This window comes from Mycetohabitans endofungorum, from assembly GCF_002927045.1.
GTDB classification, from domain to species: domain Bacteria; phylum Pseudomonadota; class Gammaproteobacteria; order Burkholderiales; family Burkholderiaceae; genus Mycetohabitans; species Mycetohabitans endofungorum.
In genome coordinates this window covers 171,936-229,606 of sequence record NZ_PRDW01000005.1, presented here as the reverse complement: position 1 = coordinate 229,606, position 57,671 = coordinate 171,936, and the positions used below count along the sequence as shown (strand labels likewise).

The window sequence follows — 57,671 nt, the reverse complement described above, 5'->3', positions numbered from 1 at the left end:
GAGGTGGCGCTGGACGTGTTGGGCGCCATTATTGCGCACCATTCTGAGGCCATTGCGGTCGAGCGCGACAAGCCAGTGCCCGACGAGGCGGTTATTGAGCGCACCCTGCAGAAAATAAATGCGTTAGACGCACTGCGCGACGAGCTTGACCCAAGGGAGCCCGAGACTATCGAGCGTGTTATCCAGCAGTACGCCCCGCAGGCCCGCGAACTGTACGGCAAGCGATCCGCGAGCTACGCAGCAGCGGCGGTGCCGTGCTCATCGATGCGGACCGGATGCGGGAGCGAAATCCCCGCTACAAGCAGCTATCGCATGAAGACCCGCAGCACGCAGCCGATCGCATCGTAAGGATGCAGTGAGTGGGCAACCCGGCTGACCGTCGTGGCCGCCGAGAATCGGCGCAACCTAGTGATTGACGGCACCATGCGCAGCCCGGAGAGCATCCGCGATCTGGCGCACCGGCTCAAGGATGCAGGCTACAAGGTCGAGGCCCGCGTCATGGCTGTTAATGCCAAAATATCGTTTGCGCGAGCCCGGCTGCGCGGCCCATCTACGAAAATTTGCAAGAACGCGGCGACTGGCAGAAAGCGCCCGAGGTTGTTCAGGAGCTGGAGCAGGAGCGTGCGAGAGACTGGACCCACGACGAGCGCCGCGATTAAGTATCGGCGCTGGAGAAAATCAACGCCTTGGCCGGTCAACGCGAGAGCTATGCCGACAACGTGGCCGATACCGTACGCATGTTCGCGGACGGGAAGGCCATGGGCGGCAATGAAAGGTCACTAAGATGCACCGATGCGCAGCTGAGCCTGCCCGAGCAGGATCACACGTGGCGCACCATGCCGGCCGACCGTGACGAGTTGGCCGCCAAGCTCGAGGCCGCGCGCGCCGACTTGGCGCGGTTCGAGCGCAGCGAAACGTACCAGCGTGCACAGGCTTTCGACCAGCTGACCAAGCACGAGGCCTTGGCCAAGCATCCTGAGCTAGACGGCGCCTACAAGCAGCTTCACGATATCAAGCAGGGCCGGGGCCTGCAGATATCGCAAGACGACCGCGAAACTTCCTACTTCAATGCCCGCGCGCGATTGTCCGAGCAGCTTCACCGCGGACAGGTGCCCAAAGGCAATGTGACCCTGGACGAGTCGCGCCGCGTGCTCGAAATGGCTGCGGGACAGCGGGGCCTTATGGTCCGAGATGCTGGCCAAATGAAGCAAGACTTTAAAGGCAAGGTGGTCGCCACCTCCTCGCATCACGCCGCCGGCGAGAAGGTGGTCATTCAGTACGGCAACAAAAAGAGCCAAGTCTATGACCAGGGCAAATAACCGGCACGTGAATCCACGCGCGACATGGGCCGCTAATCAGACATCAAGTTGGATCCCTATCGAGCGTATCTTGCCCAGCGCTGGTGTGAAGGCGGCCAAAACGCGGCGAGGTTGTATTGGGAAATCGTGAGCCAAGAGTTCAACGGCGGTTGCTGCATCGTACGCCAAGCCCTTCAGCCTTGGCGACAAGCCTGTGCAATCACGCAGCAGCTGCGTACTGCTGTGTTGCGAGCGGTGCCTTGCACTCGCCGCGTAGGCTGCTGGTTAATGGGTCGGGGCACGGCGTCGCTCACCAACGACGATAAGCGGCACATCGAGCGCTTTGTTCAACGACTTGGCGAGCGAAATCCACAGATTGTGGCGATCCGGCGGCTGTCGCTCGAGTTCACCGACATGGTCAAGCGCCGCGCACATCAAGCGTTGGCAAGCTGGCTGCGTCAAGCGCAGGCCAGCGGTGTACCAGAAATACAGCGGTTTGCAGCAGGCATTGGCCACGACTACGATGCCGTACACGCTGCACGACTCACACCCTACAGCAACGGTATCGTCGAGGGCCATGTCAATCGGCTCAAGTCCCTCAAGCACCAAATGTATGACCGCGCCGGCTTCCAACTGCTTCGTACTCGCGTGTTGAATCGATGCTGATCATGAGGGCCGTTTGCAATGCGAGAGGCACGTGGGGCATGATCTTGGGCCGCTCGCTCGGATTAGCAATCAGGCAGTGGGCGTCGGCGGGCCAGACTGCCGGGGCAGCGTGCCGACTGACCACCCCCTGCAAACAGGGCCAGCCTCACTCGATTGGACCAGCCCGATGGTATTGAAGAACCTAACCAAATTGAAACGAAGCCAATCCGATATGTTGGACGATTCAGCGCTGTCCTGCTCTGGGCTGCTGCCCGGGCTCGACGCGTTGCCGACGGTCGTGCTGGTGCTGGACAAGCGGACACTGCGTGTGGCGTATGCGAATCCATCGGCCGAGTCGATGCTCGAGATGTCGCGCCGGCAACTGGAGCAGACCACGTGGCCGGATCTGTTCTCCAATGGCGATGAGTTGGTGACGACCATCGCAGCGATTGCCGACAACCGGTTCCAGGCGACGCACCTGGACGCCACACTGGAGCGCCAGCTGCGCGAGCCGTTGCGCGTGCACGTTATCGTGGGTTACCTCGAGGCAGCATCGGACTACGTATTGCTAGAGCTGTTCGCCAACGACCAGCAATTGCGCAGCGATCGAGAGGAACGCATCCATGACCTGACGTCGGTCAACAAGCAACTGATCCGCAATCTGGCGCACGAGATCAAGAATCCGCTTGGCGGCATTCGCGGCGCGGCGCAGTTGCTCGAGTTCGAGTTGGGCGAGCGCGAGGCGCGCTACGACTTGCACGAATACACACAGGTCATCATCAAGGAGTCCGACCGGTTGCAGACGTTGGTAGACCGGCTGCTGGAGCCGCACCGCCATCCGCACATCGTCGGCGACGTCAACATCCACGAGGTCTGCGAACGGGTACGCACGGTGATCCTGGCCGAGTTTCCCCGAGGGCTGACGATCGAGCGCGACTACGATGTGAGCGTGCCGGAGTTTCGCGGTGACAAGGAGCAACTGATCCAGGCGTTGCTGAACATCGTGCGCAACGCGACGGAAGCGCTCAAAGAGCGCATCTCGCAAGGTGACGCGCATATCGAGTTGCATACGCGCGTCGCGCGCAAGGTTACGATCGCCAAGCGGTTGTGCAAACTGGCATTAGATTTGCGTGTAACCGACAACGGCCCCGGTATACCGGAGCAGATCCGTGACCGGATCTTCTATCCGCTGGTGTCGGGACGGGACGATGGCAGCGGGCTCGGGCTCACGCTTGCGCAGACCTTTGTGCAGCAGCACGAAGGGTTGATCGAAGTGGAAAGCCGTCCCGGCCATACCGAATTTCAGATCCTGTTGCCGCTGACTCGATGATCGGAGTGCAGGCGCCAGGTGCGCGCACGCAGATATTGAAGAAAACCGCCCAATAAATCTATGAAGCCAATCTGGATAGTTGACGACGACCAGTCGATACGCTGGGTGCTTGAGAAGGCACTGGCGCGCGAGAACTTCGCCACCCGTAGCTTTACCGGTGTGCGCGACGCGCTGGCCGCATTTGAGCAGGACCAGCCGCAAGTGCTGGTCTCGGACATTCGAATGCCAGGCGGCTCGGGGCTCGAACTGCTCAATGCGGTGCGCGAGCATTGGCCGGAGGTGCCTGTGATCATCATGACAGCATTCTCGGACTTGGACAGCGCCGTCGCGGCCTTCCAGGGCGGGGCGTTCGAGTATCTGGCCAAGCCGTTCGACATCGATAAGGCGGTCGAGTTGATCCGTCGCGCCGTCGATGAGAGCATGCGCGGCGAACAAGGCTACGATGACCGGCTCGCCGAGGCACCGGAGATGCTCGGGCATGCCCCGGCGATGCAGGACATGTTCCGCGCGATCGGCCGGTTGTCCCATTCCGTCGCGACGGTGCTGATCACTGGCGAGTCCGGGACCGGCAAGGAACTGGTAGCCCGTGCACTGCATCGACACAGCCCGCGCGCCAATGGACCGTTTATCGCATTGAACACGGCGGCGATTCCGCAAGATTTGCTTGAGTCAGAGCTATTCGGGCACGAGCGCGGGGCGTTCACTGGCGCGCAGGCGATGCGGCAGGGTCGCTTCGAACAGGCCGAAAACGGCACACTGTTCCTGGACGAAATCGGGGATATGCCGTTCGATCTGCAGACGCGACTGTTGCGTGTGCTCTCGGACGGGCAGTTCTACCGCGTTGGCGGCCACAGTCCTTTGCGGGCGAACGTGCGGGTGATCGCGGCGACGCATCAGAATCTGGACACGCGGGTGCGGCAGGGATTGTTCCGCGAGGATCTCTATCACCGGCTCAACGTGATCCGGCTGCGGCTGCCGCCGTTGCGCGAACGCAGCGAGGACATTCCGCTGCTCACGCGGCATTTCCTGCAAAAAAGCGCGCGCGAGTTGGGCGTCGAGTCCAAGCGCGTCACCGATGCAACGCTGGCGTACCTAGTGTCGCTGCCGTTTCCCGGCAACGTGCGTCAACTGGAGAATCTGTGCAACTGGCTGACCGTGATGGCGCCCGCGCAGACCATCGAGATCAAGGACTTGCCGCCGGAACTGGTCACAGAGTGGCAATCGTCGACGCATGCCGTGGCCAATGAAGGGCTGCTGATCGGCGAGGCTGTCGGCGTCGCTGCCGGTGCAGCAGCGACGTCCCCGTCCGGCAATGCCCGCGCCGCAGCACTGTCGTGCAGCGGCGTGACGCCGCTGGCCGGTCCCGGCAGTGGCGCGTGCGCGCCGGTATTGCCCCAGGTCAGTGCATGGGAGGTCGGCTTGCGCACCGAAGTGGCGCGACTGCTGCGCGAGAACTCGGCTGAGGTGATGGACGGGCTGGCGCGCCGCTTCGAAGCCGCGGTGATCCGCGAGGCGCTGGACTTCACGCGCGGCCGCAAGGTCGAAGCCGCCGAGCGGCTTGGCATCGGGCGCAATACGATCACCCGCAAGATCCAGGAGCTGCACCTGGAATCATGACGGCGATCGGGGCGCTGCCCGCTTAGCGCTCCAGCGTCGCGATTACCGGCGCATGGTCCGATGGCTGGTCCCAGCGACGCGGAGTCTTGTCGATCTCGCACGCGCTGCAGCACTGCGCGAGCGACGGGGACAGCAGAATGTGATCGATGCGTAATCCTGCGTTGCGGCGAAAGGCCAGCATCCGGTAGTCCCACCACGAGAACGACTTATCAGGCTGCTCGAAGCAGCGAAAGGCATCGACGAGCCCGAGTTCGACGAGCGATCGGAAGGCATCGCGCTCCTCGGGGGACACGAGGTTCTGTCCTTCCCACGCTTGCGGGTCGTGCACGTCGCGATCTTCCGGCGCGATATTATAGTCTCCCGTTAGCGCAAACTGCGGGTGTATACGCATTTCGGCGGCAACCCATTTACGCAGCGCGGCCAGCCATGACAGTTTGTACGCGAATTTGTCGGTGTCTGGTGCCTGCCCATTGGGAAAGTAAGCGCTGACCACGCGCACGCCGTTGATGGTCGCGGCAATCAAGCGCTGCTGCAGGTCGTCAAAGCCGGGAATGTTCCGTATGACGACCGCTTCGTCGACCGGCAAACCGTCGCGTACGAGGATCGCGACGCCGTTATAGGTCTTTTGCCCGGAAAACCAGCTACGGTAGCCGGCCGCTTCGAGCGCCGCGCGCGGATACTTGTCGTCAGGCAGTTTCAGTTCCTGCAAGCACAATACGTCGACATGGCTCATGGCGAGCCAGTCGATGACGTGTTGCAAGCGGACTTTCAGGGAATTGATGTTCCACGTGGCGATTTTCATGTTTGAGTAAGTGCCGTGACAGGACTGGTTTTGCGGCTATGTTTCAATGGTAGTTGGCTATCGGGCTACCCATCTAGCTACCCACCTGGAGGTAGAGGAACCGATGGAAGCCGCTTATGATAGCTTTAGTCCGCTGCTTGACCCTCGCGGCTCTTGGTTGGCAACGGTGTTGGCCCTGCGACAAATTCGTCAGGCGGCAGCAGACTTAAGAATGTCCGGCAACTTTGGCTTTTGGCACGTGAGCCAGTCATCGTAACGCTCCTGTCGTAGGATTACGATGCCGAGCTTTGGTCCTCGACTTGTGGAAACGGCGCAGGAGCGGGTGTGCGCACCTTGCCACAGCACTTGTCACGGTGCTGGTACTGCTGGCAACCGGTTTTCTCGTTGGGCGTTGGTCACCGCGGCCAACGTCTGTCACTGATGCCGTTTGTGCAACTTGCTACCCGGATTGGTGGAGCACTTACAGTGATGGCGGCCCTGCTATGGTCGAGTCAATGTGTTCGACGCGAAAAAATAAACGCGTTTTGCCGATGTCAGTGACTTCAGAAAAATTGCGTGGCCATTGGACCAATAAGAGTCGCTAACGTAACCTGGACGTCAGGCCGTAAGCGCCGTATCCTGGTGTGATGGCAAGACGCAAAATCAGCAATGAATGGTGGGCGGTGCTGGAGCCGTTGATTCCAGCGTTCACGCCCTCACCCAAAGGCGGGCGTCGGCGCACTGTTGACGACCGGGCAGCATTGAACGGCATCGTGTATGTCCTGCATACAGGCATTGCATGGGAAGACTTGCCGCAGGAGCTCGGCTTGGGCAGCGGCATGACATGCTGGCGACGATTGCGCGACTGGCAGGCCGCAGGCGTGTGGAGCAGGCTGCATCTGGCGATGCTTTGCCGGTTGCCTGAACATGACCAGATTGATTGGGAGCGAGCGAGCCTGGATGCGGCCAGCGTTGCCAGTCCCCGGGGAGGCCACAGGAAACCGGCTCCAACCCGACGGACCGGGGCAAACTCGGGAGCAAACGGCATCTGGTCGCCTGGACATTCATATCGCCTTGCTCTGCTTGGCCGCGGCCGTTATCTGTTCGCGCTTCGTGGACGACTTGTGTTAGCGACTCTAAGTCTTCTTGTGCGCTTAAGGCAAGCCGCGAATTACAACATTGACAAGGCTGGGGAATTATGGAAGCGTTAGACTGTGAGGCTGGGCCTGCTATGGGCGCGTGGTGATCACTGATTACGGAAACAATGAAGGATGGCAATGGGACAGCGAGCAAAGAAAGCAAAAGCGCGACAAAGAGCTAGCGTTGCAAGAATTTTACATGAACATGAGGGAGAGCTTAGTTCATTTGCGCAGATGCAGCGGCATTACGATGAGCTACAAGAAATACTCAACACCGTTGCCTCGCGTTTAAACGCAACCGCTCGTCCAAGCCCAGCGATGCGCGAAATCGCCAAACGCGCTGCGGCTATCAATAAGTGGGTAGCGAGTGATCGACGGCAACAGGTGCCGGTGCGCGTGTTGGGGCGCTTGGGGGGCGATGTGGAAAGCGGTGTAAATAACTGGCTAGATCGGAATAGGTTAGCAGGTCGAGAACCAACGGCAGGGGAATTCCTTAATATCAACCCATTCTCAGATTGGTCTGGTTCAATCAATCAAGGTTGGATACAGGGAGCGTTTGATAGAGGTCATATGTTCCGCTTATTAACGGAGGTGCCTGACTATCTTGTCGATGCGCATAACAATGCCGCTCAAGATCCGACTGAGGAAAACATTAACCAATATAAAGAAATATTGAGCAATGAAAAGGAAAAATGGCAACATCGAAGCAGTGTTTTTGCAAAAGAGTTGATTGCGTGTGCTAGGAATGGATACGCCATTCACAAGGACGTAAATGGTAGAGGAAGCGTTATGCCAGGGGGTAGGCATAAGCTTTTAAAAGAGATACTACAAAAGGCTACTGTTTAAGCGCGATGTGACGGTGACGTATGAGTGGGTGCACCGCTGTTGCGACCCATCCGGCGGGCAGTTTGCTCCTTTAACGAAAGGTGTACGGGGTAAGCCTGGTTCGCCGTGGCATCTTGATGAAATGTTCGTGAATCTGCGCGACAGGCTGTATGCACTGTGGCGCGCCGCCGATGAGCGTGGTACCGAACTGGATGTGCTGCTGCAAAATCGCCGTGATAAATCCGCCGCCAAACGCGTCTTCAAAAGCGCGCCGCGCTCGGTTGAGACCGACTCGTACGCTTTCAGATAAACTTGCTTATACTTGATGCTGCGCCATAGCCATTCGACGACTATAGGAACCGTGCAGGCACGCTGTTTGCGGTAATCGCAGGCAGCTAGTTCATCCCGTTTCGTTGTATTTCTTTAGGAGATTGCTATGACTATCATGATCGCCTGTGGCGCACGTTCGAACCTACTCGACTGGATTGCCGGCGCGCTTGTCATCATTGGTGCTCTTAACTGGGGACTGGTCGGACTGTTTCAGTTTGATCTCGTCTCGGTGATGCTCGGCGTCGGATCGGTTGTGGCCCGTATTATTTACCTGCTGGTGGGGTTATCGGGGATTTACTGTCTGGTTAGGGCGTGCATTGCGGCCAAGGTTACAGCGTCCGACGACCGCGCGCATTGACCATACATGCGGTTACGCCGATAAAATAATGGTTGATTATCGCGTCCGTTATACGCAAACCGCGCGGGCGGATTGGTGCGACTATACCAATTCCTGATTGGGGAGGAATCGGATACGGCCGTCCGCTTGCTTGACGCAATCCGCTAGGGTGCCAACGTGCTGCGTACCTTTCCGCTGCGCACCTTTCCGTTTACTTGCCGCAAGGCTGAAGCAGGGAGTCCGTTTCTGGGCGAAGATCGATTCGGCAAACGCCCGGTCGTCGCCACGTGCAACCCTTCCGAGGTGTCCTTCTGCAGGGCATGCCTACGATAACAGTAAGTTTTATAATTACCGCGCATTATCTGTGCTCGGAAAGAAGCAATAGCAGGGCAATGCGCCATTCGCGCCATGTCGGCTTGAGAAGTGGCGCGTCAAATCCCATGCTTATCTTGCAGCGCGACATGCAGTGATAGGACAATTTTGCACTCCTAGTCCCAGCGTGCGACCAACATGCAACGTCAAAACGCCCTGACACAGAGAAGCTTCGGATGGATCTGATTATCCGTAACGCATCGTTGCCCGACGGGCGTACGCAAATCGACATCGGCATAAACGGTGCGCGTATTGTCGCGGTAGAGCCCGCGCTGGCGGCGACCGCATCACAAGAAATCGACGCGCAGTGCAACCTGGTCACGCCACCGTTTGTTGACGCGCATTTTCATATGGACGCAGCACTGTCGTATGGGTTGCCACGGGTCAACGCGTCGGGCACGCTGCTCGAGGGTATCGCGCTATGGGGTGAACTGAAGCCGACGCTCACGCAGCACGCCGTGCTCGAGCGCGCGCTGCAATACTGCGATTGGGCCGTCGCGCGGGGACTGCTGGCGATCCGCTCGCACGTGGACGTTTGCGATCCGAGGCTACTGGCCGTTGAAGCCCTTGTCGAGGTCAAGCGCCGCGTCGCGCCGTACCTCGATCTTCAATTGGTCGCGTTTCCACAGGATGGTCTGTTGCGCAGTCCTGGCGCTTTCGACAACTTGAAGCGCGCGATCGCGCTGGGCGTGGATGTCGTGGGCGGTATCCCGCATTTCGAGCGGACCATGGCCGACGGTGCCAAGTCGATCCGACTATTGTGCGAGTTCGCGGCGCAAAAAGGTTTGCGAGTGGATATGCATTGCGACGAATCGGACGACCCGATGTCGCGCCATATCGAGACGCTGGCTGCCGAAACGCACCGGCTTGGGTTGCAAGGCCGTGTTGCCGGCTCACATCTGACGTCGATGCACTCGATGAACAACGATTACGTGAGCAAACTGCTGCCCTTGATCCGCGAAGCCGGTGTGGCCGTGATTGCCAACCCGCTGGTCAACATCACATTGCAGGGGCGTGCGGACACTTATCCGAAACGGCGTGGCATGACGCGTGTGCCGGAAATGCTGGCTGCCGGCATCGATGTCGCGTTCGGTCACGATTGCGTGATGGATCCGTGGTATGGGTTTGGTTCGGGCGACATGCTGGAAGTCGCGCATATGGCGCTGCACGTCGCCCAAATGACCGGCGTTGATGCAAGCCGTGCTTGCTTTACCGCAATTACGCAGACACCAGCACGGATTCTGGGCCTCGAAGGATACGGCGTTGAGCCCGGCTGCCATGCCGACCTGGTATGGCTCGACGCACGCGATCCTGTCGAGGCGATCCGTCTGAGGGCTGCGCGGCTCGCGGTGATCCGGCGTGGCCAGGTGGTCAGCCGGCAACCCGCAGCGCAGGCGACGCTGGCGTTGCCCGGTCGCCCCGCATCGGTCAACTTCAAGCTGTGTCGGTGACGCACATCGGCTGCGTCATGCCGCATCGGCTTGCGCGGTCATGCCATTGTGCCGCAGCAGTGCATCGATACTTGGTTCGCGGCCGCGGAAAGCCTTGAACGACGCCATTGCGGAACGGCTGCCGCCGACTTCGAGTATCTGTGCGCGGTAGCGTGCTCCGGTTTCGCGATCGAGCACGCTGCCGCCGGTGCTGGCTGCCTCCTCGAACGCGGCATAAGCGTCGGCCGATAGGACCTCGGCCCATTTGTAGCTGTAGTAGCCTGCCGCATAGCCGCCCGCGAATACGTGGCTGAACGTGTTTGGCCATCGCGAAAACGGCGCTTGTGGCACGACATGGCAGCTATCGTTGACCTGGCGGGCTAGTGCGTTGACGCTCAGCTCGCTGTCGGGATCGTACGTCGTGTGCAGCAGCATGTCGAACTTCGAGAAGACGATTTGCCGCAGTGTCGCGAGCCCGCTTTGGAAGTTGCGTGCCGCAAGCATCTTGTCGAACAGCTCGCGCGGTAGCGGCTCGCCGGTGTCCACGTGCGACGTCATGCCGGTCAGCACGTCCCACTCCCAGCAGAAGTTCTCCATGAACTGCGACGGCAACTCGACCGCATCCCATTCGACACCATTGATGCCGGACACGCCCAGTTCGTCGATTCGCGTCAGCATATGGTGCAGTCCATGGCCGAACTCGTGGAACAACGTGATGACTTCATCATGCGTGAAGCAGGCTGGTTTGCCGCTGACCGGCGCCGAAAAGTTGCACGTCAGATAGGTGACCGGCGTTTGCAGTGTGCCGTCGGCGCGTCGGTGGCGCGAGCGCGCATCGTCCATCCACGCGCCGCCACGCTTGCCTTCGCGGGCATACAGATCTAAATAGAATTGGGCGAGCAACGTACCGTCATGGTTTTCGACGCGGAAAAACCGCACGTCCGGATGCCATGTTTCGGCCGCATCCGGCTTAATTAGTACGCCGAACAAGGCCTCGGTGACGCGAAACAGGCCCTGCAGCACTGTGCCTTCCGGAAAATATTGCTTGACTTCGTTTTCGGAGAACGCATAGCGCTTTTGCCGCAGCTTTTCGGACGCGTACGTGACATCCCACGGTTCGAGGCGTGCAAGCCCAAGTTCGTCGGCCGCGAATGTCTGCAGCTGTGCCCAGTCTTTTTCCGCATACGGCCGCGCGCGCCGCGCCAGGTCATCGAGAAATGCAATGACCTGCTCCGGGGAGTCGGCCATCTTCGGCTCGAGCGACACTTGCGCAAAATTCCGGTAGCCCAGCATCGACGCTTCTTCCGCGCGTAGCTTCAGCTGCTCGGTCATGTTTGCGGTGTTGTCCCACTGTGGTTTGCTGCTGCCATAGTCGGGCCCGAGTTCCGATGCGCGGGTCGCGTATGCGCGGTACATCGCCTCGCGCATCGGGCGGTGTTCCGCGTATTGCAGCACCGGAAAGTACGACGGGAAGTGCAGCGTGAATTTCCAGCCCGGCTTGCCGTCCTTTTCGGCTGCGTGGCGCGCCGCGTCGATCGCGTCCGCGGGCAAGCCCGCGAGCTGTGCGTCGTCCGTCACGAAATACGCGTACGCGTTCGTCGCGTCGAGCACATGGTCGGAGAACGCCTTGGACAGCGTGGCCTGCTGCTCCTGCAATTGCGCAAAGCGCGGCTTGCTGTGTTCTGGCAGTTCGGCGCCGGAAAGACGGAAATCGCGCAGCGCGTTGTCAAGGATCTTCTTGCGCGCGTCGCTCAACTGCGCATACGCGCTACTGGCCGCAATAGCCTTGTATTTTTCGTACAGCGCAAGGTTCTGGCCGACATTGGACCAGAACTCGGTCACGCGCGGCAGGTTCTGCGCGTGTGCCGCACGCAGTGCCGGCGTGTCGGCAACGGCATTCAGATGGCCAATCACGCCCCACGCGCGCGACAGCGGCTCGGTGGCCGCCTCGACCGGTTCGACCACCGCTTCCCAGGTGGCCGGCGTCTGCGGTGCACTGGCATGTCGTACCGCATCGTTCGCGGCTTCGAGCAGCACATCGAGCGCTGGGGTCACATGCTCGGGCCGGATCGATGCAAAGCGGGGCAGGTCTGCGAAATCGAGCAATGGATTGGGAGTAGCGGTTTGACCCATGATGTTCCTGTCATATCTTGAAAGAGTGGCGGCCCGGCGTGATGCACCGAGCTGCAGCGCCGCGCGCAACTTGTGACTATGATCTGGGGGCGCGTGCGGCAGTTTCCAGTCAATTATGCCCAATCCGGCACGACTGCACCGTCACCCGGCTGCGCGCTCGGCCGCTTCGATTGTGTTGACCAGCAGCATCGTGATCGTCATCGGACCGACACCGCCGGGTACCGGCGTGATGTAGCCGGCAACCTCGCGAACGCCGGCGAAATCCACGTCGCCGCACAGCTTGCCCTCGTCGTCGCGGTTCATGCCAACGTCGATGACGGTCGCACCGGGCTTGACCATGTCGGCCGTCACCAAATTGCGCTTGCCGGTCGCCGCGACGATGATGTCCGCGCTGCGCGTGTGCGCTGCCAGATCCCGCGTCTTGCTGTTGCAAATCGTCACGGTTGCACCGGCCTCGACCAGCAGCATCGCCATCGGCTTGCCGACAATGTTCGAGCGGCCAATCACCACTGCGTTGGCGCCAGCCAGCGGGATGCGTTCCGATTCGAACATTTTCATCACGCCGTACGGCGTGCAAGGGCAAAACAGCGGCTTGCCAGTCATCAACGCGCCCGCGTTGGCGACATGAAAGCCATCGACGTCCTTTTCCGGTGCGATCGCCTCGATGACCTTGTGCGCATCGATATGCGGCGGCAACGGCAGTTGCACGAGGATCCCATGGATCTGTGGATCGCGGTTCAGCGCGTCGATGCGGGCGAGCAGGTCGGCTTCGCTGAGTTCAGCTGGGTAGCGGTCATAGACCGAATGCAAACCGTTATCCTCGCACGCCTTGACCTTGTTGCGCACGTAGACCTGGCTGGCCGCGTTGTCGCCGACCAGCACCACGGCCAGGCCGGGCCGGTGACCGCGTGCGGCAAGCGCGGCGGCACGTTGCGCCACTTCGGCGCGCAGCTGTTTGGAAAGGAGGGTGCCGTCGATGATTCTGGCTGTCATGGCAGGTGGTGGGTCGGTTTATCGAAGCGCAAAGCGGTGGACGGCGCATGCTACACTGCGCTTGCATGGCAAGCGGCTGCATGCGGCCCGAAAGGGCTGATTATACTGCCACGGGCGACTGGCTTGGCCGCCTCAGGCGAGTGGCTTCGTTCGCGCGTCCGTTGCTTGACGCGCCCCTACTGCTTTTTTGATAAGGCCAGGCGCAGCAGGTCGGCCACCGTGTTCACGTTGAGTTTTTCCATGATGTTCGCGCGGTGCGCCTCGACTGTCTTGATCGAGATGCCGAGATCGTCGGCAATCTGCTTGTTCAGCCGCCCGGCGGTGATGCGCTCGAGCACCTGGTGCTCGCGCGCGGTCAGTTTGGACAGGCGCTCGGCGGCCGACCGCTGCTGCTGCGCGGTCGAGTTTTCGGTGCGGGCACGCTCGAGCATGCGCTCGACCAGTTTGCGCAACTCGGCTTCGTCGAACGGCTTTTCGATGAAATCCATCGCGCCTTTCTTCATCGTCGACACGGCCATCGGCACGTCGCCGTGGCCAGTGACAAAAATGATCGGCAGCATTGCATTCTCGGCAACCAACTTTTCCTGCAACTCGAGCCCGCTCATGCCGGACATGCGCACGTCCAGGATCAGGCAGCCGAGCTGCGATGGCTGGTAAGCATCGAGAAACTGTTCGGCGCTGGAGAAGCACTGGACACGGTAGCCATTGGCCTCGAGCAGCCAGCGCAGCGAGTCGCGGACTGCCTCGTCATCGTCGACAACGAAGACGGTTTCTTGTTGTGTGGTGACTGGGCTGTTCATAGTTCTCCCGTAACAGTTTGCGGCGCGGTCGCTGCGGACCCATGCTGCGTGGGTTCTTCGGTTTCGCCAAATGGCAACGTGAAATGAAAGGTACAGCCGGTCACGAGGCCGTCGGGCTCGATATTGTTGACGACCCACAGACGTCCCCGGTGGGACTCGATAATCGAGCGGCAGATGTTTAGCCCCATGCCCATGCCATCCGACTTGGTGCTGTAGAACGGCTCGAACAGGCGCTCGGCGGTGGCCTCATCCACGCCCGGTCCTTGGTCGACCACGCTGATGCGCACGCACTGATCATCGGCGACGATGCGCACCTCGACGCGGATCACTGGATCGATCGCGTTGGGGCGGGCATCAGCCATCGCCTCGGCGGCGTTTTTCAGCAGGTTCACGAGTACCTGCTCGATCAGTACCGGGTCGACGTTGATGACCGGTAGTCGCGCGCGCATGTCGGTGACGATGCGGATGCGCCGCTTGCGCGTCTCGATCTCGGCCAGGCCGACCGCATCCGCGATGATGTCGCTGATCTTCGTGCGTTGACGCTTCGGCTCGCTGCGTTTGACGAATGCGCGGATGCGCTTGATGATCATGCCGGCGCGCACCGCTTGCTGCGACGTTTTCTCGAGCACCGGTAAAAGGTTTTCTGGCGACGTGCGGCCGGACTTCACCAGAGCAACGGTGCCCGATGCGTAGTTGTTGATCGCCGCCAGCGGCTGGTTCAACTCGTGCGCTAGTGACGAGGCCATTTCGCCCATCGTCATCAAGCGGCTGGTGAACTGCAGCTTTTCGTCCTGTTGCTGCGCCAGTTCCTGGGCTTGCTTGCGCTGCGTGATATCCGTGGCGATTTGCATCTGCGCAAGATGGCCGTCGACCCACTGGATGTATTGCCGACGCACCTCAAACCACTTTTGGATGCTTTGCACGTAGATTTCGCACGCGTCCGACGTGCTTTCAGTCAGCGCGGCGGCCGGCAGGCCGGCGTAGGTGTCCACTAGATCGATCGAGTCGTTCGACGCCTGGGTCGCCGTGTCAAAGCCGGAACCTGCCAATTCCAGGTGTCCGTCCGGGCGGATACCGAATAGATGCCGGTAATAGCGGTTGGCAAACAGCAGTTCGGCCTGGTCTGCCGCCAGCACCGATACTGCCGCGTCCAGCGACTCGAGTACGGTGGTGAAGCGCTCATGGGCGGCGGCCAGCTCCTCGCGCGCACGCTTGGGCTCGGTGATGTCGGTCATCGACGACATCCAGCCGGTCTGGCGCCCGGCGCTGTCGATCAGCGGCGATACATACAGCCGCGCGTAAAAGATTGAGCCATCCTTGCGGCGCACCCGTAACTCGAACCCCGACGAGGGTGCTTTGCCGCGCAGCGTCATGTCGAGCTGCCGATGCATCTCCGGGTAGGCTTCGCGCGGCCAGTACGGGAATGGAGCGGTTTTGCCCACCAGGTCGCTTTCGTCCCAGCCGGTCATCCGGCAAAAGGCCGGGTTCACGTGCGTGATGCGTCCTTGCATATCGAGCACGCGCATGCCGATCAGCACCGAGTTTTCCATCGCGCGTCGGAAGAACGCTTCCGCGTACAGCGCCTGTTGCGCCTCGAAGCGCTGCCGCGTGTGCTTCCATAAGCTCCACAGGCTCCATAACACGAAGCACGACAGGCCGGCGACTAGCCACACCAGCGTGTTGTTCGTGAAATTGGTCAGTTGCGGATACGAGTACACGCGCACCGCCAGGCTATGGCCCGGCGGATCGAGCGGCAGGTCGTAATACGCATCGCGCGGCAGCCGCGGGCGGGTGGACGTAGTGGACAACTCGCGGTGGTCCGAATCGATGATCGAGATCTTGTACTTCGCGGACAGCTCGGCCGGAATGTCGTGCTTGAGCATGCCTTGAACCGAGAACACGGCGGCCACCGTGCCGAGGAACGCGCGCTCATGGAAGATCGGCGTTTGCAGCGTCACGTAGCCGTTGCGCAAGTCGTCGTAGAGCAGCGCCGAGTAGATCTGCCGGCGCGAGGCACGTGCTTCAGTGAACGAAGCGCGGATCGCATCGTACAATTGCGCATTGTTTGGCTTGGCCAGCCGCGAGCCGACGTGCGGCTCCGGGGTGCTGGACCAGTGCGGCGTCTGCGAGCCGTCGAGCCAGTTCATGTAGATGATTTCCGGATGGCTTTGCATCACGGCGCTGGCGGCCGTCTGGAAGGTCCGCGCGTCACCATGACCGGCGGCAATGTCGCGCGCGAGGGCGGCAATGTGTTCCTGCGCGCTCGTCATTGACAGACGGATCTGTTGCTGTGCCCACGCGACGTTGCGATACAGCGTGTTTTCCTGCTGCTGTTGCTCGCGCCGGTTCAGGCTCCACAGAATCAGGCTCATCACGATCAGGAACACCACGATCGACACGAGCGGCGTGAGCAAATAAGAGTTGGACCACCACGGGCCGTGGTGCCAGCGGTTGGGCGGCGGCGTCGGCCCGGGCCGCGCTGCACGAGCGAGGAGCCGTTCGGTCAACATAGAGAAGATTGTAGCGCAGGGTTAAAAGCACAAAGCGAGCAGTTCGCGGCAACGCAGCGATAGAATCCAGACGGATGCCAGATTTTCGGGTTGCGCTGCAACAATTTTTCATATTGCGAGAAATCATCTCGTCATTTGAAAATTTTGTTGCGCTGGCTCAGACCGGGTCTTTACAATTCGGTGGCCACCCGGCCAGGATGCCGCTTCCGGCGGCGCGCTCCCGCAGGCGGAACCGCGCGCGCGATAGCTGGTCACCTTGTGCTGCACGTTCCCCATATCAGGACCAGGAGACGCTCATGTCCGCCGTACCCGAGGAAGTGATGAAGTATGTCGCCGCCGAAAAAGACAACGACCCGCAAGAAACCGCCGAATGGCTCGAGGCGTTGGATGGCGTGCTGTCGGCCGTGGGCCCTGAGCGCGCACATTACCTGATCGAGAAGCAGATCGAATTTGCGCGAGTCCATGGCGAGCATCTGCCGTTCTCCGCGAACACGCCGTACATCAATACGATCCCCGTGTCCGCGCAGGCCAAGAACCCCGGCGATCAGGACATCGAACACCGGATCCGCTCGTACACGCGCTGGAATGCGCTGGCGATGGTGCTGCGCGCCGGCAAGCACACGAACGTCGGTGGGCACATTGCATCGTTTGCGTCGGCCGCCACGCTCTATGACGTCGGGTACAACCATTTCTGGCACGCGCCGAGCGCCGAACATGGCGGCGACCTGGTGTTCGTGCAGGGCCACTCGTCGCCCGGCATTTATTCGCGCGCGTTCCTGTTAGGCCGACTAACCGAGGAACAACTGGACAACTTCCGGCAGGAGGTCGGGGGCAAGGGCATCTCATCGTATCCGCACCCGTGGCTGATGCCAGATTTCTGGCAGTTCCCGACGGTGTCGATGGGCCTAGGCCCGATCATGGCGATCTACCAGGCGCGTTTCATGCGCTACCTGGAGGCGCGCGGCATTGCGAAGACCGCCGGGCGCAAGGTTTGGGCTTTCCTCGGTGACGGCGAAACCGACGAGCCGGAATCGCTCGGCGCGATCGGCATGGCCGGACGTGAGAAGCTGGACAATCTCGTGTTCGTGATCAACTGCAACCTGCAGCGGCTGGACGGGCCGGTGCGAGGCAACGGCAAGATCATCCAGGAGTTGGAGTCCGAATTCCGCGGTGCGGGCTGGAACGTGATCAAGGTGATCTGGGGCAGCCGTTGGGATTCGCTGTTCGCGCGTGACAAGACGGGCGCGTTGATGCGCCGGATGATGGAAGTAGTCGATGGCGAATACCAGACGTACAAGTCGGAGTCCGGCGCCTACGTGCGCGAGCATTTCTTCAACACGCCGGAACTCAAGGCGCTGGTGGCGGACTGGTCCGACGATGACATCTGGAATTTGAACCGAGGCGGCCACGATCCGCATAAGATCTACGCGGCATTTCATGCGGCGCAGCATAATGTCGGCCAGCCGACCGTGATCCTGGCAAAGACCATCAAGGGCTACGGGATGGGCGAGGCCGGGCAGGCAATGAACATTACCCACCAGCAGAAGAAAATGCAGGTGGACCAACTGAAGAAGTTCCGCGACCAGTTCCGGCTGCCGATCTCGGACGACGAGATCGCCGATGTGCCTTACCTGAAGTTCGACGAGGGTTCAAAGGAGCTTGAGTACATGCGCCAGCACCGGCTGGCGCTCGGTGGCTATCTGCCGCAGCGACGGATGAAGGCCGATATGTCGCTGGACGTGCCGCCGCTGTCTGCGTTCGAACCGGTGCTCAAGGGCACCGGCGAGGGACGCGAGATCTCCACGACGATGGCGTTCGTGCGGATCTTGAACATCCTGCTCAAGGACAAGGCGCTCGGCAAGCGGATCGTGCCGATCGTGCCAGACGAGTCGCGCACGTTCGGCATGGAGGGGCTGTTCCGCCAGATCGGCATCTGGAACCAGGAAGGGCAGAAGTACGTGCCGGAAGATTCCGACCAGCTGATGTTCTACAAGGAATCGACGACCGGACAGATCCTGCAGGAAGGCATCAACGAGGCGGGCGGCATCTGCGACTGGATCGCGGCGGCGACGTCGTACTCGACGCACAACGAGATCATGGTGCCGTTCTACATCTTCTACTCGATGTTTGGCTTCCAGCGCGTCGGTGATCTGGCCTGGGCCGCCGGCGACATGCGCTCGCGCGGTTTCCTGCTCGGCGGCACTGCGGGACGCACGACGCTCAATGGCGAAGGGTTACAGCATGAGGATGGGCATTCGCTGTTGTGGGCGTCGTCAATCCCAAATTGCGTCAGCTACGATCCGACATATGGCTACGAGCTTGCGGTGATCATCCAGGATGGCTTGCGCCGCATGGTGCAGGAGCAGCAGGACGTGTTCTATTACCTGACGGTAATGAACGAAAACTACGAGCATCCGGCGATGCCCGAGGGCGAGCATGTCGCGCAGCACATCGTCAAGGGCATGTATTCATTGCGCAAGGCTGAAGCGGACAAGGACGCTCCGCGCGTGCAATTGCTCGGTGCTGGCACGATCCTGAACGAAGTGATTGCCGCAGCCGAGTTACTGAAAAACGATTGGGGCGTGGCCGCCGACCTCTGGAGCGTGCCGAGCTTCATCGAACTGGCCCGCGAAGGACATGCAGTACAGCGCCAGAATCTGCTCAACCCGCTCGCCGAGCCCAAGCTGTCGCACGTGCAGACCTTGCTGAAGGACACGCAGGGGCCGGTGATCGCGTCGACTGACTATGTACGCTCGCTGGCCGAGCAGATCCGCGCATTCGTGCCGCGTCGCTATGTGGTGCTTGGCACCGATGGCTTTGGTCGTTCCGATACGCGCGAGAAGCTGCGTCACTTCTTCGAGGTCGACCGCTATTGGGTCACGGTGGCCGCGCTGCACGCGTTGGCCGACGAAGGCACGATTGACCGCAAGCGGGTGGCGCAAGCGCTGCAGAAATACCAGCTCGATCCGGCCAAGCCGAATCCGGTGACTGTCTAACGCCATTTTCCCGCATTGCGCGAATGCGCTGCCCCGTGTGCGACAGCCGTGGCTGGCCGTCGCACACGCGTGGCTGATGGAGACAAAATCAATGAGTGAAGCGATCGAAGTGAAGGTGCCGGACATCGGCGACTACAAGGACGTGCCGGTGATCGAAGTGCTGGTCAAGCCGGGCGATGTCGTCGAGCCGGAGCAGTCGCTGGTCACGCTCGAGTCGGACAAGGCGACGATGGACGTGCCGAGCCCGAGCGCCGGTGTCGTCAAGGAAGTAAAAATCAAGCAGGGCGATACGGTCTCCGAAGGGTCGCTGATCGTGATCCTCGATCGCGCGAGCAGTGCGTCGGCGCCTAACGGTCACAGTGCGGCGCAATCCGCCGCAGCCGCTGCGCCGGCCGCGGGCTCGGCGTCCGCCGCAGGCTCAGCGCCCGCTGCCACGCCGGCGCCGCCCGCCGCTGCGGCTACGGCCTCAGAGCGGGCCGCATCGCCTGCCGCGTCGGGTAGAGCCGGCGGCGGCGTCCGCGAGGTCAAGGTCCCCGATATCGGTGACTACAAGGACGTGCCGGTGATCGAAGTGCACGTGAAGGTGGGCGACGTCGTCGAACCGGAGCAATCGCTGGTCACGCTCGAGTCGGACAAGGCAACGATGGACGTGCCGAGCCCGGCCGCTGGCATGGTGAAGGCACTGAAAGTCAACGTCGGCGACATGGTGTCGGAAGGCACGCTGATCGTCGTGCTGGAGAGGGAGAGCGCCGATGACGTGGCCTGTGAGCAGGCGCAGCCTGTGCCGGCCGCGCTACCGGCTACGGCGTCCAAACCGGTTCAGCAGCCTTCGGACTGGTCGGTTGCGCCAACGCCGGCGAGCGGCGCTGACGAGCCGTCGGCGCTTGCGCAGGCGCCGGTGATCCCGATTGCCGGCGCACACCGTGCCAGTCACGCGAGCCCGTCGGTGCGCAAGTTCGCGCGCGAGTTAGGTGTCGAGGTCGCGCGCGTGTCGGGCACGGGCCCGAAGGGCCGGATCACGCGCGAGGATGTGACCGCCTATGTGAAGGGCGTGATGACCGGACCGCGCGGCGTGCCAGCGGGCGCAACCGCCGCGTCGGGCGGCGCGGGACTGGACCTGCTGCCCTGGCCGAAGGTCGACTTTGCGAAGTTCGGCCCGGTGCAGGCCAAGCCCCTGTCGAGGATCAAGAAGATTTCTGGGGCGAACCTGCATCGCAACTGGGTCATGATCCCACACGTGACGAACAACGACGAAGCCGATATTACCGAGCTTGAGATGTTGCGCGTGCAACTGAACAAGGAAAACGAGAAGGCGGGCATCAAGGTGACAATGCTCGCGTTCGTGATCAAGGCGGTCGTCGCCGCGCTGAAGAAATTCCCGATCTTCAACACCAGCCTGGACGGCGACCACCTAGTGTTCAAACAGTATTTCAATATTGGCTTTGCGGCCGATACGCCGAACGGGCTCGTCGTGCCGGTGCTCAAGGATGCTGACCACAAAGGTGTGCTCGACATTGCGAAGGAAACCGCGGAACTGGCGAGGCTGGCTCGTGAAGGCAAGCTGAAGCCGGACCAGATGCAGGGCGGCTCGATTTCGATTTCGTCGCTTGGCGGCATCGGCGGCACGCATTTCACGCCGATCATCAATGCACCGGAAGTGGCGATTCTCGGCCTGTCCAAGAGCGCTTACAAGCCGGTCTGGGACGGCAAGCAGTTTGTCCCGCGGTTGATGCTGCCGCTGTCGCTGTCGTACGACCATCGTGTGATCGATGGCGCGGAGGCTGCGCGCTTCAACGCATACCTGGTCCAGATCCTCGCGGATTTCCGCCGCGTGATGCTGTGACTAGACGATATCAACCCGTTGCGCGAACAAGAAGGGGACGTGGATGAGTCTCGTTGAAGTGAAAGTGCCCGACATCGGCGATTTCAAGGACGTCAGCGTGGTCGAGGTATTGGTCCAGCCTGGCGATACGATCGACAAGGAGCAGTCGCTGTTGACGCTAGAAAGCGACAAGGCGTCGATGGAGGTGCCGAGCGACTACGCCGGCACCGTGAAGGAGGTCAAGGTCAAGGCCGGCGACAACGTGTCCGAGGGCACCGTGATTGCGATCATGGAGGTTGCCGACCAGGCGGCGCGTGCCGACGACGGCCGCACCGCGGCAAGGTCGCCGGCTGCGGCCACCGCGTCCGCCCCGACCGCTGCGTCGGCGCCGACCTCGCCGGCCGCGGGCAGTGCCGACATCGAATGTGACGTGTTGGTGCTCGGCGCCGGCCCGGGCGGGTACTCGGCCGCGTTTCGCGCTGCCGACCTTGGCCTGAAAACCGTGCTCGTCGAGCGCTATCCGACACTGGGCGGCGTTTGCCTGAATGTCGGGTGCATTCCGTCGAAGGCGTTGCTGCACACCGCCGCCATCGTTGACGAGGCGGCGGCGCTGGCAGCGCATGGGATCACGCTCGGCAAGCCGCAGATCGATTTGGGTAAGCTGCGCGAGTTCAAGAGCGGCGTGGTGCGTAAGCTGACGACCGGGCTCGCTGGCATGGCCAAGGCGCGCAAGGTGCAGGTGGTGGCCGGCGTCGGGGCGTTCGTCGACCCTTACCATCTCGAGGTGGGGGCCGACGGCGGCAAGCAGATCGTGCGGTTCAAGCAGGCGATCATCGCGGCCGGCTCGCAAGCCGTGAAACTGCCGTTCCTGCCCGACGACGCACGCGTCATCGACTCCACTGGCGCGTTGGAGCTGCCGCAAATCCCGCAGCGGATGCTAGTGATCGGCGGCGGAATCATCGGGCTCGAGATGGCCACCGTGTACTCGACGCTCGGCGCGAGCATCGACGTGGTCGAGATGCTCGATGGCTTGATGCAGGGCGCGGACCGGGACCTCGTCAAAGTATGGGAGAAGTTCAACGCAAAGCGCTTCGCAAACGTGATGCTGAAGACCAAGACCACGGCTGCCGAAGCTAAACCGGACGGCATCTATGTGAGTTTCGAAGGCGAGCATGCGCCAACGGGTCCTCAGCGCTACGACTTAGTGCTCGTCGCAGTCGGGCGCAGTCCGAACGGCAAGCGCATTGGCGCCGAGCGTGCCGGCGTTGCAGTGACCGAGCGCGGTTTCATCGATGTCGACAAGCAGATGCGTACCAACGTGCCGCACATCTATGCGATCGGCGATATCGTGGGTCAGCCGATGCTCGCGCACAAGGCGGTCCACGAAGGGCATGTGGCAGCGCAGGCCGCCGCCGGCGAAAAATCTTACTTCGATGCGCTGCAGATTCCTTCGGTGGCGTACACCGACCCCGAGGTCGCATGGGCCGGCAAGACAGAGGCGCAACTAAAGGCCGAAGGCGTCCAGTACGGCAAGGCCGTGTTTCCGTGGGCTGCTTCCGGGCGCGCGATTGCGAACGGCCGGGACGAGGGCTTTACGAAGTTGTTGTTCGATGAGCAGACCCATCGCGTGATTGGCGGCGGTATCGTCGGACTCAATGCGGGCGATTTGATCAGCGAGATTTGCCTGGCCGTGGAAATGGGCGCGGACGCGACGGATATCGGCAAGACGATTCATCCGCACCCGACGCTCGGCGAGTCGGTTGGGATGGCCGCGGAGTTGTACGAGGGCGTCTGCACCGATTTGCCGCCGCAGCGCAAGAAGTAAAATGGGCCGTTAACACGCACGGATACCATCGTGCCGTTCAACCTTGCGCCGGCATGGGTTCACGCACCACACTGTTGCCTCGGGCGCTGCTAGCTCTGTGACGCCGAGCGGGTAGCCGTTACTTCTTGGCGGCGCGCGATGCCTGTGCGGCCGCCTGCTGAGCAGCTTTCGACGCAGCGGTGGCGGCGGCGTTGAAGTTGCTTTCGGCGATCTCAACCGCCTGCTTTGTGGCCTTTTGCACCGCTTCGTAGGTCGTGCTCGCGGCGGTGATCGCCGACTTCAACACCGAGACGGCGGTTTCTGAGCCAGCCGGCGCGTTCTTCGCGACATTGTCGATGAACGCCTGCACCTTGCGGCTTTGTTCCTCGTACTGCGCTTCGGCAACGCGAACGAATTCAGCTTGCGTGGCCGACGCGATCTCGTACAGATGCCGGCCATACGACAGGACCTTCTCCGCGGCAGGCTGCGTCAGGCTGGTTTGCAGCGACAACAGCTCCTGCGCATCCTTCACCGACAGCGTGCGGTGCGCGTTTTCCTGAGATTCGGCCAGTGTAGACTTTGCCGCTTGCAGGTTCAGTTCAACGAGTTTTTCGACGCTTTCGAACGCTTTGTTCGTCAAACCAAACCACATTTCCAGATTCGCCTTCTGGGCGGCAGCGATTTGCTCGGGGGTCAACAGATTCATGCTTGCGCTCCTGATCCGACCCTGGCGGGGCCGCTGGTGGGGAGAAAGGCCGCCGCGCTGTTGTGCAGTGCAGCATGATGCGCATTTTAGGCGCGTTTGCGCGCGTGTCAAGTTTTTTGTGCAGTGCGCAAATTAGGCTTCGACTTAATAAACAAGTGTTTAGCGACGTAAGCCGATGGGGCGCTGCAGCCAGTGCGGCTCGCTCAACGCAGCGTCTCGGCACACTGCGCTTCGCCTAGTCGGGATGTACACGCACAGTTGTGTGTCAATTTCGAGAACGTTTGGGTCGTTGATTTGTTGTAGCGCGGCACGAAGGCATCCTTGTGCTGTCTCGGGGTAATCCTGGTTCAACGTCGGCGGCACCCAACCGTTAAGTCGGAGGTAGACACCGTTAAGCGACGGTGTAGCGAACCACCGTGCGCGCCTGATTACTGATTTCAATTACACTGCGAGGCTCGATTGTCTGCCTGAACGCCTGACAGATCTTGGGTTAAGTATTGGCGATAAGTGACTGATAGGTTAGTCATTCCGGGCTTGGCTACACTTTCGGAAATCCGGTCATAACACGAATGAAAAGCACCCTGTTTTCATCGCTGAAAGGCATCTGTGTCGCTGCTTTCGGCACGGCGTTGTCCATCGCCGGCTCAGCTGTGCTGATGGCTGCGCTGGTCGCGCCGGCCAACGCGTATGCTGTCACCGCCGCGAAGGCGGCGCGCGAATCCCGTGCGAGCCATGCTGCCGCCCGCAAAGGTGGCAAGGCGTTGACTGCGAAGCGCGCGTCCAAGACCCAGCAGGCCCGCGCCGCGCGCTCGAGCAAGGTGGTGCGACTGGCCGCCGCGCAGCCGTCGAAACAGCGCGTGTCGGCGCGGCTGAAGGGCCGTACGCACCATGCGGCCGTGCGCCGGGTCGCGTACCAGCCCAGGCCCGCAGTAGGCGCGTTCACGCTGCAATCCGACGGCAGCGTGGCGTTGCGCTCGACGGTGGGCTTCATGGTCGATCAGAACACCGGTGAGGTACTGTACGACAAGAATTCGGCGTCAGTCGTGCCGATCGCGTCGATCACGAAGCTGATGACCGCGATGGTCGTGCTGGATTCGAAGGCGCTGCTCAATGAGAGGCTGACGGTGACCGATGAGGACCGCGACTACGAGAAGGGCACCGGTTCCCGGTTGTCGATCGGCTCGACGTTGTCGCGCGAGGATATGCTGCACATCGCGCTGATGGCCTCGGAGAATCGCGCTGCTGCGGCGCTGTCGCGCTACTATCCCGGCGGCCGGCCCGGGTTCATCGCGGCGATGAACCGCAAAGCCGCCGAATTGGGCATGGCCCAAACCCATTTCCAGAACGCGACCGGCCTGACCTCGCAGAACGTGTCCAGCGCGCGCGACCTCGCGAAGATGGTCAATGCGGCATATCAGTATCCGCTGATCCGCCAGTTCTCCACTGACCGCAGCTATGATGTGTTCACCGGCAAGCGCACGCTCGCCTATAACAGCACGAACGCGCTGGTGCGCAACACTTCGTGGGACATCGGGTTGCAGAAAACCGGCTTCATCAACGAGGCCGGCGAATGCCTGGTCATGCAGGCAACGATCCATGGCCGGCCCGTGATCATGGTGCTGTTGGACTCGTTTGGCAAATATTCGCGCTTTGCCGATGCACAACGGTTACGCAATTGGATGGACAATGGCGGAGTGCAACGCGTGACGAGCGCACAAACCAACGGCGCTGGCACCTGAACTGCACCCGTGTGCCGGCGTGCGGTCAATCCGCGCACGGGCGCTGGCCGGGCCGGCGCGTGTTCGCGGGTCCGTCGTTCGCCGGTGATACCGGCGGATGGTGGATAGGACTGTCCACTGGTGGGTGGGACCGTTCATTTCACGCGGCGGCGGCCGTGGTGGTGTTCGCCGGCGGCTGGTACCCGAGCGCCTGTGAAATTTCCAGCGCGGTATGGGTGAGCTGCGCGAGCCATGCGTTTTGCAAGCGGTCCGCCGGCGCGGACAGTGACAGGCCTGCCACCAGTTTCGAGCTGTCGTCATAGATGCCAGCCGCGATGCATCGCACGCCCAGTTCCAGTTCCTCATTGTCACGTGCACACGCTTGCTGGCGCACGTGTGCCAGTTCGCGTTCCAGCTTCGCCAGATCCGTGATGCTGTTCTGCGTATGGCCGGCCAGCCCGGTGCGCGTTGCGTAGGCGCGCACGCGCGATGCTTCGTCCGCGGCCAGGAACAGCTTGCCGACGGACGTCAGGTGCAGCGGCGCGCGGCCACCGATCGCGCGGACCACCTGCATGCCGGAGCGCTCCGAATAGGCGCGTTCGATATAGACGATTTCGTCACCCTGCCTAACAGATAGGTTCACCGTTTGCCCAGTGAGCCGGTGCAGTTCGCGCATTGGGCCGAGCGCGGCGTCGCGCACCGACAACCGGGCTTTTACCAGATTGCCCAACTCGAGCAGGCGCATGCCCAGGCGGTACGTGCCCGGATCCGAACGATCGACGAGCCGGCACGTTACCATGTCGTTCAGGATTCGATGGGCGGTCGAGGGATGAAGCTCGGTGCGTTGCGCGAGGTCCTTGAGGCTGACAGGATCGCTATACGCGGCGAGCGTGTCGAGCAGCCGCATCATCCGGTCGATTACCTGGATCGAGGTCTTGGCTTCTGCGTTCAGGTCGCTCATCATGGATACCGCTATGCTGCAGTAGAAACCTGATTGTATCTCGTATGGTGAAAGATGCGAACGGGATGATGCAGGACTCTAATCGTTTCGCGCGAATCTGTACGTAGCCGGCACCCGAGCGGCGCGCGTAGGTGCAGTTCGGCAAGCCGCTGCGCGAGCACCAGAGCGTGGCCAATATGCTGGCGGACATGGCCACGCAACTGAACGCGGCGTGCTTGCTCGTGCATCACGCGGCGCGCTTGCGCACCGCTGGCAAGCCGTGCCTGTCCGAGGCGTCGCAGGCCAAGCTGTACGCGTCGGAGATGGCCGAGCGGGTGTGCTCCAGCGCGATCCAGGTGCATGGCGGATACGGCTATCTCGAGGGCTATGCCGTCGAGCGACACTACCGTGATGCGCGCATTACGCAGCTCTATGAAGGAACAAGCGAGGTACAGCGGATGGTGATTGCACGGCATGTCTAGCACGCGCGCCGTGCTGGTCAGCGTGATACGAGGAAGGGTTATGAAGACAGGGTCGCCCGCAGCGGGCGTGGTTGAGGCCGCCGCCGGAGCGCGGCGTGATATTCCGGCCGACGTACCGGTGACAGCCGAGCATTTGAGTTATCAGGTGATCAATCGGGTGGCGGTCGTGACGTTGAATCGTTCCGATGCGCTGAACGCGCTGTCGCATTCGATGGTGCGCACGCTGGCGCAATGGGTCGAGCAATGCCGGGCGGACGACCGGATTTTGGCGCTAGTGCTGCGCGGCGCCGGTGATAAGGGCTTTTGCGCAGGGGGCGATGTGCGGGCGCTGTACCGGCTGGCGAGCGCCGGCGAGCGCTCGTGGCAAGCGTTCTTCATTGACGAATATCGGCTCGATTTCACGCTGCATCATTTCCCTAAGCCCGTGGTAGCGCTGATGGACGGCATTACGATGGGCGGCGGGATGGGGTTGGCACAGGGTGCCTCGCTGCGGGTTGCCACCCAACGTAGCCGGATCGCGATGCCGGAAACGCGAATCGGTTTCGTGCCAGACGTGGGGGCCACGCGATTCTTGGCCGTGATGCCGGTGGAGTTGGAATTGTATGTTGGATTGACCGGCGTGACGCTCAGCGGGGCCGATGCGCAGCGGCTCGGATTGGCCGATCTGCTGGTTGACGCCGATGCGTTGCGCGATTTTGACGTGCGACTGTGTGAAGCGGACACCACGGACATCGAGCGTGCGCTGAAGCAGGCATTCGGCGGCCCCGATCACGAGCCGGTACGCAGTACCGTGGACGATTGGCGCGCGCTAGCCATGCGTCATTTCAATCCTCGCCACTCGGTTGAGCAGATCGTTGCGTCGCTACACGGCCATCTGTCGGCCGGTCCCCGCGAGGCCGAGCGCGAATGGCTCAGCGCGACCCTCGATGCGCTGACCGCCTATTCCCCCACCATGCTCAACGTGACGCGGCAGGCGTTGCTGCGGGGACGCCACATGACGCTGGCTGAATGTCTGCGGATGGAACTGGCGATTGCCACACAGGCGATCGACGACGGCGATTTCTGCGAAGGGGTGCGGGCGCATCTGATCGACAAGGACAAGCGGCCGCGCTGGGCGCCGGCCACGCTGGCCGAGGTCCGCGAAGAGGATGTGGCCGCGATACTGCGCTCGCCGTGGCGCGCCGACGCGCATCCGCTGGCCGACCTGCACGGCTGAGCCGTTCAACTCACGCATCGCGCACGCCGCGGCAATCGTGCCTATCGGCACAAGCGTGCAGCACGAGCATGGATTCCGGCGTAGAATTGCGGCGCTCCGAACATTCAAACCCATGAAAACCGTCGCGCTGCTTTTTGTCTGCCTTGGCAACATCTGCCGTTCCCCCACCGCCGAAGCGGTGATGCGCGCCAAGGTATACGAGGCCGGGCTGGCCGACACGATCCACTTAGACTCGGCCGGCACTGGAGACTGGCATGTAGGTGCCGCACCCGACCCCCGTGCGTGCCGCGCCGCGATGTCGCGGGGTTACGCATTGGATGCGTTGCGTGCCCGGCAGGTCAGCGCCGGCGATTTTGCGCGGTTCGATTTGCTGCTCGCGATGGATCATGACAACGTCGCCGAGCTGCGACGTCGCTGCCCGTCCGAGCATGGGCATAAGATCCGGCTGCTAATGGAGTTCGCGCGCCGTTACGATAGCGACATCGTTGACGATCCTTATTTCGGTGGCCACGAGGGCTTCGAGCGCGTGCTTGACGAAGTCGAGGACGCCTGCGACGGCTTGCTTGCGCAGTTGCGGCATCGCTACGCGATCTAAGCGACACGGAGCGCGCGGGCCGACGGCAGCGCACGTTGCCGCATGGGGCAGTGCACTATTCTATCCCTGACCGCGGTAGGGGTACTTGACTAAAATGCTAGGATATCTATACTTGACAAAAATCGTCGAGAATTACGGGTGCCCCACACCATGAGACTCACTACAAAAGGCCGCTTCGCCGTTACCGCGATGATCGACTTGGCGCTGCGCCAAGAGAAGGGCCCCGTGACGCTCGCGGGCATCAGTCAGCGGCAGCGGATCTCGCTGTCTTATTTGGAGCAGCTGTTTGGCAAGTTGCGCCGGCACGAGATCGTCGAGTCGGTGCGCGGACCGGGCGGCGGCTACAATCTCGCGCGCCGCGCCGACGAGGTGACCGTGGCCGACATCATTATCGCTGTTGACGAGCCGCTGGACGCGACGCAGTGCGGTGGCAAGGGCACGTGCGAGGGCACCAAGCAGCCAGACGGCCATTGCATGACGCATGAATTGTGGTCGACGCTGAACCAGAAGATGGTCGAGTACCTCGATTCCGTGTCGCTGCAGGACTTAGTCGACCAACAGCGTTCGCGCGAGAGTGCCTCGCCGGTGCGGCTCGACCGGCGAGGCGAGCCGGTAGCGCCGGACACGGTCCGCGTCGGGCCGAAAGGACCGAATTCCGTGTTCAACATCGCGCAGTCCTGAGCGGACGGCGACGCGACATACGGACACACGTATTGGCAGCAGACACAGACTTGCGGAGCCCCACATGAAAAATCCCCCGTTCCACCTGCCCATCTACATGGACTACAGCGCGACGACGCCCATTGACCCGCGCGTGGCGGATAAGATGATCCCGTACCTGCGCGAGCAATTCGGCAACCCGGCCTCGCGTAGCCATGCGTATGGCTGGGAAGCCGAGCGCGCGGTTGAGCAGGCGCGCGAGCAGGTGGCCGCGTTGGTCAATGCCGATCCGCGTGAGATCATCTGGACGTCGGGTGCAACCGAGTCGGACAACCTGGCGCTGAAGGGCGCGGCGAATTTTTATCGCAGTAAGGGCAAGCACATTGTCACGGTGAAGACCGAGCACAAGGCCGTGCTCGACACCACGCGCGAACTGGAGCGACAGGGCTTCGAGGTGACGTACCTGGACGTGCGCGACAATGGTCTGCTTGACCTGGAGGCATTCAGTGCGGCGTTGCGGCCGGACACCATTCTCGTGTCGGTGATGCATGTGAACAACGAGATTGGCGTGATCCAGGATATTGCGGCGATCGGCGAGATCTGCCGGCAAAAAGGGATCGTGTTCCATGTCGATGCCGCGCAGGCGACCGGCAAGGTCGAAATCGACCTACAGAAGTTGAAGGTCGACCTGATGTCGTTTTCCGCGCATAAGACATATGGGCCGAAGGGGATCGGTGCGCTGTATGTGCGGCGTAAGCCGCGCGTGCGGATCGAGGCGCAGATGCACGGCGGTGGCCATGAGCGGGGCATGCGCTCCGGCACGCTCGCCACCCATCAGATTGTGGGCATGGGCGAGGCGTTCCGGCTGGCCCGCGAGGAAATGGCCACCGAGAACGAGCGGGTGCGGATGCTGCGCGATCGCTTGCTCAACGGCCTGATGCGGATCGACGAGGTGTACGTGAACGGCGACATGCATGCGCGCGTGCCGCACAACCTGAACGTGAGCTTCAATTTCGTCGAGGGCGAGTCTCTGATCATGGCGGTCAAGGATGTCGCGGTATCGTCTGGTTCTGCCTGTACGTCCGCGTCGCTGGAGCCGTCGTACGTACTGCGCGCGCTGGGTCGTAACGACGAGCTGGCACATAGCTCGATCCGCTTCACGGTGGGACGCTTTACGACCGAGCAGGAAGTGGACTACGTGATCGAGTTGTTGAACAACAAGATCGCGAAGCTACGCGAGCTTTCGCCGCTGTGGGAAATGCATCAGGAAGGGATCGACCTGTCGTCGATCCAATGGGCTGCGCATTGAGCGCGACGGCTTGAACCTCTACCGATACAGCAAGGAGTACTGCAATGGCTTATAGCGACAAGGTTTTGGATCACTATGAAAACCCGCGCAATGTCGGGTCGTTTGCGAAGGACGACGACGCGGTCGGCACCGGTATGGTCGGTGCGCCGGCGTGCGGCGACGTGATGAAGCTGCAGATCCGGGTCGGCGCGGATGGGACCATCGAGGACGCGAAGTTCAAGACCTATGGCTGCGGCTCCGCGATCGCGTCCAGTTCGCTGGTGACGGAATGGGTCAAAGGCAAGACGCTGGATCAGGCACTATCGATCAAGAATACCCAGATCGCCGAGGAGTTGGCGCTGCCACCGGTGAAGATCCACTGCTCGATTTTGGCGGAAGACGCGATCAAGGCGGCGGTGGCTGACTACAAGAAGCGACGTGTGGCGGTGGCCGACGAACTTGCTGTCCAGGCGGGCGAAGCGACGGCTTGACGCGGAGAGCCGCGCGACCGGCCGGTCAGGCCGGTCAAGCGCGGCAGTGGGTGAACCGATGAATGATGGCCGGCCGGACCGGCGAACGACGATGGCGATCACTTTGACGGAAAAAGCAGCACAGCACGTGCAGAAGTATCTGACGCGCCGCGGCAAGGGCATCGGGCTGCGGCTCGGGGTGCGCACGACCGGCTGCTCGGGTCTGGCGTATAAGCTCGAATACGTCGATGAACTGGACTCCGGCGACATGGTGTTCGAGAGTCATGGGATTAAGGTCATCGTCGATCCGAAGAGCCTGGCGTACATCGACGGCACAGAACTGGATTTCGCTCGCGAGGGGCTGAACGAGGGGTTCCGGTTTAACAACCCGAACGTGAAGGACGAATGCGGGTGCGGCGAGTCGTTCCGCGTCTGAGTCGTCGCATGTTGTCTTTGGCGCCATTGGCGTATTCCCTCGGCGCCACCGAATAGTAGGGCGCCAGTTGTGATTTCCGACCATGCCTTCGCTGACTCAAAACCACTTCGAATTGTTCCAATTGCCCGAGCGTTTCGGGTTAGACGCGCGCGTGCTCGATGATGCCTATCGCGCCGTGCAGGCGCAGGTGCATCCGGACCGTTTCACTTCAGCTGGCGACGCGCAAAAGCGCATCGCGATGCAATGGGCAACGCGCGCGAATGAGGCGTATCAGACACTGAAGTCGCCACTGCGACGCGCGACCTATCTGTTGCACCTACGTGGCATCGACGTCGGTGCGGAAAACAATACCGCGATGGAACCGGCGTTCCTGATGCAGCAAATGGAATGGCGCGAGCGGACCGAGGATGCGGCTGCGGCGCGCAATGTTGATGCGCTGCAGACGCTGCTACGCGAGTTGCGGGACGAGGAATCGGCACGGCTCGTGCGGCTCGGCGAATGGCTCGATTCCGGTGCGGACCAGCCGGCGGCCGAAGCGGTGCGCCAGTTGATGTTTATCGAACGGGTCGCACACGAAATCGACGCACAGATCGACAAATTGGAGGCGGCGTGAAGCTTGCCGCCCGATGCGAGGCGCGATCGTCACGCGCCCGGCATCGTATCCCACATGGATAAAGATGGCCTTACTGCAAATCTCCGAACCCGGCATGGCGCCGGCGCCGCATCAGCGCCGAATCGCCATCGGCATCGACCTTGGGACAACCCACTCGCTGGTGGCCGCGGTGCGCAACAGCATCCCGGAGGTGCTGCCTGACGACGAAGGGCGGGCGTTGCTGCCATCCGTCGTTCGCTACCTGCCTGGCGGTGGGCGCAAGATCGGTTATCCGGCGAAGGAAGAGGCGGCGTTGGATCCGCGCAACACAATTGTCTCGGTCAAGCGCTTCATGGGGCGCGGCAAGGCCGACGTGCAGGACCTGGACAACGCACCTTACGCGTTCATCGATGCGCCTGGCATGGTCCAGCTGCAGACCGTGGACGGCGTGCGCAGCCCGGTCGAGGTCTCCGCGGAGATCCTCGCGACATTGCGGCAGCGCGCCGAGGATACGCTCGGTGACGAAATAGTCGGGGCCGTCATCACAGTTCCCGCGTATTTTGACGACGCACAGCGGCAGGCCACGAAAGATGCCGCACAGCTCGCTGGCTTGAACGTGTTGCGCTTGTTGAACGAGCCGACCGCCGCGGCAATCGCCTATGGGCTGGACAGCGGTGCGCAAGGGCTATACGCGGTGTACGACTTGGGTGGCGGCACATTTGACTTGTCGGTGCTCAAGCTCACGCGCGGCGTGTTCGAGGTGCTGTCCACGGGTGGCGATTCGGCGCTGGGCGGCGATGACTTCGATCAGGCGCTGTATCGGCATGTGCTGAACCGCGCGGCGCTTGGCACGCTGCCGCCGCAGGACGTGCGAGCGCTGCTGGATGCGGTGCGTGTTGCGAAGGAAACGCTGTCGGCTCAGGATGAGGCCGTGCTCGACGTCACGTTATCCTGCGGCCGGCGCGTCGTGCTGACGCTCACGGAAGCCGAATTCGCGACCATGACCCAGCCGCTGGTCGAACGTACGCTGGCGCTCACGCGCAAGGCGTTGCGCGATGCGAAGGCGGGGCCGCAGGACTTCGACGGCATCGTGCTGGTAGGCGGCTCCACGCGTATGCGTGGCGTGCGGCGTGCTGTCGAGCAGTATTTCGGCAAGGCGCCGTTGACCGACTTGGATCCGGACCAGGTCGTCGCACTGGGCGCCGCGATCCAGGCCGACGTGCTGGCCGGCAACCGGCGCGAGGGTGACGACTGGTTGCTGCTCGACGTGATACCGCTGTCGCTCGGATTGGAGACGATGGGCGGGCTGGTGGAGAAGATCATTCCGCGGAACTCGACGATTCCTGTGGCACGGGCGCAGGAATTCACGACGTTCAAGGACGGCCAGAGCGCGATGGCCATTCACGTGGTGCAAGGCGAGCGTGAATTGGTGTCCGACTGTCGCTCGCTCGCGCGTTTCGAGTTGCGTGGCATTCCGCCGATGACCGCCGGCGCCGCTCGGATCCGCGTCACATTTCAGGTCGATGCGGACGGGCTGTTGTCCGTGTCCGCTTGCGAATTGCAGTCGGGAACGCAGGCCGCAGTGGTCGTTAAGCCGTCGTACGGGCTGGGTGATAACGATATCGCGCGGATGCTCGAGGATAGTTTCAGCAGCGCGGAGCGCGACATGCGCGCGAGGGCGTTACGCGAAGCACAAATCGACGCGCGGCGCCTGGTGGACGCAACCGACGCGGCGCTGGCGGCCGATGGGGAATTGCTCGACGCTGCCGAGCGTGCCGACGTCGATGCCAAATTGAACGCGCTGCGCGCCGTGGTTGACGGCGACGACGCGGACCGCATCGACGAGGCGACGAAAGCCCTGGCGGCCGCGACCGACGAGTTCGCCGCGCGGCGCATGGACAAGAGTATTCGTGGCGCGCTCGCTGGCCGTAAGCTTGACGAAATTGGCTGATCGTTGCCGCCACTGCCGCTTTACAGGACTGTTTTCCAATGCCTCAAATCGTTGTTTTGCCCCATGTCGAATTGTGCCCCGAGGGAGCGGTGCTTGAAGCCGAGCCTGGCACGAGCGTCTGCGATACGTTGCTGGATGCTGGAATCGAGATCGAGCATGCGTGCGAGAAGTCGTGCGCGTGCACCACGTGCCACGTGATCGTGCGCGAAGGATTCGATGCGCTGGCACCGTCCGAGGAGGATGAGGACGACCTGCTGGACAAGGCTTGGGGCCTGGAGCCGACTTCCCGGTTATCGTGTCAGGCCAAGGTGCCGCAAAATGCGGATCTGGTGATCGAGATTCCGAAATACTCGATCAATCATGCGAAGGAAAACCACTGAGTCCGAGGAGGGCGGCAGCGATGAAATGGACCGACACGAACGACATCGCGATGGCACTGACCGATGCCCATCCCGACGTTGACCCTCAATATGTGCGTTTCACTGACCTGCATCGATGGGTGACGGAACTGGACGGCTTTGACGACGACCCGGAGCGCTCGAGCGAAAAGATTCTCGAGGCGATCCAGGCCGCGTGGATCGAAGACGCCGACTACTAAACCTCGCGCACGTCCCTTATCTGCGTCGCTGGTGTCCCAGTCTGTGGCCTGTCAACCGGCGTGCGTTAGCGCGCCGTTTTCGATTTGTACGCGCTCGCCGGGCTGGAAGGAAGGAGGCTGCCGGTACGTGAAGTAGCGCAGTTTGCCGTTCTGCATCCGTACGTGGACCCGATAGTCCGTTTCACTGCGCATATGTTTCTCGACCGAGTTGCCGGCCAGTCCGCCGCCGAGTGCGCCGAGCAGCGTCATCGCGGTACGTCCACCGCCGCCGCCGAACTGGTTGCCGATCACGCCGCCTGCCACCGCGCCGCCGACCGCGCCGAGTCCTGTGCTATGGCCTTCGCGCCGAACAGGAACGACCGACTCCACGGTGCCGCATGATGCGCACGCTGCCGCACGGGGCGGTGCATATTGTGGCTCGGCGCCGGGTCCAGTGCCATTTCGCGCGTAGCCAGCGGGCGGCGCGGGCATGGCTGCACCGCCCGATTGCTGCACACGTGACGCATACGACGCGGGGGGCGGCGCCGATTGCTGTGCGGATGATGGCGCCTGGGGCAACGTAGCGCTCGACTGCACTGCAGCAGCCGGTGCGGCGGCATTCATGACCGGTTGCTGCACAGTTTGGGTAATTGGCGCGGCATCGCTGCGCGCGCTACTGCTGCTGGATGCGTTGGGCAGCAACCCCGTGACGGCCGCGGTCGCGGCCAGGCTAGCAATGATGACCCCGACCGCGGCGGCCGCGACCAACGGGTGAAGTTTGCGTGGGCTTTCCATTTTTGACTTTCACGAAAGGGGCGCTTTTCGATTGCGCCTAGTCTGCGCGATGCCCCGCCCGTTGTCGGTTTCAAGTTGTAACCAATTGCGGCGTACTGGCCGCCACACCCGTGCCGCTTTACCGTTTGTTACAAATAATTAGGGCCGGCAATTGCCGGCCCTCAGGGCGACGTTGGCGCACGGACCCGCTCGCGGCCGATCGTACGCGCGTATTGCCGTGTCAATCCTCGCGCCGCAGGTGCGGGAATAGGATCACGTCACGGATGCTCGGGCTGTCGGTCAGCAACATCACGAGCCGGTCGATGCCGATACCGCATCCACCGGTCGGCGGCATGCCGTATTCGAGCGCGCGGATGTAGTCGGCATCGTAGTACATCGCTTCCTCGTCGCCGGCATCTTTCTGCTCGACCTGCTTGCGAAAGCGCGCCGCTTGGTCCTCCGGATCGTTCAGTTCCGAGAAGCCGTTTGCCATCTCGCGTCCGGTAATGAACAACTCGAAGCGCTCGGTAATGCCGGGGACCGTGTCCGACGCCCGCGCGAGCGGCGACACTTCCACCGGATAGTCGACGATATAGGTCGGCTCCCACAACTGCGCTTCAGCGGTTTCCTCGAACAGGGCAAGCTGCAGCGCGCCCACGCCGGCGTTGCGCAACGGCGCGTCGTGGGTATCGACGCCGAGCCGGCGCAATTCGGCACGTAGCCAGTCGCTGTCAGCAAGCTGTGCGTCGCTGTATTGCGGCGCATACTTCTGGATCGCGCCGGTGATCGTTAAGCGGTGAAAGGGCTGGCTTAAGTCCAGTTCGCGCCCCTGATAGTGGATCGCCGTCGTACCCCGTGCGTCCAGCGCCGCTTGCCGGATCAACTGCTCAGTGAAGTCCATCAGCCAGCGGTAGTCGGTGTACGCGGCGTAGAACTCCATCATCGTGAATTCCGGATTGTGCCGCGGCGAGACCCCTTCGTTGCGGAAATTCCGGTTGATTTCGAATACGCGGTCAAATCCGCCGACGATTAGCCGTTTCAGGTACAGCTCCGGCGCGATGCGCAGGAACATCTGCATGTCCAGCGCATTGTGGTGCGTGATGAACGGCTTGGCCGCCGCGCCGCCCGGAATCGGGTGCAGCATCGGCGTCTCGACTTCCATAAAGCCCGCATTCGTCATGAACTGGCGGATCGATGCGATCGCGCGCGTGCGCGCCTGGAACGTCTGGCGTGCTTCGGGCGTGACGATCAGATCCACGTAGCGCTGCCGGTAGCGCGTTTCCTGGTCGGACAACCCATGAAACTTGTCCGGTAGCGGTCGGATGGCCTTGGACAGCAGCCGCAGCCCAATGCAGCGTACCGACAGCTCGCCCTTGTTGGTCCGGAACAGCACGCCGTACGCCGCGATGATGTCGCCCAGGTCCCATTTCTTGAATGCATCGTAGACATCAGCACCGACATCAGCCGGCGTGATGAAGAACTGGATCTGACCGGTGCCGTCCTGCACGGTCGCGAAGCTTGCCTTGCCCATGACGCGCTTGAGCATCATCCGGCCGGCAATCGATACGTTGAGCGCGTGCGCTTCGACGGCGTCCTTGTCGGTGTTGGCAAAGCGAGCGTGCAGATCTGCCGCGTTGTTTTCCGGGCGGAAGTCGTTCGGATACGCGACACCTTGCTCGCGCAGCGCCCGCAGCTTGTCGCGGCGCTCCGCGATGATCGCGTTGTCGTCGCTGTCGATGCCGGCCTGCGTGGCATTGGGATTCTTTTCGGTCATGGTCAATTGCGCTCGCAGTTATACGCCTTGCTTCAGGCTCGCGCTGATGAAATCGTCGAGGTCCCCGTCGAGCACCGCACGTGTGTTGCTGATTTCGACGTTTGTGCGCAAGTCTTTCACGCGGCTCTGGTCGAGCACGTAGGAGCGGATCTGGTGGCCCCAGCCCACGTCGGTCTTGCTCGATTCGAGCTTGTCCTGCTCGGCCTGGCGTTTGCGCATCTCCGCCTCGTACAGACGTGATTTGAGCATCGCCATCGCCTCGGCGCGGTTTCGATGCTGCGATCGATCGTTCTGGCACTGCACGACGATGCCGGACGGCACATGCGTGATGCGCACCGCCGAGTCGGTCTTGTTGATGTGCTGGCCGCCGGCCCCGGAGGCGCGAAACGTGTCGATGCGCAGGTCGGCCGGGTTGACGTCGATGTCGATCGATTCGTCCACTTCCGGATACACGAACACCGACGAGAACGACGTATGGCGGCCGCCGGATGAATCGAACGGCGACTTGCGCACCAGGCGGTGGATGCCGGTCTCGGTGCGCAGGTAGCCATAGGCATACTCGCCTTCGACCTTGACCGTGGCATTCTTGATGCCTGCCACTTCACCATCGGACTGCTCAAGCACTTCGGCCTTGAAGCCCTTGCGCTCACAGTAGCGCAGATACTGGCGCAATAGCATCGACGCCCAGTCCTGTGCCTCGGTGCCGCCGGCGCCGGCCTGGATGTCGACGAAGCAGTTGTTCGGATCGGCCGGATTATTGAACATCCGGCGAAACTCGATGTCCGCCACGCGGCGCTCCAGGGCCTGCACGTCGCGCTCGCAGGCCAGGAGCGTGTCATCGTCCTGTTCCTCGTTGGCCAGTTCGAACAGCTCCTGCGTGTCTGTTAGGTCGCCGTGCAGCGCCGAGAGCATCTGCACGACCGCGTCGAGCAGCTTCTTCTCGCGACCGAGCGCCTGCGCCTGCTTCGCGTCGCTCCAGACGTTCGGGTCCTCGAGCGCCGTGTTGACTTCCGTTAGGCGAGCTTGTTTCGCATCGAAGTCAAAGATACCCCCGTAGTTCTGCCGCGCGCTTGCGCAGGTCGGTGAGGGTCGCTTCGATCGCGTTCAGACGTTCTGCTTCCATGTCGATCGGGGCCTTGCAAAAAGGGTAAATTATAGCGGATCGACATCAGGGCGCCGCATGCTCGACGACTAACTGCACACGCGACACACCATTCCAGGTATCGCGCACGAGCCGGTAGGCGAACAGCGCCCGTGCCGGAAGCGTGTCAATGTGATTGAACCAAATTGCTGCAAAGCGCTGGCGCCCGCGGGCAAGCTGCAACTTCAAATGCCGTTCCTTGACGAGTGACTGCGACAGCACGTCGAATTCTCCCGAAAAAACCGGCGCCGGGAAACCTTGGCCCCATACCGCGTTGTCGATCAGCGCGACGAACGATGGTGTGTGATAAGCGTCCTCTAGCTCGCCGTCGGTCTCGATCTGTCGCGCGAGTGCATCCTCGTTCAGCCATTCGCGCGCCAGCGCCTCGAATGCCGCCGCGAAGCGCGGTACGTCGTCGGTGCGCAGCGTGAGGCCGGCGGCCATCGCGTGGCCGCCAAAGCGCTCGATCAGTCCGGGCTCCCGCTTGGAGACTAGGTCCAGCGCGTCGCGCAAGTGAAAGCCTGGGATCGAGCGTCCCGAGCCTTTCACGCGCTCGCCCGACTCGTCGGCCGGCGCGAACGTGATCGCCGGCCGGTGGAAGCGCTCCTTGAGCCGGCCGGCGACGATGCCAATCACGCCCTGGTGCCACGCCGGGTTGAATAGCGTGATCGTGGCCGCATCGCGCGGATCGAGCTGTGCGAGCTCGGCCAGCGCTTGCTCCTGCATCCCCGCCTCGATTTCACGCCGTTCGCGGTTCATTGCATCGAGTTGCTGTGCCAGTGCATCGGCGCGCTGCGCATCGTCGGTGACCAGGCATTCGATGCCAAGCGACATGTCGGAGAGCCGACCCGCCGCATTCAGTCGCGGCCCCAATGCAAACCCTAGGTCGAATGCGGATGCGTTGCGCGCATCGCGCGCGGCCACCCGGAAAAGCGCGGCCACGCCTGGTTGCATCTTGCCGTTACGGATGCGCTGAAGGCCCTGTGCAACCAGCACACGATTGTTCGCATCCAGTCGTACGACGTCGGCCACCGTGCCCAGCGCGACCAAGTCGAGCAGACCGTCCAGCCGCGGCTCGGGGCGGCCATCGAAGGCGCCGCGCTCGCGCAATAGCGCGCGCAGCGCCAGTAGCACGTAGAACATCACGCCGACGCCGGCCAGGTGCTTGCTCGGAAATGCGCAGCCCAGTTGGTTCGGGTTGACGATCGCGCGTGCCGCGGGCAGCGTGTCGCCGGGCAGGTGGTGATCGGTAATCAGCACATCGATGCCGAGCGCGTTGGCAGCCGCCACGCCGTCTACGCTGGCGATCCCGTTGTCGACAGTGACCAGCAGGTCGGGGCGTGCGCCAGGGCGGCGGGCGGCCAGTTCGACGATATCCGGCGTCAGTCCGTAACCGTATTCGAACCGGTTTGGCACCAGGTAGTCGATATGCGCACCGAACAGGCGCAGGCCGCGCACGGCCACCGCGCATGCCGTTGCGCCATCGCAATCATAGTCGGCTACCACCAGGATTTGCCGTCGCGCGGCAATCGCATCGGCCAGCAGCGCGGCCGCAGCGTCGGCGCCTGAGAGCTGCGTTGGTGGCAGGAGTCGCGCCAGCGCGGTTTCCACGTCGGAGGGCGCACCGATGCCGCGCGATGCATACAGCCGCGCGAGCACCGGATGGATGCCATGCCGCGCAAGGGCATGCGCGTCGGCGGGTGGGCAGGTTCGGGTGACGATTCGGGTCATGGGCGCGAGCTCACGGCAACAGCGACGCAAATGACCGGCGTCGCCAGAATTTTTTCATGTCGATGGGGCGCACGACGAGCGTCGTCGTGCCAGTGTCGCCGCACAGCGTCAACGTGAGTTCCGCGAGTTCGCGGCGCTCTAACGCCGCGAGCGCTGGAGCGAACCAGTCGCGCTCCAGCACCGCAAACGCGGCGCGAAAGCGCGGCCAGTCCTGCTGCACAAATGGTGCGCTCAGTTGATCGAGTTCGACCAGCGTCACACCGGTTGTGCCACGACCCGCGGCGCGGGCCGCGGCCTGACCGCCGGTTCGTTGCCGCAGCATGTCGAAAGTGGCGGGCGGCATCTCCAACGCCGCGCCGGACGCGAGCGCTAGCCCACGCGTAGCTGCTGCCTGCGATAGCACGCGCTCGAAGGGCCGCGACACCGGCATCATGCGCCCTTGCGCGTAAAGCCAGATCGAGTTGGCGGCGGGCAACCCGCGTGCTTCTCGAGCCTGGTTGACCGGATGCTCGAACCAAGCCATCTGGACCTCGTTTTGCAGCTTCATCCACGTGCGTGGTCGGTGGCCGGTATGGGCCTCGTGCGGCAGCCAGATTTCGATGTTGCGTCCGGCGGCGCGCAGTGGCGCCGCGCTGGCCAACGAGCCGAGTTGCTCACTCGACAAGTACCAGCGCAGCGGCGTCGGGGCAGCCAGTTCTACGCCGAGTTCCTCAATGAGGGGCCGTGCGACGGTGAGTAGCGCGGCCGCGTCATCTGTCGAAAGCTGCAGCGTCTTGGGATCGATCAGCACCAGATGATCGTGCGCGACCTGCACATGAACGGGCTCGACGCATGCCCAGACAGCATCACGCGGTTCGCCGCCGTCCGCAAGCAGCATGTACGGGGCGAGCGGCGCATCATCGTCAGTTGCGAACGGATCTATCCGCCTGTTCGATGCTGCATCGTCTGCCTGCTGGCGCGACGCAGCAGATGCGGCGGCATGGCCAACGCCGAAACAGCGGACGACCCATCGCTCGTGTGGCAACGTGCGCTGGAAATCGTCCCCGATCACGCGTTCGACAAGCGTCGCGCGTTCGAGCAACCTATCTAGTGCCGGCTTATCCAGGTTCTGTAGCGCAGGCTGTGCGTTGGCCGCGGTGGGCAACGCAAAGGGCAGCAGTAGGTGGAGGCGGGAAACGGGGTATGTGACATGCATGATGGAGCGCATTGTAGGGCAATCCACCGGTCATATCGACCTCGCTCGCCTATCGCGCGTCATCTGTCGCGCGAGCGCACGCTTTGCGCCTCACCCTCACCATTGAAAACCGCCTGCTGCGACCATTCCAACGTAGCCACGGCCGTTCGCGTTTGCGGCAACTTTCAATACCCAGCGGTTATTCGGCGTCACGTGCGATATGCCAAGCGCCACACCGTACTGGCCGCGGTAAGTCGCACCGGCAAACGTCATCAGGCTCTTGCCGGGCAAGGTTGGCTGTGGCAGTCCCGCTACCGCCATCGCTGCCGCGGTGCCCGCCGATGCGTTGCGGTCCACCTGTGCTACCGCCTCATCCATTTGCGCCTTGTTCACTGCGTCGGTAGGCTGCGTGCCGCGTGCGACGTCTGTAAGTCTGCGTTCATGGCCGGGCTCGCCGACCGAGACGCGGGTGTCGTCGACGCGGATATTCAGTTGTTCGGCCAGGAGTGAAGGCAGGTCAGCCCCAATGAATTCGCGCAGCCGCCCTTGTGCAGAGCCGTGCCCGCACTCGCCGGGCTGGTCGCAGGAGATGGTGTCATCGTGAGCCGACGCCACATCGTCTGCGAGCATGGGCCCGGAATGGCCACTGCTATTCTGGAGCGCCCGCCAAGCGGCACGGACATCGTCGGCGGTCATCGGTTCGACGACCCCGCTTGGGTCCGCTGGCGCAACCTCGGCTCGGCTGCCTGGGTCCGCTGGCGCAACTTCGGCATGGCCGCCTTGGTCCGCGGGAGCACGCTCGGAGGGCCCGTCTTGGTTCACCAGCGCAACTTCGGCATGCCGGCCTTGGTTCGCCGGCGCAGGCCCGGTATGGCGGCTTTTGTCCGCCAGCATAAGCGCCGGTTGGCTGTCGGTGTTCGTCAGCTGGGGCCCCGGACGCATTTCATTGCCCGCCAGCATGGGCTGCAAAGACCCACCGTCGTTCGCGTTAGCCAACTCTGCTTGCAGCGATACCGTGGTGGATGACTCTGCAACGACCGTGTCTTTCGGGTTTTTGTACCGATTGCCCGGGTTGTCCTTTGCGCTTCTGTTTTTGTTTGTTTGTTTTTCTAGTTGATCTACCCTGTTTCCCAGTATTGCTAACTCATTTTTTATTGTTTCCTTGTGCTCCGTAAATTGGTTGTTTGTCGTCAATGCGAGTTCGTTTATGGTCTCTGTGATTTTTCCGTAGTGCCTATATGATTGATCCCGGATATCTTTTATTTGATCCTGAGTTGTTGTATTTGCATTATTTAACTTATTGATAAGTGATTTATTGTTGTGTGCTATCTGCTTCACGGTGTTGTTAAGGTCGGATATGTTTTGGTTTAGAGATTCTTTTAAATTCGCTTGTTCATTAGAATTTCTGGTTAACTTTTGGCTGAGATTGCTAATTTTGTGATTGATATTATTTAATTGATCTTCCGTTGCTGAGTTGATGTGATCTATTTTTTGGTTTATTGCTGTATTTTCTGTGGCGATCTGATTCGTAAATTTTAAAAAAGCGCTATTGGTGTCTATCTTTAGTTTGTCCAATTTTTCTTTCGTTTTTGAATGGTCAACGTCCAATCTAATTAGTGTCGATTCAAAGGGTGCTAGTTTGCTTTTTGTGATATCTGTTATGATGCTTTCTAGGGCCGATTCTTCATAGCCGTGGTTGGATGCAGTGGCGTCATTGATAAATGACAAGGCTAAAACTACGCTGAATGCAGATAATTTGCTGGATATTCTTGGAATAACGAAGTCCGAGCGTTGGTAGAGCGGAGCGCTATAACCTGTGACTCGTCGCGAATAATTAAATGCGGTCATTTTAAACCTTTGGGTGGCATTGAGTCAAAAAATGAAATGCGGGAAAAATGTACGCGGCAATACCGGGGAATGCAATCGAGCCGAACTATTCGTGCGGAATAAAAAAGGGATATGGCGGCTCAAAATAGTTTGAACCGTTAACCATTGGCAATGGGAGAGTCAAATGAATAATGGCCCTGAGGCGACCCCGTTGCGCAAAACTTCAGGTATTAGGGCCAAAAAACTGGAATTTCGTCGGCCTGCCCAGGCAACGGCTCGTGGCGCCTGAAGGCAGGCGCTGTGCCCCAGTTTGAAGTCGTGTGCGTGATGGCTTGGGCCGCGAGATGGACATGAGCTAGAAGCGATGGTGGGTGCCCGGCATGCGCGAATCAACACGATCGCGCGTGTCCCGGGTGCGTCAGGCCAGCAGGCGGCCATCGGATCCGGATATTGCGGCATGTAGCGGCGGAAGGACACCATTGTGTGGCAAACTTCGCTGTTACCTGCGGCGGTGTCCAGCAGCGGGATCAGTCAGTGTGGATACAAAGGATTGATTTGAAGCTCCCTTACGAATGGCAAATTGGCTTGCGCTATACGCGTACTGGCAAACGTTCTTCCGGCAACGGGTTCATTTCGTTTATTTCGCTGATTTCGATGTCGGGCATCGCGCTCGGCGTCGCGGCGCTGATTGTCGTGCTGTCGGTGATGAACGGCTTCCAGAAAGAAGTGCGCGACCGGATGCTGTCGGTGCTAGCGCACATCGAGATCTTCTCGCCGACCGGCTCGATGCCAAACTGGCAATTGACTGCCAACGAGGCGCGCCAGAATCCAGTGGTGATTGGCGCGGCTCCGTACATCGATGCGCAGGCGCTGCTCACGCGGCAAAGTGCGGTCAACGGCGTCGCATTGCGCGGCATCGACCCGGCGCTGGAGCCGCAGGTATCCGACATGGGTGCTGAGATGAAAGCGGGCCGGCTGGCCGATCTGCAGCCGGGATCGTTTGGTATTGTGCTCGGCGTAGACTTGGCGAGTGCGCTGGGCGTGACCGTCGGCGACAAGGTCACGTTGGTCGCTCCGGAGGGTACCATCACGCCGGCCGGCATGCTGCCCCGGCTCAAGCAGTTCACCGTGGTCGGCGTGTTTGAGTCCGGTCACTACGAGTTCGACAGCACACTGGCCATGGTATCGATTGCCGATGCACAGGCGCTGTTCCGGTTGAGCGCGCCCAGCGGCGTGCGGCTTCGGATCAAGGACATGCAGCGCGCCCCGGAAGTCGCGCGACAACTCGCACGGTCGCTGTCCGGCGACCTGTATATCCGCGATTGGACGCAACAGAACAAGACTTGGTTTTCGGCAGTGCAAATCGAGAAAAGGATGATGTTTATCATCCTGACGCTGATCATTGCGGTTGCCGCGTTCAACCTCGTCTCCTCGCTGGTGATGACGGTCACCGACAAGCAGGCCGACATCGCGATTCTGCGCACGCTTGGCGCGCAGCCGCGCTCGATTATGAAGATTTTTGTGATTCAGGGCGTGACCATCGGCTTCGTGGGCACCGGCATCGGCATTGCGCTCGGCTGCGCCCTCGCCGTCAGTATCCCGTGGCTGGTACCGTTGATCGAGCATGTTTTCGGCTTCCAATTTCTACCACCGTCGATCTACTTCATCAGCGAGCTGCCCAGCGACTTGGTCGCGGCTGACGTGGTGAAGATCGGCGCGATTGCATTCGTGCTGTCTGCGCTCGCGACACTGTATCCGAGCTGGCGGGGGGCACGCGTGCGTCCGGCTGAGGCATTGCGCTATGAGTAAAACAATGAACGAGCAGCAAATCGTGCTGGCCGCGACCGGCATATCGAAGACCTTTGTGCAGGGCGGCCAGCCGGTGCCGGTGCTGGCCGACGCGCAACTGCACGTATATCGCGGCGAGAAGCTGGCCATCGTCGGCGCGTCCGGCTCCGGCAAGAGTACGCTGCTGCATCTGCTGGGCGGGCTCGACGAGCCCAGTGTGGGGCGTGTCGCGCTATTGGGCCGACCATTCTCGCACTTGGCGGAGCGTGAGCGCAACGATTTGCGCAATCGCGTCCTGGGTTTCGTCTATCAGTTCCACCATCTGCTGCCCGAATTTACCGCGCTGGACAACGTCGCGATGCCGCTGCGGATCCGCCGGATGCCGATCGAGGACGCGCGTCGCGAGGCGTTGGCCACGCTAGAGCGCGTCGGCGTCGCGCATCGCGCGAAACACCGGCCAGGAGAGCTTTCCGGGGGCGAGCGGCAGCGCGTGGCGATCGCGCGCGCGCTGGTGACGCGGCCCGCGTGCGTACTGGCGGACGAGCCGACCGGCAACCTCGATGGCCATACTGCGGAAACGGTGTTCCAGCTGATGTTGGAGTTGTCGAAGACGTTCGAGACGAGCTTCGTGATCGTCACGCACGACATCGAGTTGGCCGCGCGCTGCGACCGGGTACTGCGCTTGCGAGATGGTGTGCTGCACGATGAAACAATGGTGGCGCGCGCCGCGCTTGCCAAGACGCTAGTCTGACGACGGCTCGGTTTGTGCAGTGTCGCACCGGCGTGAGCAGCGAGGAGCCTCGATGTGGATCGATACCCATTGTCATCTGGATGCATCCGAATTCGATGCGGACCGGGCTGCCGTGGCGTCGGCAGCGCGCGATGCGCAAGTGTCGCGCATTGTGATTCCAGCGGTCGCCCGCTTTAACTTCTCGGCGGTGCGCGAGTTAGCCCATTGCGTGGACGGGGGCGCCTATGTACTGGGCATCCACCCCCTGTACGCGCCGGCCGCGCAGGACGAGGATCTCGCGGTGTTGCGCAGCGAGATCCACGCCAGCCTGGATGATCCACGCTTTGTCGGCATCGGCGAAATCGGTCTGGATTTCTTCGTGCCGGGGCTGGATGCGGTTCGTCAGCGCGAGATCTATACGGCACAGTTGAAGATGGCGCGCGAGTTCGACTTGCCGGTGATCTGCCACGTGCGCAAGTCGCAGGACTCGGTGATCGCCGAGTTGCGACGCTTCAACGTCGTGCGGGGCATCGCGCACGCATTCAATGGCAGCTTTCAGCAGGCCGATGCGTATATCGCACAAGGCTTCAAACTCGGTTTTGGCGGCAACGTGACGTTCGAGCGTGCCCGACGCATCCGCCAGCTTGCCGCGCAATTGCCGCTCGATGCGTTGGTCGTGGAGACCGACGCGCCAGATATTGCGCCGGAGTGGATTTACAAGGGGCGCAACACGCCCGACCAAGTGCCACGCATTGCGGCGGTGATTGCGGCCATGCGTTCACTGACGTTGCCACAACTGGCCCTCTGTACAACGGCCAACGCGCACGCCGCGTTGCCGCGGCTCGCCCTCGCACAGCGATAATCGGATTTTGCATTCAGGCGGTATTCAGGCGTTCCGGATGGTTGTCGCGGCGCCGGGTTAGGCTGCTTGCGTCGGTCGCTGGCTTTGCAGCGGCGCGCCTGTCGCCGTGCCGGCACGGGTCGTCGCTACGCAATCCGTCGCGCACGAACGCCCGGCCGAGGGGGATGATGCTTGCACGATTATGCGCGTTCGTCGTGGGCACTGGGGTGTTGCAGTGGCAGCCCAGTTTGCCGGACGTTGCCGGTTGGTTCGCCTGGGGTGTGGCAGTGCTCGCCGCCGCTGGGGTGGCATGCATCGCGTATCGTGCGCGGGCAGCGGGGCGCGCCAGTTGGCACAAGTCGTGGCTGATGCGGGCGGCGAGCATCGGGTGCGCGGCACTGCTCGGCTTTGGTTACGCGGCGTGGCGCGCGCATAGCGCGCTGTCAGATGCTTTGCCGCCGCAGTGGGAGGGGCGCGATGTGATCCTAACCGGCACGGTGCGTGGCTTGTCGTCGCGCGATGCGCGCGGGCTTCGCTTTTTGTTCGACGTTGAATCAACATCGCCCCGGATCGAGCGGTTTCCCCGCACCGTCCAGTTGAGCTGGCTTGCCGCGTTCGGCCGGCAACCCTCGGCGACGCTTGTGCCGGGCGGGCGCCATACGCTCGTTGCAAGACTCAAGCGGGTGCATGGCAACGGCAATTTCGGATTGCCGGACACCGATGTGCGGCAACTGGCGCGCGGTGTGCGTGCGCTGGGCTACGTGCGCCACCTGCAGGCCGATCCGCACTGGCAATCGGGGGCGTCCCCGGGCTCGCCACACGCGCCCGATATTGAGCGGGGCCCCGGTATCCGGGCGATGCTCAACGCTGTGGACCGTCGGCGTGCGGTCATTCGCGCGCGGATCGAGCAGGTCTTGTCCGAGCCTGCCCGAACGGGGACGGGCAGCGGCAGCGGCGAGCCCGCGGGTTCACATGCCGGGATCGTGATTGCGCTGGCGATCGGCGTACAGGATGCGATTACGGAGCCGGACTGGGAGCGGTTGCGTCGTACTGGCACTAATCACCTGATGGCAATATCGGGCTTGCATATCGGCTCGGTTGCGGCGTTGGCTGCCACGATCATTGCCCTGGCCTGGCGCCGCGGTTTCGGCGTTGCGCCGGCGTTGCCGCTGCACGTGCCGGTTCCTATCGCATGTTGTGTCGGTGCGATGCTCGCCGCTGCCGGTTATGCCGCACTCGCCGGGCTGGGCATTCCCGCTCAGCGCACGGTTGCCATGCTGTCGATCGCGACGCTTGCTTATGCGAGTGGGCGTCGCGTCGACCCGTTGCTGGTCCTCGCGTGGGCACTCGTGATCGTGGTGTTGGTCGATCCGTGGGCGACGTTGTCGGCGAGCACGGCGCTATCATTCGGTGCGGTCGCGGCGATCGTGGTGGCGTTGCGCTGCGCGGGCTGCAACCAGCCGCAGCGAGACGACGAACCGGACTGGCCGTCACTCGATCCGGCCGATACGTTGCCGCAGGCCAGCGCGGGCGGGCCGGGCGAGCGACCTGCTGGTATGCCTGGCCCGCGTTCGGCTAAGGCCTTAGGCGTGCTCGCGGCCCGCACGCGCGCCGCGGTGCGTGGGGCGCCAGCACGGCTGGCGTCGGCTATGCGCGTGCAATGGGCGGTGACGCTCGGTCTTGCGCCGTTGACGGTCGTCTGGTTCTCGCAGATTCCGGCACTCGGTCCGGTGGCCAATGCCATCGCGATTCCGTGGGTCAGCACCCTGGTCGTGCCAGCCGTGCTGCTCGCCATTGCGATCCCGGCGCCATTGGACGCGCTGCTATTGCAATTGGCGCACCGCCTGGTGCAGTGGCTGTTTGCCATACTGGATGCGCTGGCTTCGCCCGCGTGGGGCGTGTGGCACTTGCCGGCGCCCGAGCCGGCCGCGCTGCTGCTCGCGCTCGTCGGTGCGGCTTGGATGCTGGGGCCTCGGGGTTGGCCATTGCGCGCGGCCGCGCCCATCCTGTGGCTGCCATTGCTGTGGCCGGCACCGCGGGCGCCACTCGCTGACGGTTTTCGCGTCACGGCGCTCGATATCGGGCAGGGCACCGCCGTGCTGGTCGAGACCGCGCGGCGACGACTGCTGTTCGATGCCGGTCCGGGCCCGGAGGCGGGCAATGCGGGGCAGCGTATCGTCGTGCCGTTCCTGCGCGCGCATGACGTGAACGCATTAGACATGCTGGTCGTCAGTCATCGTGATATCGACCACGCGGGCGGCGTGCCTGCGGTGCTGGCCGACATGCCGGTCGCGCAGATGCAGGCCTCGTTGCCGCCCGCTCATCCGTTGTGGGCGCGTGCCACCGCGTGTGGTGCAATCACGCGGGCATGCCGTGCCGGGGAGCGATGGCGATGGGACGGCGTGACGTTCGAATTCCTGTGGCCGACGGGCGCGGCAGATCCACGCAAGCCGAATGCAACAGCATGCGTGCTGCGCGTCTCGAATGCGCTTGGCGCAGTGTTGATCGCATCAGATATCGAACGGGCCGCCGAGCGGGCGCTGGTCGAACGGCATGGGCCGGCATTGAGCAGTGACGTGCTGATCGTGCCGCACCATGGCAGCAAGACGTCATCGACGGATGTGTTTCTCGATTCGGTACGGCCGCGTATGGCGGTATTTCAGGTAGGTTACCGCAATCGCTTTGGCCATCCACACCCGCTGGTCGCCGCGCGTTATCGTGTGCGCGGCGTCGATATGCTGCGCAGCGATAACGATGGCGCGGTGCGCATCGACAGCGGGGTGTCTGGCTGGGTGGTCGATGCATATCGACGCTCACGCAGGCGTTATTGGACCGGGCGCTGACCCGCGTCACTTTCCGCTGAGCAAAGCATGTCGATCTGCGTTGCACGGGCCGCGTCGGTCGCCAAGGCTGCCAATGGCGAGCAATCAAGGCTTCCAAAAGCAGCGAATGCCTGCGATGCCGTACGCTCCGTGTCGTTCGGCATGAGGCAGTGTATCAGTTGACAGGCCGCCCAGTGCGTAGACGGGTAGCGTAGTCCGCGAGGCCAGCGCGAGAAAGCGATCCCATCCCAGCGGCTCGGCGTCGGGATGGCTGGCGGTTCGCAGCACGGGCGAGAGCGTGACGAAATCGGCGCCGATGGACTGCGCCTTTTCGAGTTCCGCCATCGTGTGGCACGATGCAGCCACCAGTTTTGCTGTCGGGAGGGGACGTTCGTCGCACGCCATTAGGCTTTGGCTGTCCAGGTGCAGCCCATCGACGTTGCGCTGTGCACTGAGCGGGGCGTGGGCGTTCAATAGCAGAAGAGCATGATGCTGCTCGCATAGGGCCATCGCTTTCTCGGCCAAATGCATGTAATGGATAGAATTCAACTTCTTTGAGCGAAGCTGGACTAGTTCAATTCCCGAGTCCAGCGTCCGCTTCAACTGTTCGAGAAATAACGCGGGATGGCCGGCATCATAGGGGTCTGGCGTGATGAGGTATCGTTTGGGCAAGAGCATTTGGGCAAAAGCACCGAAGGCCGCGGGTTTTTTCTTAGGTTATCAGAACCGGACCAGGCGCCAGACCCGTCGCTTTGAAGTAACCTCGGGAAATGGGACGATGCAGGGCACGCCAGTTCTCTCGTGGCGTGACGGGCTGCGGTGCACTGAAGTATGAATGAAAAGCACGCGTTGCCGCGGGTGGAACATGCCGATGGGGTGCCCTGGGTCGCGGTGGTTGCCAAGTGCAACCCGCTCTATACGGTGACGTAGAGCACGAGCGCGACCGACTAGCCCAACGTGTTCGATCTGACAACGTCCAAGCGGATCAGGAGGGTACGGCTGAAAATATCGTTCAACGGCAAGCCACGGCACCCTGGTAACGCTGCGGCGCATATAACCAGAGAAACAGGAACAGGAGAGACTGTCGTTGAAGAGCGTGATTCACTTCTCGCATGCGAACGGGTTTCCCGCATCGACATACCGGACGATCTTTGCCGAGTTGGCCGACGACTACGACGTGCGGTTCATCGAGCGGTACGGACATGATCCTCGCTATCCGGTCACGCGCGACTGGCCGCATCTGGTCGACCAGTTGCTCGACGATGTGGCGGCACGCCTGGAGCAGCCGGTGTGGTTGGTCGGTCATTCGTTGGGCGGTTATTTGTCGGTGATGGCCGCGCTGAAGAAACCTCATTGGGTCAAGGGTGTGGTGATGCTCGACTCGCCGCTGATCGCCGGTTGGCGCAGCCGGCTGCTGGGCGTCACGCAGTGGGCCGGCCTGGACGAGCGGCTTTCGCCGGCGGCGGTCACCCGCAAGCGCCGCACGCATTGGCCCAGTCGCGACGAAGCATGGCGGCATTTCAAGCGCAAGCAGGCTTTCGCGCGCTGGGACGAGCGCATGTTCGCGAACTACATCGATCATGGGATCCCGCCCCTTGGTCCCGGCGGCGCCCGTGCACTGGCGTTCGACCGAAATATTGAATATCGGATCTACCGCACGCTACCTTGTACGCTGGGCGCGCGCCTTGCACATGGCGCGCCCGTGCCAGTCGGATTCGTGGCCGGCACGCATTCCCGCGAGGTGCGGCAGGTCGGGCTCGATGCGACACGGCGCATCGTCGGTCCCCATTTTGACTGGATTGACGGCTCGCATTTGTTTCCCATGGAGCGGCCGCTCGATACCGCTCGCGCGATCCGGCGCCTGCTGCGCGACTTGGCGCGGGACGCTTAGAGAAAGCCGGGCTTTCGAGTATAATCCGGCTTTCCCGCGAGCATCCAGCGATGACCAAATATGTATTTGTCACCGGCGGCGTAGTTTCCTCCTTGGGTAAGGGCATTGCCGCCGCCTCCCTCGCCGCGATCCTCGAGTCGCGCGGTCTCAAAGTCACTTTACTGAAGCTCGATCCCTACATTAACGTCGATCCCGGTACCATGAGCCCGTTCCAGCACGGTGAAGTGTTCGTGACCGAGGACGGCGCCGAGACGGATCTGGACTTGGGCCACTACGAGCGCTTCATCAGCACGAAGATGCGCCGCGCCAACAACTTCACGACGGGCCAGATCTACGAGTCGGTGATTCGCAAGGAGCGCCGCGGCGAGTACCTTGGCAAGACGGTCCAGGTCATTCCTCATATCACGAACGAGATCCAGGCGTTCATCGAGCGCGGTGCCGCGTCGGCGACATGCGGCGAGCCGGACGTGGCGATCGTCGAGATCGGCGGCACGGTCGGCGATATCGAATCGCTGCCGTTCCTAGAGGCAGCCCGGCAAATGAGCTTGCGGCTCGGGCGCCACAGCGCGTGCTTCGTGCACCTGACGTTGGTGCCGTTCATCGCGACGGCCGGCGAACTGAAAACCAAGCCGACGCAGCACAGCGTGCAGAAGTTGCGGGAAATCGGTATCTCGCCGCACGTGCTGCTGTGCCGCGCCGATCGCCGGATCCCGGATGACGAGCGCGCTAAGATCTCGATGTTCTCGAACGTGCCGCAGGATGCGGTGATCTCCGTGTGGGATGTGGACAGCATTTACAAGATCCCGCAGATGTTGCACGACCAGGGCCTGGACGAGATCATTTGCGACGAGTTGAAGTTCGCGCCGAATCCGGCCGATTTAACGCTGTGGTCGGACTTGGTATACCGGCTCGAGCACCCGGAGCACGAGGTCACGATCGGCATGGTCGGCAAGTATGTCGAACTCACCGAATCGTACAAATCGTTGATCGAGGCGCTGCGCCATGCGTCTTTGCATACGCTCACGCGTGTGAACATCGAGTACATCGACTCGGAGCAGATCGAGACAGAGGGCGTCGATAGCCTCGCCCACCTGGACGCGATCTTGGTGCCGGGCGGTTTCGGCCGGCGTGGCACGGAAGGCAAGATCAAGGCGATCCGCTACGCGCGTGAGGCAAAGTTGCCGTACCTGGGAATCTGCCTGGGCATGCAACTGGCGGTGATTGAATTTGCGCGCCATGTCGCGAACCTGCAGCGGGCCAACAGCACCGAGTTCGATCCATCGACGCCGAATCCGGTCGTCGCGCTGATTACCGAATGGCACGACCGCGATGGCACCGTCGAAAAGCGCAGTGAATCGTCGGATCTGGGTGGCACGATGCGGCTGGGCGCACAACGCTGTCCGGTCAAGCCGGGTACGCGCGCCGAGCAAATTTACGGCAATGATGTCAACGAGCGGCATCGGCATCGCTACGAGGTCAACAATCATTTCGTGCCGGCGCTCGAAGCCGGCGGGATGATCATCAGTGCACGCACGCCGACCGAGGACTTGCCGGAGATGATGGAGTTGCGTGAGGACCTGCATCCGTGGTTCGTCGGCTGCCAGTTCCATCCCGAGTTCACCTCGACGCCGCGCAATGGCCACCCGCTGTTCAAAGCCTATGTGGAGGCCGCACTCGCGCGTCGCCAACAACGCGAGCATGGCGAGAAAGTGGCGGCTGCGCTGCGCGCCCATTAACGCAGGCCGGGAGTCAACATGAAACTATGCGATTTCGAGGTCGGCCTGGACAAGCCGTTCTTCCTGATTGCTGGCCCCTGTGTGGTCGAGTCCGAGCAGATGGCGCTCGACACCGCCGGCCGGCTCAGCGAGATCTGCGGCGCGCTGCGCATTCCGTTCATTTATAAGTCGTCGTACGATAAGGCCAATCGCAGTTCGGATAAGTCGTTCCGCGGAGTCGGCATGGACGAAGGCCTGCGTATCCTCGGCGAGGTGCGCCGCCAGATCGGCGTGCCGGTGTTAACTGACGTGCACGCGGAGGATGAGATCGACGCGGTCGCATCGGTCGTTGACGTGCTACAGACGCCGGCATTCCTGTGCCGGCAGACCGATTTCATTCACGCGTGCGCTCGTTCGGGCAAGCCCGTCAATATCAAGAAAGGGCAATTTCTGGCGCCGCACGACATGAAGAACGTGATCGACAAGGCGCGTTCGGCAGCCAGGGAAGCCGGGCTGTCGGTGGACCGCTTCCTCGCTTGCGAGCGCGGCGCTTCATTCGGCTACAACAATCTGGTCTCCGACATGCGTTCGCTCGCGATCATGCGCGAGACTGGCGCCCCAGTGGTGTTCGACGCGACTCATTCGGTGCAGTTGCCGGGTGGCCAAGGCACCCAGTCTGGCGGGCAGCGCGAGTTCGTGCCGGTGCTGGCGCGTGCCGCGGTTGCAGTCGGCGTGGCGGGACTGTTCATGGAGACGCATCCGGATCCCGCGCAGGCGAAGTCCGACGGCCCGAACGCGGTACCGTTGCAGCGGATGCATGCATTGCTGGAAACGCTGGTGACGCTCGATCGCGCGGTGAAATCCACGCCGCTGCTCGAGAACGATTTCAGCTAAGCCACGCGCAGTGTGACAGGCTGGGGGTGTCGCGAATGAACCTTGTCGCGGTTCGGCGCGTCTGATCGGCAAGTCTGCACTACCGGAGCACGGCGCGTGGCATGCCGGCTGGCGGCATTGGGCGGCGCCGCCGATCGGCGCAGACCGCTGCCCCATTGACACAGCGTAGTCGAAACCGATTCATCCATCCTTTGAGGACATCATGAGTGCTATCGTAGACATCATCGGGCGCGAGATTCTCGATTCGCGCGGCAATCCGACCGTCGAATGCGACGTATTGCTCGAATCGGGCACGATGGGTCGCGCAGCGGTGCCGTCCGGTGCATCGACGGGTTCGCGCGAGGCGATCGAACTGCGCGACGGTGAAGCGGGCCGCTACAGCGGCAAGGGGGTGCTCAAGGCGGTCGAGCACGTGAACACCGATATCTCCGAGGCGATCATGGGCCTGGACGCGTCCGAGCAGGCGTTTCTGGACAAGACGCTGCTGGAGCTGGACGGCACCGACAACAAGTCGCGGATCGGCGCGAACGCGATGCTTGCCGTATCGATGGCGGTCGCGAAGGCCGCCGCCGAGGAGGCGGGTCTGCCGCTGTACCGCTACTTTGGTGGTTCCGGCGCGATGCAATTGCCGGTGCCGATGATGAATATCGTCAATGGCGGGGCGCACGCGAATAACAGCCTGGACATCCAGGAATTCATGATCGTGCCGGCGAGCCAGCCGACCTTCCGCGAGGCGCTGCGCTGCGGCGCCGAGGTGTTCCATGCGTTGAAGAAGATTCTGTCGGACCGCGGCATGAGCACCGCGGTCGGCGACGAAGGCGGCTTTGCGCCGAACTTTGGCAGCAACGACGAATGCCTGTCGACGATCCTTCAGGCGATCGAGAAGGCCGGTTATCGCGCCGGCGAAGACGTGCTACTCGCGCTGGACTGCGCGGCCAGCGAGTTCTACCACGACGGTAAGTACCAGCTGGCCGGCGAGGGCCTGCAGTTGTCGTCGTCCGAGTTCACGGACTATCTTGCGACGTTGGCCGACAAGTTCCCGATCGTGTCGATCGAAGACGGCATGCATGAGAGCGATTGGGACGGCTGGAAGCTGCTGACTGATCGGCTCGGTAAGAAAGTCCAACTGGTCGGCGACGATCTGTTCGTGACTAATACGCGGATCCTGAAGGAAGGTATCGAGAAGGGCATTGCGAACTCGATCCTGATCAAGATCAACCAGATCGGGACGCTGACCGAGACGTTCGCGGCGATTGAGATGGCCAAGCGGGCCAGCTATACCGCTGTCGTGTCGCACCGCTCCGGCGAAACCGAAGATTCGACGATCGCCGACATCGCCGTCGGTCTGAACGCTGGGCAGATCAAGACCGGCTCGCTGTCGCGCAGCGACCGGATCGCCAAGTACAATCAGCTGCTGCGCATCGAAGAGGATTTGGGCGACATCGCGAGCTATCCTGGACGCTCCGCGTTCTATAACCTGCGCTGATGCAACGTGCTGGACGCGTGGCGACGCGGCCGGCGACCCGATAGGGGCCTTGTGACACGTGTGGCCGCCGCTCCCGAATCCGGGGCGGCGGCTTTGTGCAACCCACGCCTGCTCGGCGGCAGCTCGTTATGCGGCTCGTTACCGTTGTCTTGATCGGATTAATCGTGCTGATCCAGTTTCCGTTGTGGTGGGGCCACGGCGGCTGGCTGCACGTGCACGAGCTGCAGCAGCAACTCGCGGCGCAACAGAAGAAAAACAATGACTTGAAGCTGCGCAATGAGCGGATCGCCGGCGAAGTGCAGGACCTGCAAGCCGGGACCGCCGCGGTGGAGGAGCGAGCGCGCTACGAGATGGGGATGATCAAGGACAGTGAGGTGTTCGTGCAGTTTGTGTCGCCGAACGCCTCAACCGTGTCCGCGACGGCTGCGTCGTCAATCATGTCCACGCGCGCTCAGGTGTCGGCCCAACCGATGCGCGTGGTGCCGAATCCCGAGCCGCGCATGAAGATGAAGGCCAGCCGGGTCGCGAAGGACACGGCTGTGCGACGTGCCGACAGCGCAAGGGGGCGGCATAATCCTGCTTATTGATCCGGCAGCGATGCCGGGATCCGGCGGTGCTCGGGATCCGGTGGTGATGTCGGTAGCCGGCGTTGCTTGCGGGATCCGGCGGTAACGTCGGACATCGCTAGCGCGTTGGCACCGGTCGCGGCAGGTCCAATCCGCAGCATCACCAGCCCGGATAATACCTCGGATAGCCCCATCCGCTGCCGACACCCCAGCCGGGTCCCCAGCGTCCGCTGTAGTATCCGCCATACGCCGGCGTGACCGCGTACGGATACCGGGACCACGCGCGCGCGAGCGCGTCAGCCTGCATGGCCGCGTCCTGTTCGCGCAACACCTGGCGACCGATTTCGTCATAGCGCCGTTTTTCTGCCGGGGTCAACGGCGTGGGTGCGTGGCGGGGCGACTCCGGCAACTGGCTCAGCACGGTCTGCGGGGTGGGCGGGTAACTGACGGCGCAGCCGCCGAGCAGCAATGCTGACGCGGCGGCCAGAGCGCCAAACGCCGCCACGGTGGCGCGAGGGGAATACCTGTTCATGTCGATCTCCGTCGGCAGCGTCATGCCGTGTTCGTCGTGCTCGCCGTGCGCGATGGCGCGCTGGCCGCGTTTTCTGCGCTGATCCGCCGTTCAATGTCGCTGCTGGCTTGGCGTGGCCGCGACGTTCAATGAGCGTTCATTGCCGTGGAAAAGTTGCGTGGCGTCGACCGCGTCGAATGCATAGCGCTGGTTGCAGAACTCGCAATGCACTTCCACATGGCCTTGCTCGACCAGGATGCTGTCGATCTCGTCACGTCCGAGCATTTGCAGCATCCCACCGACCTTTTCGCGCGAGCAGGTACAGTTGAAACGCGTCGGCGCGGGGTCGAAGCGGCTGACGTTCTCTTGCCAGAACAATCGCCGCATCAGCGTATCCGGGTCGGCCGCGAGCATCTCGTCGGTCTTCAGCGTCGAGCCGAGGTGGCAGACCCGGTCCCACGTGTCGGCGTCGGTCTGCACGGCGCGCGGCACGATCCCGCCGTCGCCGGGCAATTTCTGCAACAGCATCCCGACCGCGCGCCGTTCGTCGGCCGCCAGCCACAACCGCGTGTCGAGCTGCTCCGAGTGGCGCATATAGTGCTCGAGTACCTGCGCGACGCTGTCCAGCGGGCCATCGTGCGCGTTGGTCAAAGGTACGATGCCCTGGTACGGCTGCTGGCCGGGAAGCTTTTCGTGCGGATCCAGCGTGATGACACAGCGCCCACGACCGTTCGCGTTGACCAACTCGGTCAGCGACGCGGTGTCGCTCAATGTGTCACATTCGCTACCCAGCTTGGCCGTCGCCCGCATCGACAAGTCGGAGCGGCACTGCACAACCAGCATCTTGACCGGCCCGTCGCCCAGTATCTGCACGACCAGCGTGCCATCGAACTTGATGTTGGCCGACAGCAGCGCAGCGGCGGCCAACATTTCGCCAAGCAGCGTGCGCACCGGTACTGGATAGCCACGACGCACGAGGACTTCCTGCCACGTCTTTTCCAGCGTGACGACTTCGCCACGCACCGGCGCGGCCTCGAACATGAACTTTTGCAACTGGTCTGTCACGACTGACTTTCCTCGACTACGATAAATGGATAACGGCGCGGCGTCGGGCTTGCCCGAGGGTCCGGATCAGCCGATGCGCACCAGGTTTTCCTTGAACAGCTGGCGCCGCTCGATGTAACTGCGCGCGTTCCTGTGCAGAGCTTGGATC

At 62.3% G+C, this 57,671-nt stretch carries 50 protein-coding genes and 3 pseudogenes (1 of these 53 only partly in view); 36 read left to right on the top strand and 17 right to left on the bottom strand.

What is annotated here, in order from left to right:
* Window positions 1–254: 254 nt before the first annotated feature.
* From B0O95_RS16920 to ntrC, 6 genes are all read left to right on the top strand, one after another.
* Window positions 255–359 (top strand): hypothetical protein, encoded by a 105-nt coding sequence (locus B0O95_RS16920; RefSeq protein WP_269845325.1) that lies wholly within the window; start codon window positions 255–257, stop codon window positions 357–359.
* Window positions 360–381: 22 nt separating this feature from the next.
* Window positions 382–783, top strand: coding sequence for a zeta toxin family protein (locus B0O95_RS16495; protein WP_332908558.1), 402 nt, complete (start codon window positions 382–384; stop codon window positions 781–783).
* Window positions 687–1,319 (top strand): KfrB domain-containing protein, encoded by a 633-nt coding sequence (locus tag B0O95_RS16490; RefSeq protein WP_233203195.1) that lies wholly within the window; start codon window positions 687–689, stop codon window positions 1,317–1,319. The genes B0O95_RS16495 and B0O95_RS16490 overlap by 97 nt, the downstream gene beginning before the upstream one ends.
* Before the next feature lie 267 nt (window positions 1,320–1,586).
* Complete coding sequence (locus tag B0O95_RS16485; protein ID WP_233203194.1) at window positions 1,587–1,964, top strand: transposase; 378 nt, start codon at window positions 1,587–1,589, stop codon at window positions 1,962–1,964.
* Between the two features lie 166 nt (window positions 1,965–2,130).
* Complete coding sequence (gene glnL, locus B0O95_RS07100; RefSeq protein ID WP_104077265.1) at window positions 2,131–3,273, top strand: nitrogen regulation protein NR(II); 1,143 nt, start codon at window positions 2,131–2,133, stop codon at window positions 3,271–3,273.
* Window positions 3,274–3,333: 60 nt separating this feature from the next.
* Window positions 3,334–4,890, top strand: a complete 1,557-nt coding sequence (gene ntrC, locus B0O95_RS07095; RefSeq protein WP_104077264.1) for a nitrogen regulation protein NR(I) — start codon at window positions 3,334–3,336, stop codon at window positions 4,888–4,890.
* A 22-nt stretch (window positions 4,891–4,912) separates the two neighbouring features.
* On the opposite strand, the gene xth is transcribed toward ntrC, so the two are convergent.
* On the bottom strand, window positions 4,913–5,692 hold the full coding sequence (gene xth / locus B0O95_RS07090; protein ID WP_104077263.1) for an exodeoxyribonuclease III: 780 nt from the start codon (window positions 5,690–5,692) through the stop codon (window positions 4,913–4,915).
* Window positions 5,693–6,112: 420 nt separating this feature from the next.
* Here xth and B0O95_RS16480 point away from each other — a divergent pair, with 420 nt between their 5' ends.
* The 6 genes and pseudogenes from B0O95_RS16480 (at window position 6,113) to B0O95_RS07065 (ending at window position 10,125) form a co-directional block, all read left to right on the top strand.
* Window positions 6,113–6,232, top strand: a complete 120-nt coding sequence (locus tag B0O95_RS16480; protein ID WP_233203193.1) for a 2-hydroxycarboxylate transporter family protein — start codon at window positions 6,113–6,115, stop codon at window positions 6,230–6,232.
* Window positions 6,233–6,318: 86 nt separating this feature from the next.
* Window positions 6,319–6,725 (top strand): annotated as a pseudogene (locus B0O95_RS07080) (IS5 family transposase); the annotation flags it as partial.
* 223 nt (window positions 6,726–6,948) lie between these two features.
* Window positions 6,949–7,656, top strand: coding sequence for a hypothetical protein (locus B0O95_RS15440; protein WP_158249457.1), 708 nt, complete (start codon window positions 6,949–6,951; stop codon window positions 7,654–7,656).
* Window positions 7,631–7,927, top strand: a pseudogene (locus B0O95_RS16475) (DDE-type integrase/transposase/recombinase); the annotation flags it as partial. The gene B0O95_RS15440 and the pseudogene B0O95_RS16475, both read left to right, overlap by 26 nt.
* Before the next feature lie 144 nt (window positions 7,928–8,071).
* Window positions 8,072–8,323, top strand: a complete 252-nt coding sequence (locus tag B0O95_RS07070; protein WP_199180449.1) for a DUF378 domain-containing protein — start codon at window positions 8,072–8,074, stop codon at window positions 8,321–8,323.
* Window positions 8,324–8,850: 527 nt separating this feature from the next.
* Window positions 8,851–10,125: an amidohydrolase family protein gene (locus tag B0O95_RS07065; protein WP_104077261.1), complete on the top strand. Its 1,275-nt coding sequence runs from the start codon at window positions 8,851–8,853 to the stop codon at window positions 10,123–10,125.
* A gap of 15 nt (window positions 10,126–10,140) precedes the next feature.
* On the opposite strand, the gene B0O95_RS07060 is transcribed toward B0O95_RS07065, so the two are convergent.
* From B0O95_RS07060 to fixL, 4 genes are all read right to left on the bottom strand, one after another.
* Window positions 10,141–12,237, bottom strand: a complete 2,097-nt coding sequence (locus tag B0O95_RS07060) for a M3 family metallopeptidase (RefSeq protein ID WP_104077260.1) — start codon at window positions 12,235–12,237, stop codon at window positions 10,141–10,143.
* A 141-nt stretch (window positions 12,238–12,378) separates the two neighbouring features.
* Window positions 12,379–13,230, bottom strand: a complete 852-nt coding sequence (gene folD, locus B0O95_RS07055; protein ID WP_104077259.1) for a bifunctional methylenetetrahydrofolate dehydrogenase/methenyltetrahydrofolate cyclohydrolase FolD — start codon at window positions 13,228–13,230, stop codon at window positions 12,379–12,381.
* 176 nt (window positions 13,231–13,406) lie between these two features.
* Complete coding sequence (fixJ, locus tag B0O95_RS07050) at window positions 13,407–14,030, bottom strand: oxygen response regulator transcription factor FixJ (protein ID WP_104077258.1); 624 nt, start codon at window positions 14,028–14,030, stop codon at window positions 13,407–13,409.
* A complete protein-coding gene (fixL, locus tag B0O95_RS07045; protein WP_104077257.1) occupies window positions 14,027–16,540 on the bottom strand; it encodes an oxygen sensor histidine kinase FixL in 2,514 nt (837 codons plus the stop codon). The genes fixJ and fixL overlap by 4 nt, the downstream gene beginning before the upstream one ends.
* A gap of 296 nt (window positions 16,541–16,836) precedes the next feature.
* On the opposite strand from fixL, the gene aceE reads away from it, so the two are divergent.
* The 3 genes from aceE to lpdA all read left to right on the top strand — a co-directional run bounded on the left by aceE (window position 16,837) and on the right by lpdA (window position 23,183).
* The gene (aceE, locus tag B0O95_RS07040) at window positions 16,837–19,536 is read left to right on the top strand and encodes a pyruvate dehydrogenase (acetyl-transferring), homodimeric type (protein WP_104077256.1); all 2,700 of its coding nucleotides are present in this window, start codon (window positions 16,837–16,839) and stop codon (window positions 19,534–19,536) included.
* A 91-nt stretch (window positions 19,537–19,627) separates the two neighbouring features.
* Window positions 19,628–21,379 carry a dihydrolipoyllysine-residue acetyltransferase gene (gene aceF / locus B0O95_RS07035; RefSeq protein WP_104077307.1) on the top strand — a complete coding sequence of 584 codons (1,752 nt, stop codon included), beginning with the start codon at window positions 19,628–19,630 and terminating at the stop codon, window positions 21,377–21,379.
* A gap of 43 nt (window positions 21,380–21,422) precedes the next feature.
* A complete protein-coding gene (lpdA, locus tag B0O95_RS07030) occupies window positions 21,423–23,183 on the top strand; it encodes a dihydrolipoyl dehydrogenase (RefSeq protein WP_104077255.1) in 1,761 nt (586 codons plus the stop codon).
* Window positions 23,184–23,301: 118 nt separating this feature from the next.
* On the opposite strand, the gene B0O95_RS07025 is transcribed toward lpdA, so the two are convergent.
* Entirely contained in the window at window positions 23,302–23,868 is a 567-nt protein-coding gene (locus tag B0O95_RS07025; protein WP_104077254.1) for a phasin family protein, read from the bottom strand.
* Between the two features lie 569 nt (window positions 23,869–24,437).
* Between B0O95_RS07025 and pbpG the strand changes: the two genes are divergently transcribed.
* Window positions 24,438–25,607: a D-alanyl-D-alanine endopeptidase gene (pbpG, locus tag B0O95_RS07020; protein ID WP_104077253.1), complete on the top strand. Its 1,170-nt coding sequence runs from the start codon at window positions 24,438–24,440 to the stop codon at window positions 25,605–25,607.
* Window positions 25,608–25,746: 139 nt separating this feature from the next.
* Here pbpG and B0O95_RS07015 read toward each other — a convergent pair whose 3' ends face one another.
* Window positions 25,747–26,547, bottom strand: coding sequence for an IclR family transcriptional regulator (locus tag B0O95_RS07015; RefSeq protein WP_104077306.1), 801 nt, complete (start codon window positions 26,545–26,547; stop codon window positions 25,747–25,749).
* A 131-nt stretch (window positions 26,548–26,678) separates the two neighbouring features.
* On the opposite strand from B0O95_RS07015, the pseudogene B0O95_RS07010 reads away from it, so the two are divergent.
* From B0O95_RS07010 to iscX, 11 genes and pseudogenes are all read left to right on the top strand, one after another.
* Window positions 26,679–27,008, top strand: a pseudogene (locus B0O95_RS07010) (acyl-CoA dehydrogenase family protein); the annotation flags it as partial.
* 40 nt (window positions 27,009–27,048) lie between these two features.
* Complete coding sequence (locus B0O95_RS07005; protein WP_233203192.1) at window positions 27,049–28,224, top strand: enoyl-CoA hydratase/isomerase family protein; 1,176 nt, start codon at window positions 27,049–27,051, stop codon at window positions 28,222–28,224.
* A gap of 112 nt (window positions 28,225–28,336) precedes the next feature.
* Window positions 28,337–28,819 (top strand): low molecular weight protein-tyrosine-phosphatase, encoded by a 483-nt coding sequence (locus B0O95_RS07000; RefSeq protein WP_104077252.1) that lies wholly within the window; start codon window positions 28,337–28,339, stop codon window positions 28,817–28,819.
* Window positions 28,820–28,969: 150 nt separating this feature from the next.
* On the top strand, window positions 28,970–29,500 hold the full coding sequence (iscR, locus tag B0O95_RS06995; protein WP_104077251.1) for a Fe-S cluster assembly transcriptional regulator IscR: 531 nt from the start codon (window positions 28,970–28,972) through the stop codon (window positions 29,498–29,500).
* A gap of 64 nt (window positions 29,501–29,564) precedes the next feature.
* The gene (locus tag B0O95_RS06990) at window positions 29,565–30,788 is read left to right on the top strand and encodes an IscS subfamily cysteine desulfurase (protein WP_104077250.1); all 1,224 of its coding nucleotides are present in this window, start codon (window positions 29,565–29,567) and stop codon (window positions 30,786–30,788) included.
* 44 nt (window positions 30,789–30,832) lie between these two features.
* Window positions 30,833–31,258 (top strand): Fe-S cluster assembly scaffold IscU, encoded by a 426-nt coding sequence (gene iscU / locus B0O95_RS06985; protein WP_104077249.1) that lies wholly within the window; start codon window positions 30,833–30,835, stop codon window positions 31,256–31,258.
* A gap of 91 nt (window positions 31,259–31,349) precedes the next feature.
* Window positions 31,350–31,673, top strand: a complete 324-nt coding sequence (gene iscA / locus B0O95_RS06980) for an iron-sulfur cluster assembly protein IscA (RefSeq protein WP_104077248.1) — start codon at window positions 31,350–31,352, stop codon at window positions 31,671–31,673.
* A gap of 82 nt (window positions 31,674–31,755) precedes the next feature.
* Entirely contained in the window at window positions 31,756–32,286 is a 531-nt protein-coding gene (gene hscB / locus B0O95_RS06975) for a Fe-S protein assembly co-chaperone HscB (RefSeq protein ID WP_104077247.1), read from the top strand.
* A 64-nt stretch (window positions 32,287–32,350) separates the two neighbouring features.
* Window positions 32,351–34,216, top strand: a complete 1,866-nt coding sequence (gene hscA, locus B0O95_RS06970; RefSeq protein WP_104077246.1) for a Fe-S protein assembly chaperone HscA — start codon at window positions 32,351–32,353, stop codon at window positions 34,214–34,216.
* Window positions 34,217–34,254: 38 nt separating this feature from the next.
* The gene (fdx, locus tag B0O95_RS06965) at window positions 34,255–34,596 is read left to right on the top strand and encodes an ISC system 2Fe-2S type ferredoxin (RefSeq protein WP_104077245.1); all 342 of its coding nucleotides are present in this window, start codon (window positions 34,255–34,257) and stop codon (window positions 34,594–34,596) included.
* A 20-nt stretch (window positions 34,597–34,616) separates the two neighbouring features.
* On the top strand, window positions 34,617–34,814 hold the full coding sequence (iscX, locus tag B0O95_RS06960) for a Fe-S cluster assembly protein IscX (protein WP_104077244.1): 198 nt from the start codon (window positions 34,617–34,619) through the stop codon (window positions 34,812–34,814).
* A gap of 51 nt (window positions 34,815–34,865) precedes the next feature.
* Here the strand turns inward: iscX and B0O95_RS06955 are convergent, their stop codons facing one another.
* From B0O95_RS06955 to B0O95_RS06930, 6 genes are all read right to left on the bottom strand, one after another.
* Complete coding sequence (locus B0O95_RS06955) at window positions 34,866–35,588, bottom strand: glycine zipper 2TM domain-containing protein (RefSeq protein ID WP_104077243.1); 723 nt, start codon at window positions 35,586–35,588, stop codon at window positions 34,866–34,868.
* 220 nt (window positions 35,589–35,808) lie between these two features.
* Window positions 35,809–37,341, bottom strand: coding sequence for a lysine--tRNA ligase (gene lysS, locus B0O95_RS06950; RefSeq protein WP_104077242.1), 1,533 nt, complete (start codon window positions 37,339–37,341; stop codon window positions 35,809–35,811).
* A gap of 18 nt (window positions 37,342–37,359) precedes the next feature.
* Window positions 37,360–38,464 (bottom strand): peptide chain release factor 2 gene (gene prfB / locus B0O95_RS06945; protein WP_104077241.1). Its coding sequence is split into 2 segments (ribosomal slippage): window positions 37,360–38,382 and window positions 38,384–38,464, totalling 1,104 coding nucleotides; the frame shifts between segments, so codons are not numbered across the junction.
* A 45-nt stretch (window positions 38,465–38,509) separates the two neighbouring features.
* Window positions 38,510–40,213, bottom strand: coding sequence for a single-stranded-DNA-specific exonuclease RecJ (gene recJ, locus B0O95_RS06940; RefSeq protein ID WP_104077240.1), 1,704 nt, complete (start codon window positions 40,211–40,213; stop codon window positions 38,510–38,512).
* 10 nt (window positions 40,214–40,223) lie between these two features.
* Window positions 40,224–41,420 carry a regulator gene (locus B0O95_RS06935; protein ID WP_104077239.1) on the bottom strand — a complete coding sequence of 399 codons (1,197 nt, stop codon included), beginning with the start codon at window positions 41,418–41,420 and terminating at the stop codon, window positions 40,224–40,226.
* Between the two features lie 84 nt (window positions 41,421–41,504).
* Window positions 41,505–43,235 (bottom strand): YadA C-terminal domain-containing protein, encoded by a 1,731-nt coding sequence (locus tag B0O95_RS06930; RefSeq protein ID WP_104077238.1) that lies wholly within the window; start codon window positions 43,233–43,235, stop codon window positions 41,505–41,507.
* Between the two features lie 534 nt (window positions 43,236–43,769).
* On the opposite strand from B0O95_RS06930, the gene B0O95_RS06925 reads away from it, so the two are divergent.
* The 4 genes from B0O95_RS06925 to B0O95_RS06910 all read left to right on the top strand — a co-directional run bounded on the left by B0O95_RS06925 (window position 43,770) and on the right by B0O95_RS06910 (window position 49,416).
* Entirely contained in the window at window positions 43,770–45,023 is a 1,254-nt protein-coding gene (locus B0O95_RS06925) for a lipoprotein-releasing ABC transporter permease subunit (protein ID WP_104077237.1), read from the top strand.
* 4 nt (window positions 45,024–45,027) lie between these two features.
* Window positions 45,028–45,753: an ABC transporter ATP-binding protein gene (locus tag B0O95_RS06920; RefSeq protein ID WP_233203191.1), complete on the top strand. Its 726-nt coding sequence runs from the start codon at window positions 45,028–45,030 to the stop codon at window positions 45,751–45,753.
* A 52-nt stretch (window positions 45,754–45,805) separates the two neighbouring features.
* Entirely contained in the window at window positions 45,806–46,594 is a 789-nt protein-coding gene (locus tag B0O95_RS06915) for a TatD family hydrolase (protein WP_104077235.1), read from the top strand.
* Window positions 46,595–46,761: 167 nt separating this feature from the next.
* Window positions 46,762–49,416 (top strand): ComEC/Rec2 family competence protein, encoded by a 2,655-nt coding sequence (locus B0O95_RS06910; protein WP_104077304.1) that lies wholly within the window; start codon window positions 46,762–46,764, stop codon window positions 49,414–49,416.
* An 84-nt stretch (window positions 49,417–49,500) separates the two neighbouring features.
* Here the strand turns inward: B0O95_RS06910 and B0O95_RS06905 are convergent, their stop codons facing one another.
* Window positions 49,501–50,067, bottom strand: coding sequence for a thiamine phosphate synthase (locus tag B0O95_RS06905; protein ID WP_233203190.1), 567 nt, complete (start codon window positions 50,065–50,067; stop codon window positions 49,501–49,503).
* A gap of 415 nt (window positions 50,068–50,482) precedes the next feature.
* Between B0O95_RS06905 and B0O95_RS06900 the strand changes: the two genes are divergently transcribed.
* The 5 genes from B0O95_RS06900 to ftsB all read left to right on the top strand — a co-directional run bounded on the left by B0O95_RS06900 (window position 50,483) and on the right by ftsB (window position 55,968).
* A complete protein-coding gene (locus tag B0O95_RS06900; protein ID WP_104077233.1) occupies window positions 50,483–51,286 on the top strand; it encodes an alpha/beta fold hydrolase in 804 nt (267 codons plus the stop codon).
* Between the two features lie 50 nt (window positions 51,287–51,336).
* Entirely contained in the window at window positions 51,337–53,022 is a 1,686-nt protein-coding gene (locus B0O95_RS06895) for a CTP synthase (protein WP_104077232.1), read from the top strand.
* 18 nt (window positions 53,023–53,040) lie between these two features.
* Window positions 53,041–53,895 (top strand): 3-deoxy-8-phosphooctulonate synthase, encoded by an 855-nt coding sequence (gene kdsA, locus B0O95_RS06890; protein WP_104077231.1) that lies wholly within the window; start codon window positions 53,041–53,043, stop codon window positions 53,893–53,895.
* A 202-nt stretch (window positions 53,896–54,097) separates the two neighbouring features.
* Window positions 54,098–55,381, top strand: coding sequence for a phosphopyruvate hydratase (gene eno / locus B0O95_RS06885; protein WP_076786715.1), 1,284 nt, complete (start codon window positions 54,098–54,100; stop codon window positions 55,379–55,381).
* Between the two features lie 128 nt (window positions 55,382–55,509).
* A complete protein-coding gene (gene ftsB, locus B0O95_RS06880) occupies window positions 55,510–55,968 on the top strand; it encodes a cell division protein FtsB (protein WP_104077230.1) in 459 nt (152 codons plus the stop codon).
* Between the two features lie 139 nt (window positions 55,969–56,107).
* Here the strand turns inward: ftsB and B0O95_RS06875 are convergent, their stop codons facing one another.
* The 3 genes from B0O95_RS06875 to B0O95_RS06865 all read right to left on the bottom strand — a co-directional run.
* Window positions 56,108–56,479 carry a hypothetical protein gene (locus B0O95_RS06875; RefSeq protein ID WP_104077303.1) on the bottom strand — a complete coding sequence of 124 codons (372 nt, stop codon included), beginning with the start codon at window positions 56,477–56,479 and terminating at the stop codon, window positions 56,108–56,110.
* 90 nt (window positions 56,480–56,569) lie between these two features.
* The gene (gene hslO / locus B0O95_RS06870) at window positions 56,570–57,523 is read right to left on the bottom strand and encodes an Hsp33 family molecular chaperone HslO (RefSeq protein WP_104077229.1); all 954 of its coding nucleotides are present in this window, start codon (window positions 57,521–57,523) and stop codon (window positions 56,570–56,572) included.
* A 66-nt stretch (window positions 57,524–57,589) separates the two neighbouring features.
* Window positions 57,590–57,671, bottom strand: the 3' end of a protein-coding gene (locus tag B0O95_RS06865; RefSeq protein ID WP_076795579.1) for a gamma carbonic anhydrase family protein. Its footprint extends 443 nt past the window's final position; the window shows 82 of its 525 coding nt (coding positions 444–525); its start codon lies off the right edge, out of view; its stop codon occupies window positions 57,590–57,592.

Excerpts from the sequence above, each read along its gene's own strand:
- B0O95_RS06895 (WP_104077232.1), top strand. The coding sequence starts at position 51,337 with ATGACCAAATATGTATTTGTCACCGGCGGCGTAGTTTCCTCCTTGGGT.
- hscB (WP_104077247.1), top strand. The coding sequence starts at position 31,756 with ATGCCTTCGCTGACTCAAAACCACTTCGAATTGTTCCAATTGCCCGAG.
- eno (WP_076786715.1), top strand. The coding sequence starts at position 54,098 with ATGAGTGCTATCGTAGACATCATCGGGCGCGAGATTCTCGATTCGCGC.
- xth (WP_104077263.1), bottom strand. The coding sequence starts at position 5,692 with ATGAAAATCGCCACGTGGAACATCAATTCCCTGAAAGTCCGCTTGCAA.
- B0O95_RS06910 (WP_104077304.1), top strand. The coding sequence starts at position 46,762 with ATGCTTGCACGATTATGCGCGTTCGTCGTGGGCACTGGGGTGTTGCAG.
- pbpG (WP_104077253.1), top strand. The coding sequence starts at position 24,438 with ATGAAAAGCACCCTGTTTTCATCGCTGAAAGGCATCTGTGTCGCTGCT.
- B0O95_RS06935 (WP_104077239.1), bottom strand. The coding sequence starts at position 41,420 with ATGCGCTCCATCATGCATGTCACATACCCCGTTTCCCGCCTCCACCTA.
- B0O95_RS07070 (WP_199180449.1), top strand. The coding sequence starts at position 8,072 with ATGACTATCATGATCGCCTGTGGCGCACGTTCGAACCTACTCGACTGG.
- fdx (WP_104077245.1), top strand. The coding sequence starts at position 34,255 with ATGCCTCAAATCGTTGTTTTGCCCCATGTCGAATTGTGCCCCGAGGGA.
- B0O95_RS15440 (WP_158249457.1), top strand. The coding sequence starts at position 6,949 with ATGGGACAGCGAGCAAAGAAAGCAAAAGCGCGACAAAGAGCTAGCGTT.
- recJ (WP_104077240.1), bottom strand. The coding sequence starts at position 40,213 with ATGACCCGAATCGTCACCCGAACCTGCCCACCCGCCGACGCGCATGCC.
- B0O95_RS07065 (WP_104077261.1), top strand. The coding sequence starts at position 8,851 with ATGGATCTGATTATCCGTAACGCATCGTTGCCCGACGGGCGTACGCAA.
- B0O95_RS06875 (WP_104077303.1), bottom strand. The coding sequence starts at position 56,479 with ATGAACAGGTATTCCCCTCGCGCCACCGTGGCGGCGTTTGGCGCTCTG.
- B0O95_RS06930 (WP_104077238.1), bottom strand. The coding sequence starts at position 43,235 with ATGACCGCATTTAATTATTCGCGACGAGTCACAGGTTATAGCGCTCCG.
- fixL (WP_104077257.1), bottom strand. The coding sequence starts at position 16,540 with ATGTTGACCGAACGGCTCCTCGCTCGTGCAGCGCGGCCCGGGCCGACG.
- B0O95_RS07060 (WP_104077260.1), bottom strand. The coding sequence starts at position 12,237 with ATGGGTCAAACCGCTACTCCCAATCCATTGCTCGATTTCGCAGACCTG.
- aceF (WP_104077307.1), top strand. The coding sequence starts at position 19,628 with ATGAGTGAAGCGATCGAAGTGAAGGTGCCGGACATCGGCGACTACAAG.
- ftsB (WP_104077230.1), top strand. The coding sequence starts at position 55,510 with ATGCGGCTCGTTACCGTTGTCTTGATCGGATTAATCGTGCTGATCCAG.
- B0O95_RS06955 (WP_104077243.1), bottom strand. The coding sequence starts at position 35,588 with ATGGAAAGCCCACGCAAACTTCACCCGTTGGTCGCGGCCGCCGCGGTC.
- glnL (WP_104077265.1), top strand. The coding sequence starts at position 2,131 with ATGGTATTGAAGAACCTAACCAAATTGAAACGAAGCCAATCCGATATG.
- iscU (WP_104077249.1), top strand. The coding sequence starts at position 30,833 with ATGGCTTATAGCGACAAGGTTTTGGATCACTATGAAAACCCGCGCAAT.
- hscA (WP_104077246.1), top strand. The coding sequence starts at position 32,351 with ATGGCCTTACTGCAAATCTCCGAACCCGGCATGGCGCCGGCGCCGCAT.
- B0O95_RS07000 (WP_104077252.1), top strand. The coding sequence starts at position 28,337 with ATGAAAACCGTCGCGCTGCTTTTTGTCTGCCTTGGCAACATCTGCCGT.
- folD (WP_104077259.1), bottom strand. The coding sequence starts at position 13,230 with ATGACAGCCAGAATCATCGACGGCACCCTCCTTTCCAAACAGCTGCGC.
- B0O95_RS06990 (WP_104077250.1), top strand. The coding sequence starts at position 29,565 with ATGAAAAATCCCCCGTTCCACCTGCCCATCTACATGGACTACAGCGCG.
- B0O95_RS07025 (WP_104077254.1), bottom strand. The coding sequence starts at position 23,868 with ATGAATCTGTTGACCCCCGAGCAAATCGCTGCCGCCCAGAAGGCGAAT.
- lpdA (WP_104077255.1), top strand. The coding sequence starts at position 21,423 with ATGAGTCTCGTTGAAGTGAAAGTGCCCGACATCGGCGATTTCAAGGAC.
- B0O95_RS07005 (WP_233203192.1), top strand. The coding sequence starts at position 27,049 with ATGAAGACAGGGTCGCCCGCAGCGGGCGTGGTTGAGGCCGCCGCCGGA.
- kdsA (WP_104077231.1), top strand. The coding sequence starts at position 53,041 with ATGAAACTATGCGATTTCGAGGTCGGCCTGGACAAGCCGTTCTTCCTG.
- B0O95_RS16480 (WP_233203193.1), top strand. The coding sequence starts at position 6,113 with ATGCCGTTTGTGCAACTTGCTACCCGGATTGGTGGAGCACTTACAGTG.
- B0O95_RS06915 (WP_104077235.1), top strand. The coding sequence starts at position 45,806 with ATGTGGATCGATACCCATTGTCATCTGGATGCATCCGAATTCGATGCG.
- B0O95_RS07015 (WP_104077306.1), bottom strand. The coding sequence starts at position 26,547 with ATGAGCGACCTGAACGCAGAAGCCAAGACCTCGATCCAGGTAATCGAC.
- B0O95_RS06920 (WP_233203191.1), top strand. The coding sequence starts at position 45,028 with ATGAACGAGCAGCAAATCGTGCTGGCCGCGACCGGCATATCGAAGACC.
- aceE (WP_104077256.1), top strand. The coding sequence starts at position 16,837 with ATGTCCGCCGTACCCGAGGAAGTGATGAAGTATGTCGCCGCCGAAAAA.
- lysS (WP_104077242.1), bottom strand. The coding sequence starts at position 37,341 with ATGACCGAAAAGAATCCCAATGCCACGCAGGCCGGCATCGACAGCGAC.
- B0O95_RS16485 (WP_233203194.1), top strand. The coding sequence starts at position 1,587 with ATGGGTCGGGGCACGGCGTCGCTCACCAACGACGATAAGCGGCACATC.
- iscR (WP_104077251.1), top strand. The coding sequence starts at position 28,970 with ATGAGACTCACTACAAAAGGCCGCTTCGCCGTTACCGCGATGATCGAC.
- ntrC (WP_104077264.1), top strand. The coding sequence starts at position 3,334 with ATGAAGCCAATCTGGATAGTTGACGACGACCAGTCGATACGCTGGGTG.
- iscA (WP_104077248.1), top strand. The coding sequence starts at position 31,350 with ATGGCGATCACTTTGACGGAAAAAGCAGCACAGCACGTGCAGAAGTAT.
- fixJ (WP_104077258.1), bottom strand. The coding sequence starts at position 14,030 with ATGAACAGCCCAGTCACCACACAACAAGAAACCGTCTTCGTTGTCGAC.
- iscX (WP_104077244.1), top strand. The coding sequence starts at position 34,617 with ATGAAATGGACCGACACGAACGACATCGCGATGGCACTGACCGATGCC.